At 70.7% G+C, this 56,486-nt stretch carries 53 protein-coding genes (1 of these 53 running past the window's edge); 19 read left to right on the top strand and 34 right to left on the bottom strand.

Annotated features, from left to right (window positions below; translation table 11 throughout):
- The 3 genes from Vqi01_RS12450 to Vqi01_RS12440 all read left to right on the top strand — a co-directional run.
- On the top strand, positions 1 to 252 hold the 3' end of the coding sequence (locus tag Vqi01_RS12450) for an ABC transporter substrate-binding protein (protein WP_204034909.1). The gene continues 732 nt to the left of window position 1, outside the view; only the last 252 of its 984 coding nucleotides appear in the window; its start codon lies off the left edge, out of view; its stop codon occupies positions 250 to 252.
- Positions 249 to 2,357 (top strand): iron ABC transporter permease, encoded by a 2,109-nt coding sequence (locus Vqi01_RS12445; RefSeq protein ID WP_204034908.1) that lies wholly within the window; start codon positions 249 to 251, stop codon positions 2,355 to 2,357. Before Vqi01_RS12450 ends, Vqi01_RS12445 begins: the two co-directional genes overlap by 4 nt.
- Positions 2,358 to 2,428: 71 nt before the next feature.
- Positions 2,429 to 3,430, top strand: a complete 1,002-nt coding sequence (locus Vqi01_RS12440) for a siderophore-interacting protein (RefSeq protein WP_204034907.1) — start codon at positions 2,429 to 2,431, stop codon at positions 3,428 to 3,430.
- Between the two features lie 644 nt (positions 3,431 to 4,074).
- Here the strand turns inward: Vqi01_RS12440 and Vqi01_RS12435 are convergent.
- The 3 genes from Vqi01_RS12435 to Vqi01_RS12425 all read right to left on the bottom strand — a co-directional run bounded on the left by Vqi01_RS12435 (position 4,075) and on the right by Vqi01_RS12425 (position 6,789).
- Positions 4,075 to 4,590: a 2'-5' RNA ligase family protein gene (locus tag Vqi01_RS12435; protein WP_204034906.1), complete on the bottom strand. Its 516-nt coding sequence runs from the start codon at positions 4,588 to 4,590 to the stop codon at positions 4,075 to 4,077.
- A gap of 72 nt (positions 4,591 to 4,662) precedes the next feature.
- Positions 4,663 to 5,709: an NAD(P)-dependent alcohol dehydrogenase gene (locus Vqi01_RS12430; protein WP_204034905.1), complete on the bottom strand. Its 1,047-nt coding sequence runs from the start codon at positions 5,707 to 5,709 to the stop codon at positions 4,663 to 4,665.
- A gap of 87 nt (positions 5,710 to 5,796) precedes the next feature.
- A complete protein-coding gene (locus Vqi01_RS12425; RefSeq protein WP_204034904.1) occupies positions 5,797 to 6,789 on the bottom strand; it encodes a glycoside hydrolase family 88 protein in 993 nt (330 codons plus the stop codon).
- 69 nt (positions 6,790 to 6,858) lie between these two features.
- On the opposite strand from Vqi01_RS12425, the gene Vqi01_RS12420 reads away from it, so the two are divergent.
- A complete protein-coding gene (locus Vqi01_RS12420) occupies positions 6,859 to 7,752 on the top strand; it encodes a DUF72 domain-containing protein (protein WP_204034903.1) in 894 nt (297 codons plus the stop codon).
- A gap of 34 nt (positions 7,753 to 7,786) precedes the next feature.
- Here the strand turns inward: Vqi01_RS12420 and Vqi01_RS12415 are convergent, their stop codons facing one another.
- From Vqi01_RS12415 to Vqi01_RS12405, 3 genes are all read right to left on the bottom strand, one after another.
- A complete protein-coding gene (locus Vqi01_RS12415; RefSeq protein WP_204034902.1) occupies positions 7,787 to 8,164 on the bottom strand; it encodes a hypothetical protein in 378 nt (125 codons plus the stop codon).
- Positions 8,165 to 8,209: 45 nt separating this feature from the next.
- Complete coding sequence (locus Vqi01_RS12410; RefSeq protein ID WP_204034901.1) at positions 8,210 to 8,851, bottom strand: hypothetical protein; 642 nt, start codon at positions 8,849 to 8,851, stop codon at positions 8,210 to 8,212.
- 74 nt (positions 8,852 to 8,925) lie between these two features.
- Complete coding sequence (locus Vqi01_RS12405) at positions 8,926 to 9,771, bottom strand: alpha/beta hydrolase family protein (protein WP_204034952.1); 846 nt, start codon at positions 9,769 to 9,771, stop codon at positions 8,926 to 8,928.
- 239 nt (positions 9,772 to 10,010) lie between these two features.
- Between Vqi01_RS12405 and Vqi01_RS12400 the strand changes: the two genes are divergently transcribed.
- The 3 genes from Vqi01_RS12400 (at position 10,011) to Vqi01_RS31780 (ending at position 16,210) form a co-directional block, all read left to right on the top strand.
- Positions 10,011 to 12,068, top strand: coding sequence for a DNA gyrase/topoisomerase IV subunit B (locus Vqi01_RS12400; protein ID WP_504740168.1), 2,058 nt, complete (start codon positions 10,011 to 10,013; stop codon positions 12,066 to 12,068).
- Positions 12,069 to 12,139: 71 nt separating this feature from the next.
- A complete protein-coding gene (locus Vqi01_RS12395; RefSeq protein ID WP_204034900.1) occupies positions 12,140 to 14,623 on the top strand; it encodes a DNA gyrase/topoisomerase IV subunit A in 2,484 nt (827 codons plus the stop codon).
- A gap of 201 nt (positions 14,624 to 14,824) precedes the next feature.
- On the top strand, positions 14,825 to 16,210 hold the full coding sequence (locus tag Vqi01_RS31780) for an RICIN domain-containing protein (RefSeq protein ID WP_204034899.1): 1,386 nt from the start codon (positions 14,825 to 14,827) through the stop codon (positions 16,208 to 16,210).
- Positions 16,211 to 16,278: 68 nt separating this feature from the next.
- Here Vqi01_RS31780 and Vqi01_RS12385 read toward each other — a convergent pair whose 3' ends face one another.
- The 8 genes from Vqi01_RS12385 to Vqi01_RS12350 all read right to left on the bottom strand — a co-directional run bounded on the left by Vqi01_RS12385 (position 16,279) and on the right by Vqi01_RS12350 (position 25,248).
- Entirely contained in the window at positions 16,279 to 17,622 is a 1,344-nt protein-coding gene (locus Vqi01_RS12385) for a uracil-xanthine permease family protein (protein WP_204034898.1), read from the bottom strand.
- A 252-nt stretch (positions 17,623 to 17,874) separates the two neighbouring features.
- Positions 17,875 to 18,921 carry a PseG/SpsG family protein gene (locus Vqi01_RS12380; RefSeq protein WP_204034950.1) on the bottom strand — a complete coding sequence of 349 codons (1,047 nt, stop codon included), beginning with the start codon at positions 18,919 to 18,921 and terminating at the stop codon, positions 17,875 to 17,877.
- Entirely contained in the window at positions 18,918 to 19,652 is a 735-nt protein-coding gene (locus Vqi01_RS12375; RefSeq protein ID WP_204034897.1) for a cytidylyltransferase domain-containing protein, read from the bottom strand. Before Vqi01_RS12375 ends, Vqi01_RS12380 begins: the two co-directional genes overlap by 4 nt.
- The gene (locus tag Vqi01_RS12370; RefSeq protein ID WP_204034896.1) at positions 19,649 to 21,544 is read right to left on the bottom strand and encodes a class I SAM-dependent methyltransferase; all 1,896 of its coding nucleotides are present in this window, start codon (positions 21,542 to 21,544) and stop codon (positions 19,649 to 19,651) included. Before Vqi01_RS12370 ends, Vqi01_RS12375 begins: the two co-directional genes overlap by 4 nt.
- Positions 21,541 to 22,380 carry a hypothetical protein gene (locus Vqi01_RS12365; RefSeq protein ID WP_204034895.1) on the bottom strand — a complete coding sequence of 280 codons (840 nt, stop codon included), beginning with the start codon at positions 22,378 to 22,380 and terminating at the stop codon, positions 21,541 to 21,543. The genes Vqi01_RS12370 and Vqi01_RS12365 overlap by 4 nt, the downstream gene beginning before the upstream one ends.
- An 11-nt stretch (positions 22,381 to 22,391) precedes the next feature.
- Positions 22,392 to 23,549, bottom strand: coding sequence for a DegT/DnrJ/EryC1/StrS family aminotransferase (locus Vqi01_RS12360; protein WP_204034894.1), 1,158 nt, complete (start codon positions 23,547 to 23,549; stop codon positions 22,392 to 22,394).
- On the bottom strand, positions 23,546 to 24,529 hold the full coding sequence (gene pseB, locus Vqi01_RS12355) for a UDP-N-acetylglucosamine 4,6-dehydratase (inverting) (protein ID WP_204034893.1): 984 nt from the start codon (positions 24,527 to 24,529) through the stop codon (positions 23,546 to 23,548). Before pseB ends, Vqi01_RS12360 begins: the two co-directional genes overlap by 4 nt.
- Before the next feature lie 179 nt (positions 24,530 to 24,708).
- Positions 24,709 to 25,248, bottom strand: coding sequence for a GNAT family N-acetyltransferase (locus Vqi01_RS12350; RefSeq protein ID WP_239098361.1), 540 nt, complete (start codon positions 25,246 to 25,248; stop codon positions 24,709 to 24,711).
- Between the two features lie 49 nt (positions 25,249 to 25,297).
- Here Vqi01_RS12350 and Vqi01_RS12345 point away from each other — a divergent pair, with 49 nt between their 5' ends.
- The 7 genes from Vqi01_RS12345 to Vqi01_RS12315 all read left to right on the top strand — a co-directional run bounded on the left by Vqi01_RS12345 (position 25,298) and on the right by Vqi01_RS12315 (position 30,288).
- Complete coding sequence (locus tag Vqi01_RS12345) at positions 25,298 to 25,549, top strand: phosphopantetheine-binding protein (protein ID WP_239098350.1); 252 nt, start codon at positions 25,298 to 25,300, stop codon at positions 25,547 to 25,549.
- Positions 25,546 to 26,829 carry an AMP-binding protein gene (locus tag Vqi01_RS12340; protein WP_204034892.1) on the top strand — a complete coding sequence of 428 codons (1,284 nt, stop codon included), beginning with the start codon at positions 25,546 to 25,548 and terminating at the stop codon, positions 26,827 to 26,829. Before Vqi01_RS12345 ends, Vqi01_RS12340 begins: the two co-directional genes overlap by 4 nt.
- Positions 26,822 to 27,580, top strand: coding sequence for an SDR family NAD(P)-dependent oxidoreductase (locus Vqi01_RS12335; RefSeq protein ID WP_204034891.1), 759 nt, complete (start codon positions 26,822 to 26,824; stop codon positions 27,578 to 27,580). The genes Vqi01_RS12340 and Vqi01_RS12335 overlap by 8 nt, the downstream gene beginning before the upstream one ends.
- Positions 27,581 to 27,626: 46 nt before the next feature.
- The gene (locus Vqi01_RS12330; protein WP_204034890.1) at positions 27,627 to 28,031 is read left to right on the top strand and encodes a hypothetical protein; all 405 of its coding nucleotides are present in this window, start codon (positions 27,627 to 27,629) and stop codon (positions 28,029 to 28,031) included.
- A gap of 172 nt (positions 28,032 to 28,203) precedes the next feature.
- Positions 28,204 to 28,848 carry a SipW-dependent-type signal peptide-containing protein gene (locus tag Vqi01_RS12325; protein WP_204034889.1) on the top strand — a complete coding sequence of 215 codons (645 nt, stop codon included), beginning with the start codon at positions 28,204 to 28,206 and terminating at the stop codon, positions 28,846 to 28,848.
- Between the two features lie 9 nt (positions 28,849 to 28,857).
- Entirely contained in the window at positions 28,858 to 29,064 is a 207-nt protein-coding gene (locus Vqi01_RS12320; protein ID WP_204034888.1) for a SipW-dependent-type signal peptide-containing protein, read from the top strand.
- 66 nt (positions 29,065 to 29,130) lie between these two features.
- Complete coding sequence (locus Vqi01_RS12315; RefSeq protein ID WP_204034887.1) at positions 29,131 to 30,288, top strand: signal peptidase I; 1,158 nt, start codon at positions 29,131 to 29,133, stop codon at positions 30,286 to 30,288.
- Positions 30,289 to 31,258: 970 nt separating this feature from the next.
- Here the strand turns inward: Vqi01_RS12315 and pseI are convergent.
- Together pseI and Vqi01_RS12305 are read right to left on the bottom strand one after the other, a co-directional pair.
- The gene (pseI, locus tag Vqi01_RS12310) at positions 31,259 to 32,308 is read right to left on the bottom strand and encodes a pseudaminic acid synthase (protein ID WP_204034886.1); all 1,050 of its coding nucleotides are present in this window, start codon (positions 32,306 to 32,308) and stop codon (positions 31,259 to 31,261) included.
- Positions 32,305 to 33,456, bottom strand: coding sequence for a glycosyltransferase (locus tag Vqi01_RS12305; RefSeq protein ID WP_204034885.1), 1,152 nt, complete (start codon positions 33,454 to 33,456; stop codon positions 32,305 to 32,307). The genes pseI and Vqi01_RS12305 overlap by 4 nt, the downstream gene beginning before the upstream one ends.
- 165 nt (positions 33,457 to 33,621) lie before the next feature.
- Between Vqi01_RS12305 and Vqi01_RS12300 the strand changes: the two genes are divergently transcribed.
- Positions 33,622 to 34,818, top strand: a complete 1,197-nt coding sequence (locus Vqi01_RS12300) for an acyltransferase family protein (RefSeq protein ID WP_204034884.1) — start codon at positions 33,622 to 33,624, stop codon at positions 34,816 to 34,818.
- 15 nt (positions 34,819 to 34,833) lie between these two features.
- Here the strand turns inward: Vqi01_RS12300 and Vqi01_RS12295 are convergent, their stop codons facing one another.
- The 4 genes from Vqi01_RS12295 to Vqi01_RS12280 form a co-directional block, all read right to left on the bottom strand.
- On the bottom strand, positions 34,834 to 36,147 hold the full coding sequence (locus Vqi01_RS12295; protein WP_204034883.1) for an aminotransferase family protein: 1,314 nt from the start codon (positions 36,145 to 36,147) through the stop codon (positions 34,834 to 34,836).
- 2 nt (positions 36,148 to 36,149) lie between these two features.
- The gene (locus Vqi01_RS12290; protein WP_204034882.1) at positions 36,150 to 37,115 is read right to left on the bottom strand and encodes an alpha-ketoacid dehydrogenase subunit beta; all 966 of its coding nucleotides are present in this window, start codon (positions 37,113 to 37,115) and stop codon (positions 36,150 to 36,152) included.
- Positions 37,112 to 38,068 (bottom strand): thiamine pyrophosphate-dependent dehydrogenase E1 component subunit alpha, encoded by a 957-nt coding sequence (locus Vqi01_RS12285; RefSeq protein WP_204034881.1) that lies wholly within the window; start codon positions 38,066 to 38,068, stop codon positions 37,112 to 37,114. The genes Vqi01_RS12290 and Vqi01_RS12285 overlap by 4 nt, the downstream gene beginning before the upstream one ends.
- 83 nt (positions 38,069 to 38,151) lie before the next feature.
- Entirely contained in the window at positions 38,152 to 39,510 is a 1,359-nt protein-coding gene (locus Vqi01_RS12280; protein WP_204034880.1) for an MFS transporter, read from the bottom strand.
- A 241-nt stretch (positions 39,511 to 39,751) separates the two neighbouring features.
- Here Vqi01_RS12280 and Vqi01_RS12275 point away from each other — a divergent pair, with 241 nt between their 5' ends.
- The 3 genes from Vqi01_RS12275 (at position 39,752) to Vqi01_RS12265 (ending at position 43,125) form a co-directional block, all read left to right on the top strand.
- Positions 39,752 to 40,516 carry a ferritin-like domain-containing protein gene (locus Vqi01_RS12275; protein WP_204034879.1) on the top strand — a complete coding sequence of 255 codons (765 nt, stop codon included), beginning with the start codon at positions 39,752 to 39,754 and terminating at the stop codon, positions 40,514 to 40,516.
- A gap of 209 nt (positions 40,517 to 40,725) precedes the next feature.
- Complete coding sequence (locus tag Vqi01_RS12270) at positions 40,726 to 42,555, top strand: RiPP maturation radical SAM C-methyltransferase (RefSeq protein WP_204034878.1); 1,830 nt, start codon at positions 40,726 to 40,728, stop codon at positions 42,553 to 42,555.
- Between the two features lie 6 nt (positions 42,556 to 42,561).
- The gene (locus Vqi01_RS12265) at positions 42,562 to 43,125 is read left to right on the top strand and encodes a DUF5825 family protein (protein WP_204034877.1); all 564 of its coding nucleotides are present in this window, start codon (positions 42,562 to 42,564) and stop codon (positions 43,123 to 43,125) included.
- Here the strand turns inward: Vqi01_RS12265 and Vqi01_RS12260 are convergent, their stop codons facing one another.
- Both Vqi01_RS12260 and Vqi01_RS12255 read right to left on the bottom strand, forming a co-directional pair.
- Positions 43,126 to 43,803, bottom strand: a complete 678-nt coding sequence (locus tag Vqi01_RS12260) for a helix-turn-helix domain-containing protein (protein WP_204034876.1) — start codon at positions 43,801 to 43,803, stop codon at positions 43,126 to 43,128. It abuts the gene before it with no gap.
- Positions 43,804 to 43,968: 165 nt separating this feature from the next.
- On the bottom strand, positions 43,969 to 44,250 hold the full coding sequence (locus Vqi01_RS12255; protein WP_204034875.1) for a hypothetical protein: 282 nt from the start codon (positions 44,248 to 44,250) through the stop codon (positions 43,969 to 43,971).
- Positions 44,251 to 44,905: 655 nt separating this feature from the next.
- Between Vqi01_RS12255 and Vqi01_RS12250 the strand changes: the two genes are divergently transcribed.
- Complete coding sequence (locus Vqi01_RS12250; protein WP_239098349.1) at positions 44,906 to 45,895, top strand: helix-turn-helix transcriptional regulator; 990 nt, start codon at positions 44,906 to 44,908, stop codon at positions 45,893 to 45,895.
- 62 nt (positions 45,896 to 45,957) lie between these two features.
- On the opposite strand, the gene Vqi01_RS12245 is transcribed toward Vqi01_RS12250, so the two are convergent.
- From Vqi01_RS12245 to Vqi01_RS12190, 12 genes are all read right to left on the bottom strand, one after another.
- Positions 45,958 to 46,392 carry an Rv0361 family membrane protein gene (locus Vqi01_RS12245; protein ID WP_204034874.1) on the bottom strand — a complete coding sequence of 145 codons (435 nt, stop codon included), beginning with the start codon at positions 46,390 to 46,392 and terminating at the stop codon, positions 45,958 to 45,960.
- A 5-nt stretch (positions 46,393 to 46,397) separates the two neighbouring features.
- Positions 46,398 to 47,159: an SDR family NAD(P)-dependent oxidoreductase gene (locus tag Vqi01_RS12240; RefSeq protein WP_204034873.1), complete on the bottom strand. Its 762-nt coding sequence runs from the start codon at positions 47,157 to 47,159 to the stop codon at positions 46,398 to 46,400.
- Between the two features lie 103 nt (positions 47,160 to 47,262).
- Positions 47,263 to 48,276: a guanitoxin biosynthesis L-enduracididine beta-hydroxylase GntD gene (gntD, locus tag Vqi01_RS12235; RefSeq protein WP_204034872.1), complete on the bottom strand. Its 1,014-nt coding sequence runs from the start codon at positions 48,274 to 48,276 to the stop codon at positions 47,263 to 47,265.
- Positions 48,273 to 48,500, bottom strand: a complete 228-nt coding sequence (locus Vqi01_RS12230; protein ID WP_204034871.1) for an MbtH family protein — start codon at positions 48,498 to 48,500, stop codon at positions 48,273 to 48,275. The genes gntD and Vqi01_RS12230 overlap by 4 nt, the downstream gene beginning before the upstream one ends.
- A gap of 1 nt (position 48,501) precedes the next feature.
- On the bottom strand, positions 48,502 to 49,542 hold the full coding sequence (locus Vqi01_RS12225) for an SAM-dependent methyltransferase (RefSeq protein WP_204034870.1): 1,041 nt from the start codon (positions 49,540 to 49,542) through the stop codon (positions 48,502 to 48,504).
- A gap of 9 nt (positions 49,543 to 49,551) precedes the next feature.
- Complete coding sequence (locus Vqi01_RS12220) at positions 49,552 to 50,313, bottom strand: HalD/BesD family halogenase (RefSeq protein ID WP_204034869.1); 762 nt, start codon at positions 50,311 to 50,313, stop codon at positions 49,552 to 49,554.
- 228 nt (positions 50,314 to 50,541) lie between these two features.
- A complete protein-coding gene (locus Vqi01_RS12215; protein ID WP_204034868.1) occupies positions 50,542 to 51,369 on the bottom strand; it encodes an alpha/beta fold hydrolase in 828 nt (275 codons plus the stop codon).
- A 32-nt stretch (positions 51,370 to 51,401) separates the two neighbouring features.
- Positions 51,402 to 53,351: a RiPP maturation radical SAM C-methyltransferase gene (locus tag Vqi01_RS12210; RefSeq protein WP_204034867.1), complete on the bottom strand. Its 1,950-nt coding sequence runs from the start codon at positions 53,349 to 53,351 to the stop codon at positions 51,402 to 51,404.
- On the bottom strand, positions 53,339 to 53,881 hold the full coding sequence (locus Vqi01_RS12205) for a flavin reductase family protein (RefSeq protein WP_204034866.1): 543 nt from the start codon (positions 53,879 to 53,881) through the stop codon (positions 53,339 to 53,341). Before Vqi01_RS12205 ends, Vqi01_RS12210 begins: the two co-directional genes overlap by 13 nt.
- Entirely contained in the window at positions 53,878 to 55,440 is a 1,563-nt protein-coding gene (locus tag Vqi01_RS12200; protein ID WP_204034865.1) for a tryptophan halogenase family protein, read from the bottom strand. The genes Vqi01_RS12205 and Vqi01_RS12200 overlap by 4 nt, the downstream gene beginning before the upstream one ends.
- Positions 55,440 to 55,658: an MbtH family protein gene (locus Vqi01_RS12195; RefSeq protein WP_204034864.1), complete on the bottom strand. Its 219-nt coding sequence runs from the start codon at positions 55,656 to 55,658 to the stop codon at positions 55,440 to 55,442. The genes Vqi01_RS12200 and Vqi01_RS12195 overlap by 1 nt, the downstream gene beginning before the upstream one ends.
- Before the next feature lie 12 nt (positions 55,659 to 55,670).
- A partial coding sequence (locus Vqi01_RS12190; protein ID WP_275408788.1) for an alpha/beta fold hydrolase occupies positions 55,671 to 56,486 on the bottom strand: 816 nt, incomplete at its 5' end.

Below are 56,486 nucleotides of genomic sequence, written 5' to 3'. Positions count from 1 at the left end.
GTGTGGGGCCTGGGTCAGACCGACATCGAGGGACTGACCGGGTTGAAGAGCCCTGACCTGCACTTCTTCTACAACGCCTCGGACGGCGCCGACGTCTTCGCCGACGGCCTCGCCGACAACGCCATCTGGACCTCGCTGCCCTTCGTCAAGCAGGGCAACCTGCACCGGATGCCCGACGGCATCTGGACCTTCGGCGGGCCGCTCTCCGGCAAGCAGTACATCGACCAGCTCGTCACTGCGTACGCGGGGTGATCCCGCTGAACGCGCCCCCGCGTGCGGAGCCGACCGTCCGGCCGGCTCCGGCCGGACGTACCTCCGGTTCCCGGGTAGCCGGGGCCTTCCTCGCCGTCACCGCGCTGTCGCTGGTGGTCGCGGCGGTGCACCTCACCCAGGGCACCTCCGGCGTGGGTGCCCTCGACCTGCTGCGGCTGCTCACCGGCGGCGACGACGAGGCGGCCCGGGTGCTGATCGCCTCCCGGGTGCCCCGGCTGCTCGCCGGCCTGGCCGTCGGCGTCGCCCTCGGCTTCGCCGGTGCTGCCCTGCAGTCGATCGCCCGTAACCCGCTCGCCTCGCCGGACACCCTCGCCGTCAACGCCGGTGCCCACCTGGCCATCGTCTCGGTCGCCGCGTTCGGCGTCGCGCTGCCCGCGCTGCCCGTCGGCGGTCTCGCCTTCTGCGGCGGGCTCGCCGCGGCCGGCCTGGTGATGGCGATGTCCGCCGGCGGTCAGGCCGGCACCACCCGGCTGATCCTCGCCGGCTCGGCCACCGCCCTGGCGCTCAGTTCGGTGACCATGCTGCTGCTCCTGCTCTTCGAACAGGCGACCATCGGCCTGTTCGCCTGGGGCAACGGCTCGCTGGTGCAGGCCGACCTGACCGCGCTCACCCAACTCGCCCCGGTGATCGGGGCCGCCCTCGTGGCGCTGATGCTGCTCGGTCACCGCCTCGACATCCTCGCCCTCGGCGACGACACCGCCACCGTGCTCGGCCTCGACGTACGGCGTACCCGGCTGCTGGTCACGGTGCTCGCCGTGCTGCTGTCCGCCGCCGCGGTCACCCTCACCGGGCCGGTGGGCTTCGTCGGCCTGTGCGCGCCGGTGATCGTCCGGCTGCTCGGTCCCCTGGTGCCCGAAGTGCACCGGCACCGGCTCCTGCTGCCGCTGGCCGGGATGACCGGTGTGATCATCGTGCTCGGTTCCGACGTGCTGCTGCGGGCCCTGATGGGCAGTCAGGCGGGCGTCGACATCCCCACCGGCGTGGTGACCACCCTGCTCGGCGCCGCGATCCTGATCTGGCTGGCCCGTCGGCACCGGGACGCCGGCCCCACCCGCCGCCCACCCGGCGGCCACGCGGCGGTCCGCTCCGCAGCCTTCCACCGCACTGTCGTCGCCGTGGCCGGTACGGTCGCCGTCGCCGCGGTGCTGCTCGGCATGCTCGCCGGGGACACCTGGGTGCTGCTCGGCGACATCGCCAACTGGGTCAACGGCAGCACCGGACCGGCGTACACCTTCGTGCTGGACCAGCGGTGGCCGCGGGTGGCCGCGGCGGTGCTGGCCGGCGCGGCGCTGGCGGTCGCCGGCACCACCGTGCAGGCGGTCTGCCGCAACCCGCTGGCCGAACCCGGCATCCTCGGCATCACCGCCGGCGCCGGACTGGGCGCGGTCGGTCTGCTCACCTTCGTGCCACTGGCCGGCGTCTGGGCCGTCTCGGGCGTGGCCGGAGTCGGCGCGATGCTGGCCTTCGCCCTCGTCTACGGCGCGGCCTGGCGCGGCGGTCTCAGCTCCGACCGGTTGGTCCTGATCGGCTTCGGCGCCTGGCAGGGCGGCACGGCCCTGATCACCTACCTAATCGTCGCCTTCGATCCGTGGAACACCGGCAAGGCCCTGACCTGGCTCTCCGGCTCCACCTACGGCCGCACCGGCCCCCAGGTGCTGCCGGTGGCGATCGCACTGCTGGTGCTCACCCCGGCGGTGGCCGCCGCCCGCCGCGAGCTGGACCTGATGACACTGGACGACGACACACCTCGGGTGCTTGGCGTCCGGTTGGAACGCACCCGGCTGGTCGCGCTCGGCGCGGCAGCGCTGCTCACCTCGACCGCCGTCTCCGCGGTCGGCGTGATCGGCTTCGTCGGCCTGGTCGCCCCGCACGCCGCCCGCGCCCTGGTCGGCGGTCGCCACTGCCGGGTGCTGCCGGTGGCCGCGCTGCTCGGCGCGGCCCTGGTCAGCCTCGCCGACACCCTCGGCCGCACGGTCATCGCCCCGGCGCAGATCCCCGCCGGCCTGGTCACCGCATTGATCGGCACTCCGTACTTCGTCTGGCTGCTGTGGCGTTCCCGCGCCGCCGCCCCGCAAGCCCGGTAGCGCGTCGCCGCGCACCGGTCCGTATGCCCGGTAGCGCGTCGCCGCGCACCGGTCCGTATGAGGAAGGCATCATGACCAGCACCCTGCCCGTCGCGCCCTGGCGGTTGTTCACCGTCGAGGTCCGCGCGGTACACCGGCTCAGCCCGTCGTTCGTCCGGGTCACCTTCACCGGCCCGGACCTGGACCGCTTCGCCGACAACGGGTACGACCAGCGGATCAAGCTGGCCCTGCCGCTGCCCGGCCAGCGCGGGGTGCGCCTGCCGCAGGGCCCAAACTGGTATGCGCGCTGGCGGGCGCTGCCGGAGCACCGGCGCAACCCGATCCGGACCTACACCGCCCGTGCGGTTCGGCCACAGCTCAACGAGGTGGACGTCGACCTGGTGCTGCACGGCGACGGCGGGCCGGCGACCCGGTGGGCGCGGCGGGCCCGCCCCGGCGACGAGATCGCCATCCTGGGACCGGACGCGGCGTACGACGGCGACCACGGCGGCGTCGAGTTCCGCCCTCCGTCGACCGGATGCCTGCTGCTGGCCGGAGACGAGACGGCGGTGCCGGCGATCAGTGGCATCTGCGGGCGGCTGCCGCTGCACGCCCGGGGCCGGGTGCTGCTGGAGGTGCCCGAGACAGCCGACATACTGCCGCTGTCCGCCCCGCCGGGAGTGGAGGTGACCTGGTTGCCCCGCGGCACCGACCCGCACGGCACCCGGCTGGTCACCGCCGTCACCGCCGCGGCCGGCGAGTTGCTCGCCGATCGGGTGCCTGCTGTGGCTGGCGTGTCGGTCGTCGGTTCGGCTGGCGTGGCTGGCGAGTCGTTGGTCGGTCGGGTGCCTGCTGTGGCTGGCGTGTCGGTCGTCGGTTCGGCCCCCGTGTCGGTCGACGACGTCGATGTGGATCGCGAACTCCTCTGGGAGGTGCCCGACCCGGTCCCGGCAGCGCCCCTCTACGCCTGGCTGGCCGGAGAAGCAAGCGTCATCCGCACCCTGCGCAGACACCTGATTGCCGAGCGCAACCTGGATCGCCGCGCCGTAGCCTTCATGGGCTACTGGCGCCACGGCCGCGCCACCCTCTCCTAACTCGGAAGTAGACCTACTTTCCTCCGATTAGGGCCGCTTCGCATAGCGGAGCGGCCGGGACTAACACCATGCCTCGCCCACCCCCGCCCGCCCGCGCTACCCACCCCAGCCCTCGCCGCGCCCTGTCACACCGCACCCCGCGGTTCCTTATCGCATTTCACGGCCCTTGTCGCCAGCCCTTGGTTACACCCACCGTCCCCTATCACCCCACCGTCCCCTATCACCCCACCGTCCCATGTGTCACCCCACCCCACCCCGCCCCACCGCTCGCGATCGGATCCGACCCAGCAGATGCGATCAGAGTACCTTGCCCCGATATGTCTACCCGCCCCGGCGGATCTTGGACTGGAATGGCCCCTCTGGGGGCCGAAAGCGTCCAAGATTGCTCGCTCCGAGCAACGGACGGCATTGCGCTGATGGATCAAACTTGCCCGCGCGGTCCCTCGGCGCCGCGATCTTGCACTTTTCGTCGGGACAAACAGGCCTATAAGGGGCATACAGCCGACCAAAAGTGCAAGATCGGCGTGCTGGTCGGGCGGCGGGGCGGGGCGGGATGCGCGGCGGGGATGCGGGGTGGGGATGCGGGGTGGGTGGGGTGGGGATGCGGGGCGGGGATGCGGGGTGGGTGGGGGTGGGGTGGGAGTTTAGGGGAGGGGGTGGGAGATGTTACGGGCGTGGTCGGTCAGGGCGGCGGCTACCACGGTGGCCTCCAGGGGGAGGATTTCCAGGCAACGGCGTACGGCGACGGCCATCAGTGTGTTCGGTACCCGCATCGACAGGGTGCAGTGCGGCACCCACCGATCCGGCTGGTAGTGCTCGACCAGCGTGACGCCGGCTGCCGCGAGCCGGGCGTGCACCTGCCGGTGGTGTGCGAGCAGTTGCGGTGTGGGGACCGGGCCCAGCCAGAGCACCCGGCCGACGAACTGGCCCGCGTACTGGAACGACAGCCGCAGCGGCACGGCCACGGTGGTGCCGGCCAGCGCCGCGGCGACCTGCTCCGGGTCGAGGCGTGGCGCGACCGCGAGCGAGACGTGCGGCCGGTGCCGTTGCTCCAGCAGCGAGCGCATGCTCTGCACCCCCTCGGCCTCGAGGGCGTCCCAGAGCACCCGGATTCGTCGGGTGGCGGCGGTGTCCAGATAGAGCTCCAGCGCGGCGACCACATGATCAGCGTAGGCGAACTCGCTGAACGCACCCTGCCGCGGATCCGCACCTGGACGCTACGGGCGGGGTGCTCACGGCACGATGACAGCTCGTCCCTCCAGCGTGCCGTCCTGCATCTGGTGGTACGCCTGCATCGCGTCGTCCAGCTTGAACGTCGTCGTCTTCGGCCGTACCAGCCCCTGGGCGCCGAGTTCGAGCACCTCGATCAGCTCCGGCCGGCTGCCCCAGTACGTGGTCTGGATGCTGACCTCGTACGGCACGGAGAAGAAGCCGACCGGCAGGCTGCCGCCGCCGATCCCGACGATGGTCAGATCGCCCAAGGTGCGGGCGGCGGCAGCACCGAGCCGCAGGGTGCCGTCGGCACCGACGAAGTCCAGCACGACGTCGGCGCCGCGACCGCCGGTGGCCGACCTGATCTCCTCGGCGGTGCTCTCGCCCGAGCGCAGCGTCAGGTCGGCGCCGCACTCCTCGGCGAGCCGTAGCGCCTCGTCGCGGGTGTCCACCGCGATCACCCGAGTCGCGGTGGTGGCCTTGAGGATCTGCACACCGACGTGCCCGAGCCCGCCGACACCGATCACCACGGCGGTGCTGCCAGGCGGCAGCTTGGGCCAGGATCGACGGATCGCGTGGTACGGGGTCAGCCCCGCATCGGTCAGCGGTGCCGCCTGGACGGCGTCCAGCCCTTCGGGCAGCGGCACGACGAGCCGGGCGGCCGGCACCAACTCGTACTTGGCCATGCCGCCGTCCAGGCCGAGTCCGCCCCCGCCGCTGGGCACCGGTGCCGCGGCCGGGTTCTCGCAGTAGTTCTCGGCACCGACCCGGCAGCGGGCGCACGTGCCGCACCCCCACGGGCCGTACACGGCGACCGGTTGGCCGATTTCCAGCCCGGTGACGCCGGCACCGACAGCGTGCACCCAGCCGGCGTTCTCGTGGCCGAGAATGAACGGCGGGTTCCAGGGCACCGTGCCCGCCTCGAAGTCGTGCATCAGGTGCAGATCGGAGTGGCATGCCCCGGCAGCACCGATCTTCACCACCACCTGACCCGGGCCCGGCTTCGGCTCGTCGGCCTCGACCAGCTCCGGATCCGTCCTCCAATCGGGCAGCCGCAACGCACGCATGCAATTCCTCCTCGCGTCCTGCCCCTGACCTGCCCGGATCAGGCCGGACCAAACCCGCCACCGGGTTCGTCGGCTCGGCGGCGCCGGTCACCGCCGTTCGTCGCGTGCCGCCGCGGGCAGGCGGTGCAGCGCGGCGTGGGCCAGCAGATGAAAGGCCTGCGCCTCGCTGGAGGTGCCCGGGGCGGTGAAGGCGGGCGCCCCGCTGACCCCGGTGACCAGGCCACGGGCGTCGACCCGCCGGCCGGCCGCCGTCACCAGTTCCCGCCCCACCTCGGCGTACGAGGCCGGCAGCCAGCCGTCGGCGGCCCCGCTCAGCGTCGCGTACGCGAGCATCTGCGCCACGTTCGTCTCCCGGAATGTCGCCGGATCGTCCAGCACATCCGAGAAGAGCCCGTCGTCGCCCCGGTACGTCAGGCAGGCGTCGATCACCTCGCGGGCATGGGCGGCGAGCCCGTCGCGGACCCCGGGCGGCCAGTCGGTGCGCAACCCCAGCGCCCGGCTGATCCCGGCGACCACCCAACCGTTGCCGGTGCCCCAGTGCTGCGGATGGGTCAGCCGCGACCGCTGCTCGTCCCACCGCGCGGCGTAGAGCCCGCTGCCCGGGTCGTACAGCCGGTCGCGGTGCCCGCGCACCTGCTCGGCGGCCCGCTCCGGATATCCGGCGACCGCCAGCAGCGGCACCACCATGTACACCGTGTCGGCCCAGATTTCGCGGCTGCCGAGCAGGTGGAACAGCGTACCGTCGGCGGCTCTCGGCGCGTCGGCCCGCAGCCAGCGCAGCTGCGCGTCCAGCGCGGCGGCGAACCGGGGATCACCGGTGACCGCCGCCGCGTGCCGGACCGCCTCGCCGCAGGCTGCCCCGTTGACCGCGCCCGTCTCCGCACCGGCGTCGCCGAGCCGACCGTCACGATGCTGTCGGGTCACCGCCGCGTCGGCGAGCAGCACCACCAGATCGTCGAGCCCCAGATCCAGCGCCGCGTGCCCGGCGACGCCCTGCTCCCACGACTGCCGCTGCATGGCCAGCAGCGCTGTCAACACCCGTTCGCTCGGCTCCACATGGGACCCGTCCCGCAGCCTCATCGCGGCACGTTACCAACCGTCACGGCCCAGCGGTTGCCGATCCGGCCGTTCGGCGGTCCACTGAATCACATGGGTGTCATCAAGGTGGGCACGTCATCCTGGGCCGATCGGACGCTGCTGCGCTCCGGCTGGTATCCACGGCAGGCGAACACTCCGGCGGGGCGACTTCGCTACTACGCCGACCGGTTCGCGCTGGTCGAGGTGGACACGTCGTACTACGCGGTGCCGGCGCCGGAGACGGTCCAGGGCTGGGTCGACGCCACGCCCGACGGATTCACCTTCAACGTCAAGGCCTTCAGCCTCTTCACCGGCCACCCGACCCCGACCGCGACCCTCCCGGCGGACCTGCGCCCGGCCGACGGACCGGACCGGATCCGCCGGCGGGACCTGCCGTCGACGGCGTACGACGAGCTGTGGCGGAGGTTCCGGGCGGCGCTGGCACCGATCGCGGCCGCCGACCGGCTCGGTGCCGTGCTGCTGCAGTTCCCACCGTGGCTGGCCTGCACCTACGCGGCCCGGCGACGGATCGCGGAACTGGCCACCCGCTGCCGGCCCTGGCGGGTCGCCGTCGAGCTGCGGCACGCTTCCTGGTTCGACGGTCCTGCGGCGTGGGAGACGCTGACCTTCCTCCGCGAACACGACCTGACCTTCTGCTGCGTCGACATGCCGCAGGGCCATCCCGATTCGGTGCCACCGGCTCTGGTCGCGACCGCCGACCTGGCGATGGTGCGGTTCCACGGGCACAGCACCGCCTGGGCCGGCGGCACCAAGGAGGACCGATTCCGCTACGCCTACGGCGACGACGAACTGCGCTGCTGGTCGCAGCTGTTGGCGGAACTCGCCGAGCAGGCCGAGGAACTGCACGTGCTGTTCAACAACTGCTGTGCCGGGCAGGCCCAACGTGACGCGGAGAAGCTGGCCGGGCTGCTCGACGTGCCCGCCGTCCGGGCCGTACGGTCCTGACCGGGCGACGCACCTGCGGCCGGGGCCGGCGGTGTCAGCCCCGGGACACCCCTTCCGGTCGCATGCCGGTCGCCTCCTCCAGCGAGTTGTCCGGCAGGTCCTCGCCGGCCACGTCGTCCGGGAACGGGCGTCGGGCCGGTGCCGGATCCGGTGGCGCGCCGGGGCCGGCGGCCGGTGTGGCGGTGGGCTCCACCGAGCCGAATTCGTGCCGGCCGGCGGGCCGGTGTTCCGCTGGAGGCTGGCCCGCTCGCCGCTCGCCGCGCCGCCCCTCGGGCACCGCGGTCTCCTCGCTGCCCTCGTCCATCGGCGAGTCCTCGCCGACCCCCCACGGCGGGCCGGCGTCGAAGCCGTCCGTGGTCCCCCAGGGCGCTACGTCCTCCGGTCCCCGGTCCTGCCTGTCCCTGTCCGTCATGACCACCTCGCTGCTGGATGGCTGGGTCGGTGCTGCCGCCGGCCGTCAACGGCCGGACGACGCCATGTGCCGGCGGGCCGCGTTCATCGCCCCGATCCGAGCGGCACCCTTGCCCATCGCCATCGGGGCGTGCATCAGCCCGTTCGCCCGGCCGAACATGCCGCGCAGCACCTGTCCGGGCTTCTGCTGCTCACCCATGTACGCGGTGACCACGATCAGCGCACCGGTCAGCGCCGGGATCGCCCACTGGAGCAGTTTGAGCTGACGCTGGCAGGATGCCACGTTCGCCGGCGTCTGTTGGTTCGGCTCGGTGACCCCCTCGACCGAGGTCATGCCGCCCCGCTCCAGCCGCTTGCCGAGCATCCGGCTGTAGCCGGTCACGGCGAGGGCACCGACGGTCAAAGCGGTCTTCAGCGTGCTCGCCCGTCCGACGCCCCGCTGGGCGGCCATCCGAGGGCTCTCGGTGACCAGCTCGCCGACCGCGCCGGCGAGATGGGCGCCGATGGCCGCCGCGTTGACCGGGGTCCATCGGGCCCAGCCGGTCGACGCGACCGGAAGTCGCTTGGTCGAGTCGTCGATCCGGGCGGCGGCGCCGTTGACGCCGAAGGCACCCATCAGGGAGCCGCCGAACCAGGCTGCCAGGCCCAGGTCGTGCATCGAGCGCAGTGCGGTGTGGCTGTCAGACATCGGGTCCCCTTTCGCGGTGTCGGGCGCCCCGGCTTACCCCGACGAACAGGGGTTAATCCCCCGTGGCCGGCCTGTCAGCGCGGCGGCAGGCCGGCGGTGAAGTCCGCGATCCGGGCGGCGAGCGGCGCGGCGGAGCGTACCCAGTTGAAGTGGTCCAGGGCGGTGCCCTCGATGTGGTAACGCTCGCGCTCGACCCGGGCCGCGGTGAGCTTGACGCAGAGCCGGTCCAGCGTGGGGTGCGGAGTGTACTGATCGCCCTCGACGCTGACCGCCAGCACCGGGGTCCGGATCCGGCCCACGGCCGCCTCGGTGTCGACCCGGTGCAGCTCGGGGAAGCGGCCGGTACGGGCGACGTGTGCCCAGTCCCGAATCACCCCCCGGGCCTGCCGGCCACCGAACCCCCACCCGGGCCAGACGCCGAGCAGCCGGGTCGTGGCCGCGATGCCCTGGGTGTACGGCAGCACGCCGTAGCGCCGAAGGCCGGCGAAGTCACGCCAGTACGGCAGGCCGACGGCCACCAACGCCAGCCCGTCCACCTCCTGCTCGCCGTGCAGGGCCAGGTGCAGCACGGCGGCATGGCCGCCGAGGGAGTGCCCCAGCAGCAGCAGTCGACGCCCGTCCAGCCGCTCCTTCAGCGCCGTTCGCACCGCGCCGATGTCGGCGGCCAGCTCCGCGTACCCGTACCGGCAGGCCCGGCTCGGTCGCGGCGTGCTCTCCCCGGTGCCGCGCAGGTCGGCGACGATCACGGCCAGCCCGGCGTCGCGCAGCGCGGCGGCGAACGGCCGGTAATACCGGGCCCGTACCCCCATCGCCGGCGATATCAGCACCACCGGGGCGTCGCGGACGCCTGCCGGTTCCGGATACAGCTGCACGCCGAGGCGCGCGCCGTCGACCTGGACGAATTCCTGCACATATTCCACCGTCGCGCTCACGAGGCCAGGCTACCCGTGAGTAGCCAGCGGGGGTGGGGCCGGGCATAAGGCCGGGCGCCGGGATGTTGACCGCGGCAGGGCCACCAACAGCGGTCCCGTGCGGCGTGCCGTACGGGTGTCCGCATCGCATGTCGGAGCGTACGGCTACGCTCGCTGCGGCGTGCCCACGCTGGGCCGACCACGACGGTGCGGGGCAGCACATCGCCGAGACCCGGGAGTACGACCAGTTGACCGCAGAGCCTGAGACCCTGTACGGGGCCGACGACCTCACGCACCTCGAGGGGCTGGACGCCGTCCGCAAACGGCCCGGCATGTACATCGGCTCCACCGACAGCCGTGGCGTGGGCCACCTCGTCAACGAGATCCTCGACAACTCCACCGACGAGGGGGTCGCCGGTCACGCCACGAAGATCGCGGTCACCCTGCACGCCGACGGCTCGGTGCAGGTCGACGACGACGGACGGGGCATCCCCACCGACGTGCACGCCCGCTCCGGCATCTCCGGCGTCGAACTGGTGCTCACCCGGCTGCACGCCGGCGGCAAGTTCGGCGGCTCCGGCTACAAGACCTCCGGCGGCCTGCACGGCGTCGGCGCCTCGGCGGTCAACGCGCTCTCCCGCCGGTTCGACGTCACCGTCCGCCGGGGCGGCAAGGTGCACGCCATGTCGTTCCGGCACGGCGTGCCCGGCATCTTCGACGGCGACGGCCCGGACGCGCCGTTCACCCCCGGGCCCGGGCTCCAGATCGTCGGCGCGACAAAGCGCGGCCAGCGCACCGGCACCTCGATCCGCTACTGGCACGACCCCCGCTACTTCGAGACCGGCGCGGCGCTGGACCACGACGCCGTACGCGCCAAGCTGCGGCACACCGCCTTCCTGGTGCCCGGGGTCAGCTACACCCTGCACGACCGCACCGGCGAGCAACCGGCCGAAGAGGTCTTCCACTACCCCGGCGGGCTCACCGAGATGGTGGAGTTCCTCGCCCCGCCCGGCGACCGGCCCGTCTCCGGCACCCTGCTGGTCACCGGCGAGGGCACGTACCGGGAGAACGCCGCCGACGCCAACGGCGTCATGCAGTCCAACGTGCAGCGCCGGGCCGAGGTCGAGATCGCCTTCCGCTGGGGCACCGGCTACGAGCGCACCGTCGAGTGCTTCACCAACACCATCCGCAACGCGCACGGCGGCACCCACCGCAAGGGCTTCGAACGGGCGCTGGCGCGTACCCTCGCCGACGCCGTACGCAACACCCGTGGCCTGCTCAAGGCGAAGGAGGACGCGCCCACTCTGGACGACGTTCTGGAGGGCATGACCGCGGTGGTGCACGTCCGGGTGCCCGAGCCGCAGTTCACCTCCCAGACCAAGGACGAGCTCTCCACCGCCGGCGTCACCAAGGTGGTGCAGGGCCTCATCGAGCGGCACCTGAAGTCCTGGTTGGAGGACCGGAAGACGAAGACCGAGGCCCGCACCGTCCTCCAGAAGATCGTCGACGCGGCTCGGGTCCGGCTCACGCAGAAGCAGCAGAAGGACGCCGCCCGCCGCAAGACGGCCCTCGAAGGCGCCGCCATGCCCGCCAAACTGGTCGACTGCCGCGCCACAGGCATCGATAGAAGTGAATTATTCATCGTGGAGGGGGACAGCGCGCTGGGAACAGGGCGACTCGCCCGATCTGCCGAGTATCAGGCGCTTCTTCCGATTCGCGGCAAGATCCTGAACGTGCAGAAAGCCAACCTTCAGCAGGTGCTCGACAACGCCGAGTGTGCGGCGATCGTGCAGGTGCTCGGCGCGGGCTCCGGGCGTACCTTCGACCTGTCCGCGATGCGGTACGGCCGCGTACTCATCATGGCCGACGCCGATGTCGACGGCGCGCACATCCGGACGCTGCTGATCACCCTCTTCGCCCGCTACATGCGGCCGCTGATCGAGGCCGGTCGGCTCTACGCCGCGATGCCGCCCCTGCACAAGATCACCACAAAGGGACGCAACCCGCAGACCATCTACACCTACACGCAGGCGGAGATGGAGGCGACGGTCCGCAAGCTGGAGCAGGCCGGCAAGCAGATCGTCACTCCCATCCCGCGGTTCAAGGGCCTCGGCGAGATGGACGCCGACGAGCTCTGGGAGACCACGATGAACCCGGCCACCCGGGCGGTACGCCGGATCACGCTGGACGATGTCGACGCCGCCGAGCGGATCCTCGACCTGCTGATGGGGGAGAAGGTCGAGCCCCGCCGCAACTGGCTGATCGACTCCGCCGACCGCGTCGACCGGGAGGTGATCGACGCGTGAGGGAGCGGTTCGCCGCGCGCCGCGCGGTCGCAGGTCGGAGCACCGGGTTCGTTCGAGGGGAAATCTGAGTCATGGCACGCCGCAAGGAAACGAAGGTCGACCACTCCGCGTTCGACCGGGCCGGCGCGCGGGTCTTCGACAACCCGCTGGTCACCGAAGTCTCCGACTCCTACCTGGAGTACGCCTTCTCGGTGATCCACTCGCGGGCGCTGCCCGACGCGCGTGACGGCCTCAAGCCGGTGCATCGGCGCATCCTCTACGCGATGCACGAGGCGGGTTTCCGGCCGGACCGACCGCACGTCAAGTCGGCCCGCGTGGTCGGCGACGTGATGGGTCGCTACCACCCGCACGGTGACACCGCGATCTACGACGCGATGGTCCGGATGGCGCAGGACTTCTCGCTGAACGTGCCACTCATCGACGGGCATGGAAACTTTGGAAGCCCGGACGATGGACCGGCAGCGGCGAGATACACCGAGACTCGGATGTCGCGGGAGGCGATGCTGCTCGTCGGTGAGCTGGGCGAGGAGACCGTCGATGTCGAGCCCAACTACGACGGCTCGCTGACCCAGCCCACCGTGCTGCCGGCCGCCTTCCCGAACCTGCTGGTCAACGGCACCTCGGGGATCGCGGTGGGGATGGCGACCAACATGATCCCGCACAACCTGGGTGAGGTCGTCTCGGCCGCCCGGTGGCTGATCCGGCACCCGGACGCCACCCTCGACAAGCTGATGGAGTTCGTGCCCGGGCCGGACCTGCCCACCGGCGGCCTGCTGCTCGGTCTGGACGAGGTGCGCCGGGCGTACGAGACCGGCCGTGGCGTGGTGCGGATGCGCGCCAAGGTGGAGATCGGCCCGCTGGAGGGCAGCCGGGGCCGGCAGGCGATCACCGTGGTCGAGCTGCCGTACGGCGTCGGTGGGGAGAAGGTCATCGCGGCCATCACCAACGAGGTCAACAAGACCAAGCGGCTGACCGGGATCGCCGACGTCAAGGATCTGACCGACCGGGAGAACGGCACCCGCCTGGTCATCGAGTGCAAGGTCGGGGTCAACCCGCAGGCGCTGCTGGCCGACCTGTACCGGCTCACCCCGCTGGAGCAGTCCTTCGGCGTGAACAACCTGGTGCTGGTCGACGGTCAGCCGCGTACCCTCGGGTTGAAGGCGCTGCTGGAGGTGTTCCTGGCGCACCGCTACGAGGTGGTGACCCGGCGCAGCGCATACCGCAGGCGCAAGCGTGAGGAGCGGCTGCACCTGGTCGACGGTCTGCTGATCGCCCTGCTCGACATCGATCGGGTGGTCAAGCTGATCCGGGCCAGCGAGGACGCCCAGGCGGCCAAGGACGGCCTCATGCGGAAGTTCAAGCTTTCCGAGATCCAGGCCGGCTACATTCTGGATACCCCGTTGCGTCGGCTCACCAGGTACGACCGGCTGGAGTTGGAGGCCGAGCAGGAGAAGCTGCGCGCGGAGATCGCCGAGCTGTCCACCATCCTGGACGACGAGAAGGTGCTGAAGAAGCTGGTCTCCGGCGAGTTGGCCGCGGTGGTCAAGCAGTTCGGCGTCCCCCGGCGTACCACGCTGGTCGATGGTGATCTCAAGGAGGTGCTGGCGGCGTCGGTTCCGGCCGGCCCGCTGGAGGTGGCCGACGACCCGTGCCAGGTGATCCTGTCGGCGACCGGGCTGGTCGCCCGCACCGCCGCTGAGTCGGAGGAGGCCGCCGAGGGGCGCCGCCGGCACGGCCGGGTCAGGCACGACGCGGTACGCGCCGTGGTGCCCTCCACCGCCCGAGGGCGGGTGCTGCTGGTGACCAGCGCCGGTCGGGCGTTCAAGGTGGATGTGCTGCCGTTGCCGGTGTTGCCGGAGCAGTCCGGCACGGTGTCGCTGCGCGGGGGGATGTCCGCCGCCGAGTTGGTGCCGTTGGAGCCCGGGGAAGCGGTGGTCGGCCTGGCGCCGCTGGGTCCGGTCGCCGAGGGCTCACCCGGCCTGGCGTTGGGTACCCGCCACGGCGTGGTCAAGGTCTGTGCCCCGGACTGGCCGGTGCGCTCGGACGAGTTCGAGGTGATCGGGCTGCGCGAGGGCGACGAGGTGGTCGGGGCGACCTGGCTGACCGACGGGGCCGAGTCGCTGGCTTTCCTGACCAGCGGGGCGTCGCTGCTGCGCTTCCCGGCCGGGTTGGTCCGGCCGCAGGGGCTCAAGGGCGGCGGCATGGCGGGGATCGCCCTGCCGGACGGGGCGCAGGTCGTCTTCTTCGGCGCGGTCCGCACCGACGATCTGGTGCACGGTGAGCCGATGGTGGTCACCTCCACCGGCGCGACGGTGAAGGTGACGCCGTTTGCGGCGTACCCGGCGAAGGGGAGGGCGACCGCCGGGGTGCGTGCGCATCGGTTCCTCAAGGGTGAGACCGACGTGGTGGTCGGCTGGATCGGCCCCCGGCCGGTGGGGTCGACGGCGAACGGCGAGGCGGTGGAGTTGCCCGCGGCGGATCCGCGCCGCGACGGTTCCGGCTTCGCCGTGATGCTCGGCCCGGCCGTGGTCGGTCACCAGTTCGACCGCGAGTAGGCATCTTCACCGGCTGGGCGTGGCGCGGCCGATGCGCGACGGTTCATCGACGTCTGTCATTGACGTATGACGTATGACGACGATACGTTAAGCCTCTCTTCGCAGGCTGACCCAACGTATTGACACCACCATCCGAACGTCAGCGCCTGCGACAACGCGCGGCCGTCCTTATCGCGCGGTCCTAGTCGAAGGAGTGGATCAATGAACGGTGAGGTTCGTCCCGCCTCTCCACCCGGGCGTCAGCGATGGTCGGTCGTGGCTGCGGCCGGTGCGGCGCTCCTGGTGGCCGGCACCCTCGTCGCGGTCAACGCGGCACCAGCGGCTGCGGCGACGGTGGACACCAACGCCTGGTACGTGCTGGTCAACCGCAACAGCGGCAAGGCGTTGGACGTCTACGGCCTGGCCACCAACGACGGCGCGCGGATCAGCCAGTGGACGCGCAACGACGGGGCAAACCAGCAATGGCAGTTCGTGGACTCCGGCGGAGGCTACTACCGGCTGAAGTCGCGGCATTCCGGCAAGGTCCTGGACGTGTCGAACGCCTCGACCGCCGACGGTGCCGCGATCATCCAGTGGACGGACCACAACGGAGCGAACCAGCAGTTCCGACTGGCCGACTCCGACGGAGGCCACGTCCGGCTGATCAACCGGAACAGCAACAAGGCAGTGGAGGTGCAGGGCGCCTCGACCGCGGACGGGGCCAACGTCGTCCAGTATTCCGACGGCAACGGTGCCAACCAGCAGTGGCGGTTGTTCCCCGTCGGCGGCGGGCCCACGCCCACGTCACCACCGCCGAGTGGTGAACCGGGCGCGGGGTGCGGCAAGGCTCCGACGTTGGGCAACGGCACGCACACGATCCAGAGCAACGGCAAGAGTCGTAGCTTCATCCTGCGGATTCCCGCCAACTACAACAGCAACACCCGCTACCGGTTGATGTTCGCGTTCCACTGGTTGGGTGGCACCGCGGGCGATGTCGCCTACGGCGGAGCCGACGGGGCTGCCTGGTCCTACTACGGGCAGCAGGAACAGTCGAACAACAGCGCGATTCTGGTTGCCCCCCAGGGCATCGGCAACGGCTGGGCCAACTCCGGTGGCGAGGATGTCACCTTCGTCGACGACATGATCCGTCGGATCGAAAGCGACCTCTGCGTCAACACGACGCAGCGTTTCGCCCTCGGGTTCAGCTACGGCGGTGCGATGAGCTACGCACTTGCCTGTGCCCGCGCGAACGTCTTCCGGGCCGTCGCGGTCTACGGCGCTCCCCGAGAGCTCAGCGGATGCAGTGGTGGCACCCAGCCGATCGCGTACTTCGGCATTCATGGCATCTCCGACAACATCGCCAGCGGGCGGTCGCTGCGTGACAGGTTCGTCCGCAACAACGGCTGCACCCCGCAGAATCCGCCGGAGCCGGCGGCGGGTAGCCGGACCCACATCACCACCGCCTACTCGGGGTGCCGGGCTGGCTATCCGGTGCTGTGGGGCGCGTTCGACGGCGGTCACACCCCAGGTCCGGTGGACGGGGGCGGCGACAGCGGCGCCCGGACCTGGACCAAGGGCGAGGTGTGGCGGTTCTTCGCGCAGTTCTGATCAGTGCCACCGTGGTGGGTGGGCCAGCCCGTCTCCGCCGTTCCGGCGGGGACGGGCTTCCCAGGTGGTCAGAGTTCGGGCTCGGGACCCTGACGGGTCGGCGGGGTGGTGCCGCGCAGGCGGGCGATCGCGCGCATGCCGTGGTAGACCAGCAGGGCGGCGGCGGTGCCCAGGGCGATGCCGTGGAAGGACAGGTCGCCGGCGGTGAGGGTGTAGTCGGCGGCGCCGATGATCACCGCGACGGCGGCGGTCAGCAGGTTGACCGGGTCGTGAAAGTCGACCCGGTTGTCGAGCCAGATCCGAGCGCCGAGGATGGCGATCAGCCCGTAGAGGGCGGTGGTGGCGCCGCCGAGCACGCCGGCCGGCACGGTGAGAATCAGCGCGCCGATCTTGGGGCTGAGCCCGAGCAGCACCGCGGCCACCCCGGCCACCCAGTACGCGGCCGTGGAGTAGACCCGGGTGGCGGCCATCACGCCGATGTTCTCGGCGTACGTGGTGGTGCCGGAGCCGCCGCCGGAGCCAGCGAGCACGGTGGCCAGACCATCGCCCATGAACGCCTTGCCCATGTCCCGGTCCAGGTTGCGGCCGGTGGTGGCGGCGACGGCCTTGACGTGACCGGCGTTCTCGGCGATGAGTACGAGGACCACCGGGATGATCAGCACCACGGCGCGCAGGCTGAAGCTGGGCGTGTGGAACTCGGGCAGCCCGATCCAGGCGGCCTCGCGCAGTCCGGTGACCGCCTCCGGTGCCAGCCCACCGGTGAGCGCGGCGAGTAGCCAGCCGGCCAGCACCCCGAGCAGGACGGACAGTCGGGCCAGGAAGCCCCGGAAGAGCACGGTGAACAGCAGGATCGCGGTGAGCGTGACCACCGCGATCAGCGGCTGGGCCTTGACCCCGCCGTCCCCACCACCGTCCCAGGCGACCGGGGCGAGGTTGAGCCCGATCAGCATCACGATGGCGCCGGTGACCACGGGCGGCATCAGCCGGTTGATCCAACCGGCCCCGGCGAACTGCACCACCAGGCCGACGAGGGCCAGCGCGACACCGGCGACCACGATGCCGCCGAGCGCCGGGCCGATGTCACCACCGGCCTTGGCCGCCAGCACCGGGGCGATGAAGGCGAACGACGAGCCGAGGTACGACGGCAGCCGGTTGCCGGTGATGACCAGGAACAGCAGCGTGCCCAGCCCGGAGAAGAAGAGGGTGGTGGCTGGCGGGAAGCCGGTGATCAGCGGCACGGTGAAAGTGGCGCCGAACATGGCCACCACGTGCTGCACGCCGACGCCCAGGGTGCGCGGCCAGGACAGCCGTTCGTCGGGGTGCACCACGTCGCCGGAGCGTACGGTCCGGCCGTCGCCGTGCACTGTCCAGGGCGACCAGCGGGGGCGTGTCGGGGTAGGGGACTGGGTCATGGCTGGCCCTTCACGTCGGGGGTGGTGACGGGGGCGCGATCGACCCTGGAGGTTGTTTGTAGCACGAGCGGTCCGGGCTGCTCCTCTGGGCCGCTGCCGTGTGCCCGCCATCGCTCCGCCGCTCGCCGGACACGTCGAGGAAACATCGGCCGGCAGGTAGACGCCGTCTACGTAGGCGGCATCTACCTGACATGGAACCCCTGTTCGTCGCCAACGCCTCGGGCAAGAGCTGTGCGACCGGACCGCACCGCCCTACGTCCAGGTTCGTCGGCCGGAGAGAGCCTCGACCAGCGCGTCGGCCACGCGGGCGCGACCCCGCCCGTCCACCGCCGCCCAGGCCCGAGCCGACAGCGCCGCCCGGCGCGGCCCGCTGGTCAGTAATCCGTCCAGGGTGCGCGCGGCGGCGCTCCGGACGCTGGCATCGGCGGCCAGCTCCGGCAGCTCGCCGAGGCCGGCGGCCAGCCCGGCGCCCACCACCCGGTGGTACGACTCGCGTTGGTTGTCCACCACGCAGACCAGCGCCGACGGCGCGCCCAGGCAGCACAGCTCCCAGACCGACGTGCCGGCCGCGCTGACCACCAGATCGGCCCCGGCGATCAGAGCGGGCAGGGCGTCCGTGGGTGGCACCGGGAGCACGGCCTGCCCGGGGCCGGGGCTGAGCCGGATCAGCCGGTCGGCTGTCTCGGGGCGGCCGGCGACGACGGTGAGCTCCATCGGGCGGCCGGTGGACAGCAGCACCTCGGTCAGCAGCGGCGCCGCGCCGGCCGCGTCGGTGCCGCCGAAGAAGGCCAGCACCGTCGGCCGGTCCACCTGCATCGCGGGGCGGGCCGCCGCGGGGCGGGCCGCCAGCACCGAATCGCGCAGCAGGGCGTACGCGCTGCCGGCCAGCAGCCGTCCCGCCGGCACCACCAGGTCGGTGCCGAAGTTCTGGTCGAGGTAGAGGTCGGCGTCCTGGCCCCGGGTGTCGCCGTCGACGATCGCCAGGGTCAGCGCGCCCGCGTCGCGCAGCGCACCCGCCCCGGCCGGATCCAGCTCGTACGAGTCGAGCACGAAGGCGTCCAGCGCGTGCCGACGGGCCGCGGTGACCAGCCCGTGCGGGGTGTCCGGCCCGGGACGCAGCGGGATGCCCCGGGTGGCGAGCTGCCCGGCCGCCCAGTCGACGCCGGTCACCGCGCCGAACACCTCGACGGCGGCGCCTCGGGCCAGCAGTTCCTCGCCGAGGGCGAGACAGCGGACCAGGTGGCCGACGCCGCGCTGCGGCCCGGCGTCGCAGCGCAGGCCCACGCGTACGGTGCTCAGGATTCCTCCAACCGCTTCTGGCGTACGGTGGCGTTGAGCGCGCGCAGCTCCGGTTGCCCGTCGAGCCAGTCGGCGAGCTTGGCCAGCGGCACGCTGACGTCACCGAAGTGGTCGACGATCGCGCGGACCAACTGCCAGTCCCGTTCGGTGTCCAGGGTGAGCCGTAGCGGTGACCGGTCCGGCGTGAGGGTCACGCCGAGCACCCGGAACAGCTCGGGATGAGCGTACGCGTACGAGGTGACGTGTACCCGGTGGTGGTCGGTGGCGAGCCGCTGCACGGTACGCAGCGCCTCGGCGCGGATGATCTCCACGTCCAGCCCGCGCGGCAGCGTACGGGCGATCGAGGTACTGGCGTAGTCCAGCCCCGGCACCGCCCGGTACACCGAGGCGACCAGCGTGACGATCTCCGGGTCCAGCAGCGGGCAGTCGGCGGTGAACCGCATGACCGCGTCCGCGGGATGCGCGTCGAGCGCCCCGACGAACCGGGTCAGTACGTCGTCGACCGGGCCCCGGTGCCAGGCCACCCCGAGCCGGTCGCATTCGGCGACCACCGCGTCGTCGCCGGCGTCCGTGCTGGTGGCCACCACCAGGTCGGCGAGCACCCCGCTGTCCTGGGCGGCCCGGACCACCCGGCCGAGCACGCTGCGCCCGGCCAGCGGGCGTAGCACCTTGCCGGGCAGCCGGGTCGAGCCCATCCGGGCCTGCACGATTCCCACGATCCGCTCGGTCACGTCCGTTCCTTCCGGGTGACGATCGCCCGGGCGCGGCGCGTGGCGGCCCGGGCGCCGCGCCTGGCCAGCCGGGCCGGGGTGATGGCCAGCCGGGCGGCCTTGTAGCCGAGCGTCCCGCTGAGCAGATCGATTTTCGCTTCGGCCCGGCGCAGGGCGCGTTCCCGGGAGGTGAGCAACTCCTCGGTCCACTTCAGCGCGGCGGCCAGCCGGGTGTTCTCGTCGCGCTGGCGCAGCCACGCCTCGCGTAGCTGCTGGTAGCTGCGCGGTCCGGGCGGCGGGTCGGTCGGCGTGACGGCGCGCAGGTCGGCCGCGAGCCGGATCGGCCCGTCGGCGTCCAGGCCGCGTACCGTGGCGCTGACGGCGGCCTCCGTCTCCACCGCGGCGTCCACCACTGCCCGGTCGAGGTCCCGTCCGGCCACGCCGCCGAGCACCACGGTCAGACCCGCCACGTCCAGTGTGGAGGTCCAGGGGTGGGCGTACCCGCCGGTGAGCAGGTCGGCGGAGAACCGCCACAGGGTCCTGGCCAGCACCACGTCGACCGGTAACGGTTCGTCGGCCCGCCAGGTCGGGTCGAGCACCGCGAAGCGGTCACCGGCGACGACCAGGTTTTCCGCCCCGGCCAGCGCCACCGCCCCGGTGAGCCGGCCGTCGTCGGCCTGTCCGGTGAGCCAGTCGGTGTATCCGCGCAGCAGGTGCCGCAGTCGGGACGTGTCGCGGCGCAGGCAGCCGTCGAGCAGCAGGCTGCGCAGCAGCCGCCCGTCGGGCACCGGTCCGTCCGGCGCCGCCGGGTCGCGGTGGGCGACCATCCGGCTGGCGTACGGCGCGGGCGCCGGCTCGGTGCGGGCGTGCGGTTCGGGTCGTGCGTGTGGCTCGGCGCGGACGTGCGGTTCAGGTCGGGCGTGTGGCTCGGTGCGGGCGTGCGGCTCGGGTCGGCGCCAGTGCCACCCCGATGCCCCGTCGATCACCTCGACCACGGTGCTGCCCACCGCACCGAACCGCACCAGCGCCACCGGCAGCCCGTGGGCCCCGACGTGCTCGCCCATGTCGGCCGGGGTCGGCGTGGACCTGCTGGTGCCCGTCCGCCGGGCGAGCACCAGCCAGGACGGCGCCAGGTCGGCGGCGCGCCCGGCGTGCAGCGCGTCCACCGCCAGCCGGGCCGGGTCAGCGAGCACGAACCGGCCGGCGAAACCGCTGGTGCAGGCGTCGTGCAGCACTGCGTCGAACAGCGCGTTGGTGGTTCGCCAGGACAGCTGGTCGGTGGCGAGCAACGCGGTGGTCAGGTCCATTCGCGGGTAGGCGGCAAAGCAGGTGACGACGCCCAGCCCGGCGGTGGCCAGCCGGACGCGCGCCTGGTCCAGGTTGGCCGGGCGGCTGGTGTCGAGCACCCCGTCGACCGTCCACTCGGCGTCGGCCCGACCGGCGTACCAGGCGTCGCCCGCGACGAGTCGGTGCAGGCCGAGCGGGTTGGGCACGCGCAGCAGCAACTCGCCGTCCGGGCGGAGAGCCGCCGCCAGCCGGGCCAGGATCTCGTCCCAGCACAGCCGGGGGCCTTCCACCGACTCGATCGCGTCCAGCCCGGCACCGGCGATCACCACGTCGTACTCCTCGCCGGCCGGCAGACCGGCCGATCCGGCGACCACCACCTGGTCGGCCCGGCCGGTGACCGTCGCCGCGTCGCGGTAGCCGCGCAGCAGGCAGGTGACGCGGGCGTGGGTCAGCGCGTCGAGCACTGCGGGGTCGTGCGCCCCGGCCAGCAGCACCCGCGCGCCGGCCGGCACCAGCCGCGCCGCCAACGCCGCCAGCGGGCGGTCGGCGTTCTCGCCGGGCCGGTCGGACCAGGTCAGCATCTCGCCGCCGGGCAGCCGCACCGACGGTGCCGTCCCGGCCGTCATGCCGCCTCCAACTGCGGCTGCGTCCAGCCGAGCAGCTCCCGCAGCGCCCCGGGTGGATAGCGGTGGTCGGTGCCCAACTCGGCGTGGGCGATCTCCACGGCAGTCGGCAGGTGCACCTGTTCGCCGTGCAGCTCGGGCCACTGCCGACGGATCCGGGCGGTGCCGCCGAAGGTGGGATCCTCCCCGGCCAGCGCCATCGGGTCGCCGTACACGGCGGGTTCGCAGCCGGCGGCGATGCCGTAGAAGATGGCGCTGGTCAGCCGATTGGAGGCGACCCGGGCGTGTCGGCGTAGCTCGGTGAGCTGACGGTCCAGGAACCACGGGTCGGTGTCCCGCCACCACTGGCCCCGGTAGCCGTGGCAGATGACCCGGAAGCCGGCCTTCTCGTAGCGTCGGCGCACCCGGGGCATCCGGTGCTCGTGCCAGTACAGGCAGATGGTGACCGGGCCGGGCTCGGTGTCCCGGATCCGCGCGATCAGCTCCTGATGGTCGCCCTTGACGTGCTGGCCCTCCCAGCCGTGGAACGGGTACCAGATGGTGCCCGTCCGGGGCGGCTGCGGCTCCTCCGCCGTCGCGCGCATCGCCAGCAGGTAGCCGAAGGGCGCCCCGATCACGGTGACGTTGCGCCGCCCCAGCGACCAGGCCCGCCGCCGGGTCTGCTCGGACCAGAGCAGGCTCGGTGTCCGCTCGGCGTACGGGTGACCGGGGGCGAGACCGTCGCCGATGTTCCAGCCGTGCTGGACGTACCCGTTGATCCGGGGCGGGTGCCTGTCTCCCAGGCCGGCGTAGCGGGCCAGCACGTGAGCGTGGCCGTAGAAGTGGTTGGCGTGGTGCATCGGCGTACCCCTCAGGCGGCCGACCGGATCGGGACGCCGCGCACCGCGGCGGCGAGCGCGTCGATCACCCGGTCCTGGTCGGTGTCGCGCAGCCCGGGGTAGAGCGGCAGCGACAACTGCTGGGCGTAGAACGCCTCGGCCACCGGGCAGCTACCGCGCCGGTAGCCGAGGTCGGCGAAGGCGGGATGCCAGTGCGCCGGGATGTAGTTGACCTGTACGCCGATGCCGGCGGCGCGCATCCGGTCGTACACCTCGCGGCGGCGACCGTCGAGTACCCGGATGGGGTACAGGTGCCAGGCCGGTGTCGCCCAGTCCCGCCGGCCCGGGATCAGCACGCCGGGCAGCGCCGCGAGGGCCTCGTCGTAGCGGGCCACCAGCTCGGCGCGGCGGGCGAGGAAGTCCCCGAGACGGCGCAGCTGGCTGCGGCCCAGCGCGCAGAGCACGTCGGGCAGCCGGTAGTTCAGCCCGAAGGAGTGCACCTCCTGGTGCCAGCCGCCCTCATCCGGCCAGCGCTGCTCGTCGCGTTCCCGGACCAGCCCGATGTTGCGGAACCGGCGGGCCCGCTTGAGCAGCTCCGGGTCGCCGGTGGCGACCGCGCCGCCCTCGGCGGTGGTCAGGTTCTTGGTGGGAAAGAACGAGAACGTGGTCAGGTCGGCCAGCGAGCCGACCGGCCGGCCCCGGTAGGTGGCCCCGATCGAGTGGGCGGCGTCGGCGAGCAGCAGCGCGTCGCTGCGGGCCAGCGCCGCGCGCAGCGCGTCGTAGTCGGCGGGGTGGCCGGCGTAGTCCACCGCGGCGACGACCTTGGTCCGGGTGGTGATCGACGCGGCCACCGCCGCCGGGTCGAGGGTGAAGGTCTCCGCCACCACGTCGGCGAAGACGACCCGGGCGCCCAGGGCCACCGCGCTGCTGGCGGTGGCCACGAACGTCATCGGCGGGACGATCACCTCGTCGCCGGGGCCGACACCGGCGGCCGCGTACGCCACGTGCAGCGCCGCCGTGCCGCTGGTGACCGCAGCGACGCCGGCTCCGCCGGCCCAGGCGGAGAGGTCCGCCTCGAAGGCGGGGACCTGCGGGCCGGTGGTGAGCCAGTCGCCGCGTAGGGCGGCGACCACGGCCTCGATGTCGTCGTCGGTCACCGACTGCCGGCCGTACGGCAGAAAACCGGTCATGCCGGCAGGCCGAGCATGTCGCGCAGCTGCCGCACGGTGAGCCACTCGTCGTTGGTGTCCGACTGGTACGCGAAACCGTCGGGCACCGGCTCGCAACCCACCGGCGGCTCGTAGCCCCAGGTGGCGATGGTGGGCTGCACGATGAAGCGGTCCTTGGCGATCAGCGTCCGGCGGCTGTCGTCCGGGGCGATCATCTCCTCGTGCAGCTTCTCGCCGGGGCGGATGCCGATCTCGTGGGTGGTGGCGTCCGGGGCGACCGCCTCCACCAGGTCGAGGATCCGCATGCTGGGGATGCGCGGCACGAACAGCTCGCCGCCCTGCATCTGGTCGAACGAGTCCAGGACGAACTGCACGGCCTGGTCCAGGGTGATCCAGAAGCGGGTCATTCGCTTGTCCGTGATCGGCAGGCTCCTGCCCTCGGCGGCGAGCCGGCGGAACAGCGGCACCACCGAGCCACGGCTGCCGACCACGTTGCCGTAGCGCACCACCGCGAACCGGGTGGGGTGCTGTGCGGCGTAGTGGTTGGCGGAGACGAACAACTTGTCGCCGACCAGCTTCGTCGCGCCGTACAGGTTGATCGGGCTGGACGCCTTGTCGGTGGAGAGGGCGATGACCTTCTTCACCCCGGCTTCGATCGCCGCGTCCACGACGTGCTGGGAACCGGTGATGTTGGTGGCGATGAACTCCGACGGGTTGTACTCGGCCGTGTCGACCTGCTTGAGCGCCGCCGCGTGCACCACGTGGTCGACGCCGTGCATCGCCCGGGTCAGCCGGTGCCGGTCCCGGACGTCGCCGATGAACCAGCGCAGTCGGGGGTCGTCGCCGAGCTGCTGGCGCAGCTCGTACTGCTTCAGTTCGTCCCGGGAGAAGACCACCACCCGGACCGGGTCGGTCTCGGCGAGCAGGTGTCGCAGGAAGGTCCGGCCGAAGGAACCCGTACCGCCGGTGACGAGGATGGACGATCCGCTCAGCTCACTCAATCTGGTGCTCCCGTGTTCGTCGGTGATCGGGCGGGGCCTCGGCCGGGCCGGCCGGGTGGGAACGCTAAGGGCGACGGGTTAAAGGGCCCCGACCTTTCGGTTAACCGGAACCGCTGGGCCCATGAATGAAGGGCGCTCCGTAAACGCATGGTGAACAGCGAATGGAGGCGAATGGAAAATCAGCGGGCGCGGCGGTCGGCGCGGTTCAGGAAGATGGGGATGACGGTGATTTCCCGGCCGTCGTGGATCTCCCGTCGGCCCGGGCCTTCGACGAAACGGAACCGGCGGTTCATCTGACGGACCACGGTGTTGTGGGCGAGCACCTCGCCGTCCAGGCGATCCAGTTCGAGCACGTCGAAGGCATGGTCGACCGCCGCCCGCATGACCGCCAGCCAGGCGGGCAGCGTGGCGCCTCGTTCGGCCAGGCCGTCGGCATCCAGGTAGAAGCCCCACGAGCCGGTACGCGGCCCGTGCAAGCGCAGGTCGGAGAAGGTGACCACGCCGCACGGCAGGCCGTCGTGCAGGTGGATCAGCACCCGACGGGTGGGGTCGGCGCGGACGTTGCGCCACCATCGCGAGTGCTCCTCGGCGGTGATCACGTGACTGTTCTTGCTGACCTGTCGGTTGATTTCCTGATTACGCCAGGACAACATCAGGTTAACGTCGTCGCCGGTCGCCTCACGTAACATGTGCCGCTCGCTTTCGGTGCCCGTTCTCATGGTCACCGGGCACCCTAATTCCGAATCACCTGGCTGTAGACTCCGCCGCATGACGCAATTGACTCGGGCGCGCATTCGCGACCTCATGGGCCAGGTGCTCGAGAATCAGGGCAGGGTGTTGCCCGACGACGACGGTGCCGATCTGCGCGAGGTCGGTTTCCGGTCGCTGGACTTCTCCGAGCTGGCACTGCGGGTGGAGGACGAGACGGGACAGGAGTTGAACTTCGACGCTCCCGGGTTGCGGCGGATCGCCACGGTCGGCGACGTGCTCGACTTCCTCGTCGAGCTGCACCGGCAGTGAGCGTGGCCTTCGCCCGGCCGGCCGGCGTCGGCAACCGGGTCGTCGTCGATGGCACCACCGCGACCTGGCGGGACCTGCCGGAGCTGGCCCTGCCGGCGGCCCCGGTCGCGGTGCTCGTGCACTCCGCCCGGTACGCGCTCGCCGCCGCCCGTCACCACGCGGTGCACGGCGGTGAGCTGCTGCTCAGCACGCCCGGCCGGGTCGACGCGATGATGCGCGACGAGCTGCGCGACGCCGGTTTCACGGTGGCCGAGCTCGGCGCGGATGCCGTCGGCGTGGACACCGCTGGCGGCGTGGACACCGGTGGCACGGCGGCACCGGCTGGCTTCCGGCCGGTCGAGCGCGACCGGCTGTGGCTGCTGACTTCCGGATCCACCGGCCGTCCCAAGCGGGTCGGGCACACGCTGGCGTCGTTGACCACCGTCCGAGGCGAGCAACCCGCCCGCACCTGGCTCTGCCCGTACGCCCCGGGCACGTACGCCTGGTGGCAGGTGGTGACGCTGTCGCTGACCCAGCCGGGGCAGGACCTGGTGGTGGTCGAGCCGGAGCAGTTCGACGACTGGCCGGCGTTGGCCGCTGCACACGGTGTGGACGCCGCCTCCGGCACACCGACCTTCTGGCGCCGCGCCCTGCACCGCGATCCCGTCGGGCTGGCCCGGGTGCCGCTGCGCCAGCTGACCCTCGGCGGCGAACCGGTCGACCAGGCGATCCTGGACCGCCTGCGGGAGGTGTTCCCAACGGCCCGGATCTCCTGGATCTACGCCTCCTCCGAGGTCGGCGCGGCCGTGGTGGTGCACGACGGGCGGGCCGGTTTTCCCGTCGAGTGGCTGGACCGGACGACACCCGGCCGACCCACCCTCGGCGTACGCGACGGAGAACTGGTGATCACGTCGCCGTACCACGGGGCGGGGCTGGACGGTCCGATCCGTACCGGTGACCGGGCGCAGCTCGTCGGCGACCGGGTGCTGATCAGCGGACGGCTCGACTCCGACGAGATCAACGTGGGTGGCAGCAAGATCTCCGCCAGTGGAGTACGCGACGTGCTCACCGCCCATCCGCGGGTGGCCTGGGCCCGGGTCACCGGTCGCCGGGCCCCGCTGCTCGGCCACATGGTCGTCGCCGAGGTGGTGCTCACCGCAGCCGATCCCGCGACGGCGGCGCCGGACGAGGCGGGGCTGGTGCGCTGGTGCGCCGATCGGCTCCCCGAGTACGCGGTACCGCGCCGGATCCGCGTACTGACCGAGATCCCCGTCAAGGAGACCCTGAAGAGTGATGTCTGACTCCGCGACCCCCGCCCTGCTCGTCCCGCCGTCCACCGTGGTGCTCGTCTCCGGCGGATCCCGTGGGCTCGGCCTCGCCATCGTCAACGACCTGCTCGAATCGGGCCTGAAGGTGGCGGCTTTCGCGCGTACCGTCACCCCCGAGTTGGCCAAGCTCGCCGACGTCCAACCGGATCGGTCGTACGTCGACTCGGTGGACGTCACCGACCTCGCCGCCACACAGGCGTTCGTCCGGGCGGCGGAGGGCCGCCTCGGGCCGATCGACGGTCTGGTCAACAACGCCGCCGTCGGGCAGGACTCGCTGCACGTGCACACCGCCACCGCCGACATCGCCCGGATCATCGAGACGAACCTGACCGCGCCGTTGCAGCTCACCCGCCTGGTGGTGCGGCGGATGCTGGCGCAGGGGCGGCGCGGCCGGATCGTGAACGTCACCTCGATCTGCGCGCAGCGCGGCTTTCCCGGCCTGGTCGCGTACTCCGCCACCAAGGGTGGGATGGACGCGGCGACCCGGTCGCTGGCCCGCGAGCTCGGCGGACGGATGCTGGTCAACGCCGTCGCGCCCGGATTCTTCGCCTCGGAGATGTCGGCCGTGCTCGGCCAGACCCAACTCGACCAGATCGTGCGCCGTACCCCGACCGGTCACCTGACCGAGCCGGCGGAGGTGGTGCCGGTGGTGCGGCTGCTGCTGCGTGACCAGACCAACATCAACGGTCAGGCCATCGTGGTCGACGGTGCCGCCTCGAGCTGAACCGGCGAGCCGATGGTTCCGCGCCCACGGCCCGGGATCACCGCAGGTGTCCGCGTTGCTCGCCGCCGCGCACCGGCACCTGCGGGTGGTCCCCGCCGCCGAGTCAGCCGGCGCGGTCACCCGCAGCCATCTCGGCGACGGACGCTGCGTCGGCTGGTACGGCCCACCGGTGCCCGGCTGGCGGGTGGCGATCGACGCCGAACGCGCTGACGTCCCGGTGCCCCCGGCGCTGGCCCGCAGCTTCGGTGCCACCGACTTCTGGGTCCGCTGGACCCGCACCGAGTGCCTCGCCAAACTCACCGACATCCCGGTGGCCACCTGGTGGCACCGATACGGCCTGTCCGCGCCCCCCGGGACCTCCTGGCGGTGGCGCACCCTGCACCTGGCCGACCTCGCCGTCACCGTCACCGTCGCCTTCGCCGCCTCGGAGCCCACGCCTACCAGTCGGTGATGATCTGGGCGGTTTGAGCATTTCGTGCCGCTTTGCACCCTATGGTGTCCCTTGCGTGACAGATCCCGCCACATCCGATTGGCGGACTCGAAGGCAGCAGCCACTCCAAGTCACGCTGCGCCTCTGGCGCCGGCCAGGACAAGCAACCGCACCTGCACCGAGGAGAACGAAGATGCACGAACCGGTAAGGACGACGTTGGTCGAATCGAGCAGTCGAGTACGCAGTCGCAAGTTCAAAGCCATCCTGGCTGGTGGGATCGCCCTCGGCCTCGGCGCGACGATCACCCTCGCCGCCTGGAACGACTCCGAATACGCCACGGGCACGTTCACAGCGGGCACATTCGACATGGAGGGCAGCACGGACGGCACCACCTACACCAGCCACCCCGCGCCCGAGGATGCCGCCGCACTGGCCTTCAGCACCGGGTTCAACGACATCAGCCCTGGTGACGTGGTCGCGGCGCCGTTCGCCGTCCGCCTCGCCGCGGGTACGACGTACGACGCGACCGTGACGGTGGCGGGGGCCGTCCCGGACCCGTCGCCCTTCGTCGGCCTCACCTACGGAATCGCGACTGTCGGGGCCTTCACCGACTGCAGCGCGACGCCCACCGCCCCGACCTGGATCGTGCCGCAGGGCACGGCGCTCAACGCGGTGGCCACCCCTGCGGTGCCGTTCGACCTGACGCAGGGCGTCGACGCGGCCACCCCGGGCGCTCCCGCGTACCTGTGCTTTGTCGTCACAGCGGACGAGGATCTGGTGCAGGGCTCGACGGTCACGGAAACCTGGCAGCTCCTGGCCGAGTCCGTGCCCGCGTAGGCAACGGCCGTGGTCGACCACCGGGCGTCCGGAGCACCACGGCTGCGCCGCACCCGTGCCGTACTCGCCGGCGCCCTCGTTCTCGGCATGGGAACGACGTCCACGCTCGCCGCGTGGAGCGACGGCGAGTACGGCACCGGGTCGTTCACCGCGAGCACCTTCGGCACGGAATCGCAGACCGCGTCCAGCAGCTGGGCAAGCCGTACCCCTAGGTAAAGGATTCATCAGATGGTAGGGCGAGTACATCGATGGCACGGGACCCTTGCCCGAGGTTGCGACCTGGTGCTGACCCTGCTCGCCGTCGGCGGGGCGGTGTGCGTCGTTCTCGTTCCGCTGGCGTTCTTCTTCGACATCTCGCTCATCCTGTTCAAGACCGGATCGATGAGCCCGACGATTCCCGCCGGATCACTGGCCGTGGTGCGGGAGATCCCCGCGTCCGAGGTCCAGGTGGGAGACATCGTCACCGTCGACCGCACACCGCTGCCACCGATCACCCACCGGGTCGTCGAGATAGCCAACGGCGACGGGCCGGTTCGCCTACTCACCCTGCGCGGGGACGCGAACGAGTCCAACGACAGCGCGCCGTACACGGTGACCCACGTGCGGCTCGTCGAATGGTCGGTGCCCAAACTCGGGTACGCGGTGCGTGCGGTGTCGAACGTGTACGCGATGAGTGTGATCACGATCGGAACCGCGGCGATCGTCACCTGGGCGTACTGGCCGCGCGGCACCGAATCGCGGACGCGGCGGCGCACCGCCGTAGCCCGCCGTGGCTCGACCTTGCGGTGCATGTTCCTGGTGGTGGTTGCGCTGCCGGCAGTCACCGCTGCGGTACTGGCGGCGCCCAGCCAAGCCCGCGCAGTCGAGACCGAAGAGGTCATGCGTGGCAGATACCTCACCCTGACATCGATCGGCGACAAGGAGCGCATGGCGAGCATGGCGCCCGGCGAGCCGGTGCCATGGCAAGTGGGCGTCTCTGCACATGCGAAGCATCCCGGCAGGGTGACCATCACGCTGTCGGCGCGGGGCCGGCTCGCAGTCGACCCTGACGGGCTCCAGGTCAAGGCTGCCGTCTGCACCAAGCGGTGGGTAGACGATTTCTGCCCAACCGGTCCAGGGGAGCAGGTTCTCGCAAACGGTCCAGCCGCCAGACTGGTCGCACATCCGATCACCGTCAGCAAGATGCCCTCCGACCAGCAGCGTTGGATCCTCATCACCGCGAGCCTGCTCACGGGCACCACGGCCTCGGGGTCAGCGGACCTGACCGTCACCGCGATCGGTTTCGGGGAACGCACGTCGGCGGGCGGCAAGGTTCAACCGCTTCCGCAGACCGGCACCAACCTGTGGACACCTGTGCTCGCTGGTGTCGGTGCGCTGCTCGCCGGCCTGCTGCTCATGCTCGCCACGCGCCGGCGCCGGACCAGGGTGGATCAGTCGTGAGGCGCGCACGGTCAACCCACCGACCAACCTGCAGTGCACCGCAGGCCTGCTCGACCCGCCGACCTTCACCTGGGATCTGCCCGTCGGCGGCCTGACCCGCAGCGGCTTCACGTGGCACCTGTCGGGCCCCTTCTTCGGAGGTGGAACTCTCGGCCCCAACGCCACCACGGTCACCCACGCGATCGGCCCGAACACCCCGACATGCCGCAACCTGCGCCGCCCGTAATCCGAGGAACAGGGTCACCAGGCGAATTGGGCAACCCGGTGGATCGGGTCAGGGTTGTCGGGTCAGGCCGAGGATGGTGGCCAGTCGCGACATGTCGGCCGCTGCCGGTCCGTGTTGGGTGATCTCGGCGAACCTGGGCCACCTTCGTCAGCGACATCAAGACGGACGGCGGCCGCCCCTAGGCTGCGGCCATGCATGCCAACTGACATCGCCACGGCGACGGTCTGCTTATAGCGACCCCGGCAACAGGGCGGTGGCGGCGGAATCGGGTCCTGGCAGGTCAGGCGGCCGGGCGATGACGCCACGTTCGCGACCGGCGTCGTCGTACCGGATACCGCAACTCGCGGCCCTGCCACGGGACACCGCAACTCGTGGCCTCAACCGGCCCGGAAACCCCAACACCCCGCAACCCGTGCCATCCGAAGGATAGACGTGGAGTGATCCGGATGGTATCAACCGCGGATATTTGAGGAGCGGCAAATCCGCAGTGAATCCGGGCATGACGGCAGGGTGTGCGGCCCTGTCGAGCTGAACCGTTCGTGCTATCGCCCAGGGCGCTGTTGCATTGATCGGGGACTGTGACCCGGTGGGTGACCCGTTTGCGCTATCAGGTCGACAGCATCCAGCCACCCCACCGAGGCCCTGGCGGTATGCCAGGCGGGCGGATGCCGCCATCCCGCCGAAGCCGAGTTGATCAACCTGGCGGCGGTCGGGCGCCTGCCTGCCGGTGCGTGATCGGCAGCGTCAGATCAGGTCCCAGCTGAGCGGGGTGCCGCGGGGCACGTCGGCGGTGAAGCGGCGGCCGAGGACGCGGTCGATCTCGACCGGGGAGAGGCCGCCGGCTGGGCGGATGGAGCGGACGTTGTCGGCGGTGACCTCATCGCCGGCGCGTACGTCGGCCACCACGTGCAGCGAGCGCCGGAAACGCAGACCCTCCCGTTCGGCCGGCGTCGGACCGACGGCGGTGCCGCCGAGGGCCGCGTACGCCCGCTCCGACTCGACCACCAGGGCGGCCAGTTCCGGGGGGTTCAGAGAGAAGTCGGAGTCCACCCCACCGTCGGCGCGGTCCAGCGTGACGTGCTTCTCGATGAAGCAGGCCCCGAGCGCCACCGAGGCGACCGGGACGCCGATGCCGGGGGTGTGGTCGGAGAGACCGACCGGCACGCCGAACGCCTCCGCCAGCACCGGTATGCGGCGCAGGTTGCTGTCGGCGGGAGGTGCCGGATACGAGACGGTGCAGGCCAGCAGCACGATTCCGCCGGCCCCGCCGGCGCGGGCGGTGCGTACGGCGGCGTCGATCTCGGCGAGCGTGGCCATCCCGGTGGAGATGACCATTGGCTTGCCGGTGGCGGCGACCAGCCGGATCAGCGGCAGGTCGACCAGCTCCGACGAAGCGATTTTGTACGCGGGCGCGTCCAGCTCCTCCAGCAGCTCGACGGCCGAGGCATCGAACGGGGAGGAGAAGACGGTCAGGCCGCGCTCGCGGGCCCGTTCGAAGATCGGCCCGTGCCACTCGTACGGGGTGTGCGCCCGCTCGTAGAGCCGGTAGAGGTTCTGCCCGCCCCACAGCCCGTGCTCGCCCGAGATGCGGAAGGCCGGCGCGTCGACGTCGATGGTGATCGTGTCGGGACGGTAGGTCTGCAGCTTCAGGGCGTGCGCGCCGCTGTCGGCCACCGCGTCCACGATGGCCAGTGCGCGTGTCAGGTCGCCGTTGTGGTTGCCGGACATCTCGGCCACCACGAAAGGGCGTTCTCCGCTGCCGACCGGGTGCGGGCCGATCTTCAAGATGGTCATTCCGTTCCGTCTCCATGGGACCGCGCCAGTGCGTGGTGCGGGCTGCTGGCCGGCGTCGGGGTCGCCGGCGGCACCGTGGTCGTCGCCGGCACCGTGGTCGTCGGGGGCGCCGGGCTGTCCTTCTCCGTACGCAGCCGGCCGGCGAGCCGGTGTGCTCGCCGCAGCGCCGCGTACGCCAGGTAGCTGTCCCGGTCGACCAGCCGGTGCTTGAGCCCGGCCACCCCGTCCGGGCGGGGGTAGCCGCTGTCCGGCAGGTACCGCCGGTAGTGCTCCGCCACCCGACGGAAGAAGCGTCGCCGCAGGTGCGGGTGAAGCCGGTCGTCGTTGCCCACCACCACCAGGAAGTGGCTCACCATCAGGTCGAACAGTTCGGCGTGCCAGCGGCCGTCGGGGTGCCGGGCGGCCAGCCAGGCGAAGAGCCGGTCGTACTGCTCGAACGCGTCGAAGTGCCGGCCGCTGCGGGTGGAGGTGATGGCGCCTGGACGGCCCTGGCGGTACAGGTAGCAGACCCGATCCAGCACCGAGATCCGCTCCGCGCCGATCAGCAGCGGATGGCTGAACGGGATGTCCTCGTACCAGCCGGGGTGAAAGCGCAGGCCCAACTCGGTCAGGAAGTCACGCCGTACCACCTTGTTCCAGGCGGTGTGCTGCACCCGCAGCAGCTGCGGCCAGTCGGCCAGCCGCACCACGCCCGGGGCGCCGCGCAGCAGACGGCTGCTGGGGTCCACCTCGTGTCGCCCGCATTCGTGCACCCGCAGGTGGTCCACCATCATCACGTCCGGCCGGTCCGCCCGCAGCCGGTCGAGCACGGCGGCAACGGTGCCCGGTGGCAGCCAGTCGTCACTGTCGACGAACCAGACGTAGCGACCGGTGGCGGCGTCCAGGCCGGCGTTGCGGGCCGGTCCGAGGCCGACGTTCGTGCGTAGGTGCAGCACGCGTACGCCCGGGTGGCCGGCGGCGTACTCGTCCAGCAGTTTCCCGCACCGGTCCGGGGAGGCGTCGTCCACGGCGACCAGTTCCACCGCCGCGGCCTCGGCCACCGGGACGTCGGTGTAGATGGAATCAAGGCACTCGCCCAGGAACGCCTCGACGCCGTAGACCGGCACGACGATGCTCAGCAGCGGTGCTTGCGTCGGCTGAATGGCCACGCGGACACCCTCGACCGCCGGGATGGCCGGGTCGGGAACCGCACGTGACCGGCAGCGGTGAGGAAATTGAACAGCCGGCCTGCGCCGAGCGGGCGAACAATGGCCTCTCGGATGCGGGCACGGCCCGATTGCACCTGGAATGCCCCGGACGGTTAGGGTGCCCGGATGACCAGCACGACCGTCGATCGGCCGACCACCACGAGCGGACGCGGTGCGACGAGCCGGCTGCCGTCGCTGACCGGGCTGCGGTGGATCGCCGCGCTGCTGGTCTTCGGTTTCCACGCCGGGACCATGCGGATCGTCGCCGAGCCGGACCATCAGGCGGTGATGGGCAAAGTGTTCACCCTGGGCCTGTCCGGGGTGCAGTTCTTCTTCATCCTCAGCGGATTCGTGCTGGTCTGGTCGGCCCGGCCCGGTGACTCCCGGTGGCGGTTCTGGCGGCGTCGCTTCGCCAAGATCTATCCGAATCACGTGTTGATGTGGGCGCTGGCCATGCTGGCCGCGTTCTGGTTCGCCGACCCGATCAACCCGGTGGCCGCGCTGGAGAACCTGTTCCTGCTTCAGGCCTGGGATCCCCGGCCCGGATATTTCTACAGCGTCAACAACGTGAGCTGGTCGCTCTCCTGCGAGATGTTCTTCTACCTGTGCCTGCCGCTGGCGCTGCCGCTGGTGCGACGGGCCCGGCCGTGGCTGCTGTGGGCCGTGGTGATCGCGGTGCCGCTGCTGATCCTGGCGCTCTGGCCCGCGCAGACGCTGGTGCCCGAGCAGTACCGGTGGTGGTTCGCCCAGGTGTTTCCGCTGGTCCGGTCGCTGGAGTTCTGGATGGGGGTGGCTGCCGCCGAACTCATGCTGCGTGGTCGCTGGCGGGGTCCGCGTCTGCCGGTGGCGAGCCTGATCTTCGTGGCGACCTGGGTGGTGGCCTCGCAGTGGATCCGGGCCGAGCTGTGGGCGGCGATCCTCTCGGCGGCGTACGTCGTGCTGATCGCCGCGGCGGCGGACGCCGACGTACGCGGCAGCCGCTCGCCGCTGCGGTCCCGGCCGATGCTCTGGCTCGGCGAGGTCTCCTTCGCCTTCTACCTGGTGCACGTCTTCGTGATCATGACGATCCTGCGGGTCACCGGCGACTGGGGGACCGGCTTCCCCGGCTGGTGGGGTCCCGTCGCGGTGGTCGGGTTCCTCCTGCTCACCCTGGCACTGGCCGGGTTGCTGCACCGGTACGTGGAACAGCCGATGATGCGCCGGCTGGCACCGCGCCGAGCGGCATCGGGCGGGCCGCCCGATGCCACGGCGCCGGACGGATCGCCGCCGGCGGTGACGCCGAGCCCACCGCCGCAGCGGAAGCCGGAGGGCGTGGCCACGTGAATCGGGTGAGCGGCGCTACGCCTGGTACGCCCCCACCGCCTTGACGAACCTCTCCACCAGCTCCCGGCAGTCGTCGGTGGAGATCGTCAGGTGTGGCAGCAACGGCATCACCCCGACCGAGTAGCTGGTGAGCAGTCCGTGCTCCCGGCAGACCCGGCGCAGCTCGCTGACGTCACGCAGCGACCACAGCGCGCCGTTCGCGTCGCGCAGCTCGACACCGAGCATCATGCCCTCGCCTCGGACGGCGCCGATCCGCGGTTCCGAATTCGATGCGGCGACCAGCATCTCGGTCAGTTCGGCGCTGCGCTGGAGCACCCTGGGAAGGAAGCCGTCGGCAGTGAGGATGTCGAGCACCGCGAGGCCCGAGGCCGCCCCGATCGGGTGGCCGTCCGTGGTCGAGCCGTTGGGGAAGCCCAGCCGCACCGGCGGGTCGGCGAGGGCGTCGTAGATGTCCCGCGCAACGACCAGCGCGGCGAGGGGGAAGTACCCGGCGCTGAGCCCCTTGCCGAGGACCAGCATGTCGGGAACCTCGTTGAGCCGCTCGATATAGGTCATCGCGCCGACCCGGCCGGCACCGGTGGTCACCTCGTCGGCGATCGAGTGGATGCCCCGGCGCCGGCACTCGACGATCAGCGTCTCCAGGTAGTGCGTCGGGGCCGGCCGGAACGAGGTGCCGGAGACCGGTTCGAACATCACCGCGGTGACGTGATCGGCACCGACCGCGTCGATGGCCTCGATGACCGGGCGTACGCATTCGCCCGTGCAGGCGTCGGGGTCACAGGTCTCCGTCGGCGGGGTGGGCACGTGCACGACGTGCGCGTCGATCGGCGCGGAGTAGTCGTGCATGATCGGTTCGTCGGTCAGTGCGGTGGCCAGCGGGCCGGTCCCGTGGTACGCCTCGCGCAGGGCGATCACGGTTTGCCGGTCCGTCTCGCCAGCCATGCGGCGGTAGAAGCGGGACAACATGGCCGCCGACTCCGTCATCTGACTGCCGGTGTTGCCGAACCGTACGTGCCGCAGCGGCTCCGGCAGCACCGCTGCGAGTGCCGCGGCATACTCGACGGTGACCTGCGGCGGATGTTCGTAGCGCATGACGGTGCCGGAGGGCAGCGCGTCGAGCTGGCGGGCCATCGCCCGCTTCACCGGCTCACAGGAGTATCCGAGGGTGACGTTCCACATCGAGGACCGGGCGTCCAGGTAGCGACGTCCGGCAGCGTCGGTCACGTGGCTGCCGGAGCCGCCGACGAGGAACAGGTCTGGCCCGTTCTCCCGCAGGTGGGCGCCCATCGGCGTCAGGCCGTGCCATACCGCGTAATCGCTGCTCGTCATGGTCATCTCCGCTGGGCGAGTGGGGCCGGGTTGTCGAGTGCCGCGCGGACGATGCGCTCCGCGTCGGGCAGCAGACCGTCGAGCAGCGCCGCGCTCACCGGCGCCGGAACCCCGGCCCCGCTGAGCAGCTCGACATGCTCGGGGCGGGCCGCTCCACCACATACGAGGTGGTATGCCAGGTCGGTCATCACCGACCCGGCGCGGGACTGCTCGTCCACCAGGATCACCGGGCGGTCGGGCACCACCATCGCGGCGACGCCGTCCCGGTCCAGCGGCGCGGCCGTACGCAGGTCGACCACCCGAGCCTGGATTCCCCGCGTCGCCAGCCGCTCCGCGGCCAGCAGACTCTCGATGACCGTGTTGCCGATCGCGACGAGGGTCAGGTCGGTTCCCGGGCGGGCGAGCCCGGCAACGCCGAACGGCAGCGCGGCGGCGGTGGGCTCGGGTTCGGGCAGTTCGCTCCAGGTGGGGGCGAACAGGCGCGGTGACTCCAGGACGACGACGGGGTCGGGGTGCTGCAACGCGGTCCGCAGCAGCCCCCCGAGGGCGTTGGGCGAGCCGGGCACCGCGACGACGAGGCCCGGGATCTGGCTCAGCATGCCGTGCGGCGCGTGCTCGTGCTGCGCGCCGAGGTGTTCACCGCCGCGGGTCAGCCCCCGAATCACCAACGGCACGGAGAACTGGCCGTCGGTCATGTAACGCCAGGTCGCCACCTGGTTGACCAGTTGGTCGAAGGCGCTGAACAGGAACGCCACCCGGTTGACGCTGAACAGCACCCGCCGACCCGTCAGCGCCATGCCCAGGGCCATGCCGAGCATCGCGTTCTCCGCGATCGGCATCCGGACCATCCGATCGGCGCCATACTCCGCGATCAGGTCTTCCTGCTGGTATGTGCTGAAGTGGCTCAGCATCGGCTGTGCCGTGAACGCCTCGCGGATGGCCACGCCGGCCGGGTGTCGACGGCTCACCGGTGCGCTCCGATCAGGTCGGTGGTGACGCTCACCCCGGTCGTCGCCGTCGCCGGATCCGGCGTGCCGGCGGCCAGCGCGGACAGCAGCAACTCGTCGATCTCGGCGGCGACTTCGGCGTGCAGGTCGGTCAGGTCCGCCGGGATGCGCCCGGCGGCGACGGTCAACGGGTCGCGCGCCGCCCACCGCTGTCGTTCCTCCTGCGGCCGGTACTGCCGTGGCGGTTGGTCGCCGAGTTGGGCGTGGAAGTCACGCAGGTAGGTGTGCGCGACCACGACCTGCGGTCCCGCGCCGGAGCGGCAGGCGGCCAACGCGGCCGTGGCGGCGTCGTGGACCGCCTCGACGTCGTTGCCATCGACCTCGACATGCGGCAGGTCCAGTCCGGAGACGAGCTGAGCCGGGCTGAGATGACGCACCCACCGGCTCGCCGTCTGGTCCTGCCAGCCGTTGTCCTCGCAGACCACGAGCAGCGGAAGCCGCTGCGCGGCGGCGATGGTCAGGGTCTCGTACGCCCCGCCCGCGCCGAGCGCGCCGTCACCGCAAAAGACCAGCACGGCGCGCCCGGCGCCGTCGAGCTGGGCGGACATCGCTGCACCCGCCGCGATCGGGAGTTGGGCGGCGACGATCGATGTCGAGCCGAGCAGATGGTGGGCCCGGTCGGCCAGGTGCATCGAGCCCGACTTGCCACCACACAGGCCACCGTCGCGGCAGAGGATCTCGCGCATCATCCGCTGCGGCGAGCAGCCGGCGGCGAGGGCATGACCGTGGCACCGGTAGAAGCTGACTACCCACTCGTCCGGCCGCCGGGCCCCGAGGACGCCGACCGCGACGGCCTCCTGGCCGGTGTACGGGTGGATGCTGCCGGGCACCAGGCCCTGCTTCGCGCATCGCAGCAGGCTTTCCTCGAAGAGTCGGATTCTGAGCATGTCCCGGTAGGCGGACAACAGGTCCATAGCGCTTCCCGTCGTTGGCTTCTCGGCGAGTGCGGCCCCGGGCGGAGATCGCAGAAACACTGAGCGCCATACGTGATGCCGCCTCAGCTTTCGGGGCGGCGCCGGGCCGCGTCAACTGCTGGTCTTGAGGTTGGCGTGATACTGCCAACCTGGTCACCGTCGCCGGGTGAGGCGATTGGCGAGATCGTGCCATCTTCCGGGGCCGGCGTCGCCGTCCCGATGCCCCGCAGGCTGCTCGCGGCGCCGCCGAGCAGGGCGGCCGTGGCGAAGAGGATCAGGGTCGGCACGAGCCCCCACCACTGGGCCAGCGCCCCACCGAGCAACGCGCCGACCGGGATGGCGAGCGTGGTCGCGGCGCGACCGAGCGCGATGACGCGGCCCAGCTGGTGGATCGGTACCAGCGACTGCTGGAGGGTGGTGGTCGCGATGAACCACACGGTGGCACAGAAGGAGAAGATCGCCTCGTAGACCACGAGCGTGACGAACGGCGGCGCGACGGCGGCCGCCGGGATCAGGAACAGCGCCGCGCCGGCCAGGGGCGCGAACACCGGCACCACTCGCGCCATGCCGATCGTCCGGATCACCTGGCTCGCAACGGCGACGGCGAGCATCGACACCACGCTGCTGACGACGTACGTGATCCCGATCAGGCCGGGCGACAGGTCCAGCTCCTGGTAAGCGAAGACGAGGTAGAGGGCACCGAGGGCGGACCCGCCGAAGTTCAGCGCGGCCGCCGCCACGGCAACCCGGATCAGTACCGGCCGTTGCCGCATCGCGGTCGCTCCCTCGCGCAACTGGCCGAGAAACGTGCCCGCCATACCGGACGCCCTCGCCTTGGGATCCGCGGCGCCCGCGGTGCGGACCCGGGCGTACGCGACGACACCAAGCAGCCGGGTTGCCGCGTCAACGCCCATGGCGGTGGCGGCGCCCCATACCTGCACCAGCCAGCCGGCGAGGGCCGGCCCGGCGACCTGCCCCACCGAACGTGCCCCGGCCATGGCGGAGTTCGCCTCGACCAGCCGCTCCGCCGGTACCAGGGTCGGCACGGCGGCCTGCAGGCCGATCGTGATGAGGGCGCCGAGTCCGCCGGCGACGGCGGCGACCACGCCGAGCAACGGGATGGTGAGCGCGTCGAGCAGCGCGGCGGCGGGCACCGTGAGCACCACCGCGGCGTAGCCGAGGCTCGCGCCGACCAGCAGGCGGCGTGGCGTACGGGCGCGGTCGACGAGCACGCCGAGGACCGGCGACGCGAGGGCGTGGGCGCCGAACTCAATCGCGAACAACGCGCTCGCGACCAGTGGCGACGCTCCCAGGTAGAGGATCGCCAGGGTGGGCAGCGCCAGGGCGGTGATCTCCGTACCGACGACACCGACGCCGTGCGCTGCGACCAGCGGGCTCAGATCCCCGACCCGACGCCGGAGCCACCCCAGTCGTGCAGCCATCAGCGCAGGCTAGTCGGTCCATGGTGGCACGTCCCTGCTACGGCCAGCGGCGGGAGCCTTGACCGTGATAGGCGCCGCCGTTACGGTGACCTCGCTCCGGGCGGAGATGTGGCCAGCAGGACCGGCCGCAGGCAGGACACGAGGCAGCCAACCGGTATGGGTCGTACGACCGGTTCGCTGCCGGGCACCACTGCGGCAGACGTGGTGCCGAGGTCCTTTTTCCTGCGTAGTGGAGCTGGTCATGGCACTCATTCGTCACGACGAACTCGACGCCGACGCCGTCGCGTACCGCGTCTTCGGTGTTACCCGGGACAAGAACGCCTGGCGAGCGGCGGACATCATCGGTGACGGCCTGCGCCGCAAGGACTGGGACCGCACCGAGATCGCCTGGCGGGCCGCCTCGCGCGGATATTACGCCGAGCAGGCCGGGCTGGTCGCCGCCGCCACCCTGGCGGCACACACCGAGGACGCGCCGTTGCGCTTCAGCCTGGCCCTGGCCACGGCCGATGAGGCGCGGCACGCCGACGCCTTCTACCAGTACGCCCGCGCGGTCGGCGGCGACGTCGAGTCGGACGCGCAGGAAGTGATGGAGCCGCTCGACGAGATGCTGCTGAGCCTGCCCCACATGGGCCGGGCGCTCGTTCACACGATCCTCGAAGGTCTCGCGGCCGACGAGTTCATCCTCTTCAGCGAGATCTTCGCCGGTGACCCTCTCGGCCAGCTCTACGAAGCGGTGCGGACCGACGAGATCCAGCACATCGCCATCGGGCTCAACTACCTGTCCCGGGTCTCCGCTACTCCGGCCGGCGCCGAACTCTGGCGTGAACACGGCCAGGAATGGCACGACCTGGGCTTCGACGTGACGGCGCTGGACAGCATCGCGAAGTCCTGCGCCGCACTGACCGGCCGCGACCCCGAGAAGGTGCGGGCCTGGTTCGTCCGGCGGCACCGGGCCCGGCTGCGGGCCGCCGGTTTGTCCTTCGTGGAGGGAGGTGAGCGAGTATGAAGATCAAGAAGGTGTCGATCAAGAAGGTCACGCACGGGACCTGCAAGTACGCCGTCATCCTCAAGTAACAGGGCAAGTGACGCGGTGGTCCGGGCGGGCCCACACCCGCTCGGACCACCGGCAGCCGCCGCTCTTCCTCCGTGAAGGAGGTGACCGCACCGGTGCCCGCCAGCTCCTGTCACCCCGCATCGGATCCCGGAGACGAGACAATGACCATCTGCCTCGCGGCCATGCCGTGGCCGTCCCTGGACTGCCCGTCGCTGCCCATCGGATTACTCAAGGCCGTCACCGTCGCTACCGGCCGGCCGGAACCCCAGGCCTACCACGGCGGAGTTCGGTGGGCCGAGCATCTCCTCACGGCGACCGACGGCGAACTGGGGCCACAGGAGTACACGGAGGTCGCGGAGGAGGGAATGTTCCACGGCCTCGGTGACTGGGTGTTCGCCGGGGTCCTGAACGACGACGACAACTTCGGCGTCGAGGAGCTGCGCCGGTACGCGGACGACCACCGCATCGACATCGATCTCGTCACCCGGATGCGCCCGTACGCCCGCGACTTCGTCGAGACCGCGGCCCGCGACATCCTCGCTACCCGGCCGACCCTCGTCGGGTTCACCACGACCTTCATGCAGAACGTGCCGAGCCTCGCGACGGCCAGGCGGATCAAGGAGCTGGCACCGGAGGTGCTCATCGTCTTCGGCGGTGGCAACTGCGACGGAGCGATGGGAAGCGCGATCCACAAGAACTTCCCGTTCGTCGACTACGTGGTGCGCGGCGAGGGCGAGATCGCCTTCCCGGCGTTGCTCGACGCGCTGGACGGCCGGATTAATTTCGCCGCGGTGCCGGGGCTGTGCTGGCGGAGCCCGGAGGGGCGGCATGACAACCCGCAGGGTGCGCTGATCCCACCGGCGCTCATGCCGATCCCGGATTACGACGACTGGTTCCTGCTCGTCGCCGAGTCGCCGGTCGGCGAGTACATCGAGCCGAAGCTGCTGCTGGAGAGCGCCCGAGGCTGTTGGTGGGGCGAGAAGCACCACTGCACCTTCTGCGGGCTCAACGGCACCGGCATGCAGTTCCGTGCCAAAGCGCCGGAGGCGGTCATCGGGGAGCTGACCTCCCTGGCGCGCCGCCACCAGACGCTCGACGCCATCATGGTCGACAACATCATCGACAACCGCTACTTCCGCGAGGTGCTGCCAAGCGTGGCGGCGCTCGACTGGGACCTGAGGATCCACTACGAGGTCAAGTCCAACCTGCGCCCGGACGAGATCGAAGTGATGCGGCAGGCCGGTGTCACCCATGTGCAGCCCGGCATCGAGTCGCTGGTCAGTCCGGTTCTGAAGCTGATGGACAAGGGCGTCACCGGGGTGCGCAACGTCCGGACGCTGCGCGACTGCGAGTCCGCCGGGCTGACCGTCTCGTGGAGCTGGCTGTACGGCTTTCCCACCGAGTCCGTCGCCGACTACGAGGCCGCGTTGCGTCAGCTGCCGGCGCTGGTCCACCTGCAACCGCCGGCCGGCGCGGCCCGCATCCTGCTGGAACGCTTCAGCCCGTACTTCGAGAACCCCCTGCTCGGGTTTCCCAACCGCCGGCCAGCGCGGATCTACGAGCACGTCTACGCGCTCCCGCCGGAACGCCTGGCGGACATGGTCTACCTGTTCGACACCGAGTCGGTCGGGCTCTCCGACGCGGACGCCGAGAGGCTGAGCAAGCTCATCGGAGTCTGGGCGGACGGGTACCCCTCCAGCTCGTTGCGGATCCTCGGCCGCGACGACGAGGAGATCGTCATCGGGGATCGGCGGGTCGGCTGGCCGGAACGGAACCACCGGATCGGCGGGGCCGCGTTCGTGGCCGCGTACCGCGAGCTGGAGCATGGCCGTACGGTCAAGGCCCTGGCCGCGAGGGTCGCCGAGTACGGGCTCGCCCTTGAGCAGCTCGAGGACTGGCTGCGGGAACTTGCCGACCACGGCCTGGTCTTCACCGAGCAGGGCCACTGGCTCGCCGTGGCGACCACCACCGAACCGTTGAAGGTGAGCTGATCTGCCATGACGACGGCGACGAGCAGCGTTATCGACCTCGGCACGCTCCGAGACAACCCGGCGTCCTGCAGCCTGCATGTGGTGGAGCTGCCGGAACCTCTGCGGTTCGGGCGGTCCCCGGCACAGGATCTCGACCTCCTGCGGCTGCTCCGGGCGGTGACCAGCCACGCGGTACGGCTACGGTGGACACTGAGCGGCTGCCCTTCGTTTCCCCTGCACACCTACGCACACCTGTTGCCGCCGTCCCTCGGGCTGGAGCTCGACGACGTCGCCCACACCGTGGCGTGGGCTCGGGACTACCGCTACGGCTCGTTCTACTATCGTCGGGGCCCGGAAATGGTCGCCATCAAGGACGTCCGGCCCGGTCAACCGGCGTCCCGGATGGTCATCGAGGAGGGCGCCGACCGGTTCGAACGACTCGCCGAGTCACCGGATGGCCGTCCGGAGGCCGGCGACGGAGAGCTGGTCGCCGACGCCGTCGAGGCGGGCCTGGCCATCGAAACAGACGGCCGTGCGCTGGTCCTGCCGTTCCGGATGCGGCACTGGCCGGTGCCGTACCTGTCGGTCTGATCAGACCCAGCCGCGTCGGGCGGCCTGCACCCCGGCCTGGAAGCGGGTGCTGGCGTTGAGGCGGTGCATCATCTCGGCCACCCGCCGGGCGAAGGTGCGCTTGCTCATGTGCAGCATCACCGCCGCCTGGTCGTCGGTCAGTCCCTCGCTGAGCGCGTGGAGCAGCTCCTCACCGCCGTCGACCTGGTCGGGGGTACGGCCAGCCCGCCCCCGCTGGGCCGCGGTGTCCCACATCAGGCCGAACAGCATCGCCAGGGAGTCGCCCATCACGACGCTGCGGATCCGGGTCAGCCGGCCGTTCCTCGGGTGGGCCGGGTCCTGGTTCGGCAGGTAGACCACCGCCCGGTCCCGCACGACGAGGAAGTACGGCAGCTGCAGCGCAGCGGGTAGCGCGATTCCGCCCCGGGCGAGCGTCGCCAGCGGCTCCGCCAGCGGCTCCTTCCCGGCCGGGTAGAGCACGCGGGCTTTGACGTTGCGGGCTCGAAGGCTGCCGAAGATCTCCACCGGTAGGGGCATCTGGCCGGGAACCGGGGCGATGACGAGGAGCTCGGCACGGGTCAGGTCGGCCAGCTCGGCGCCGAGCAGGGAGACGCTGATCTCGGCGCTGAGCACCCGGCGATCCTGGTACGCGGCCCGTTGCACCAGATTCCGGTCGGTAATGGTGGATCGGGTGGTCATAGAGCTCGAGCTATCAGTTATCACATCTTTGCCCATCATCATGACGCGCGTTCCTGACCGCGGAAATGACGGCCGAAACGAGCCCTGCTGCATCTTCAAGACAATTACCAAGGGTTGCCAATCGGTTCCGAAGGCGGGCGGCAGGCCTCCCTCCGGTCGCGCCGATCACACATCCCACTGCTGGATGATTTCCCAGCCATCCAGCTTGGCGGCCGCCCGCGCACAAAGGCCGGCGAGGCGGCGCTCGGCTGACTTCGTATCACCAATAGAGACATAGGCGGCTATCCACATGAATCCCGCCCGCTCTATGACCTTGACATGCTCAACGCCGTCGCCGCACACCCGGAGGCCGAGGATCAGGTCCTTCAGCCTCTCGGGCGTCAGCGGGGTTCGGGCCGTTGTCACCGGAATTAGCGTTACGGCTGATAACTGCACGATTCCATCCAAGCATGTCAGTGTGCACGCCCCCGCGAACACCACCAGATCTATCGGAGCGAGCTTCTTCCCGGCTCCACCAACATCCCCCAGGAATACCCACCCCTAGGGCCCTGAACATCATCCCGGACCAGCCTGTAGTCTGCGGGAGCGAAAATGGAGAAGATTATGGCCCGAGTGCGGGCTGCGGTTTTAGCGCGACGAGACATTCAGGCATGCACCTTCCTGCCCGAAACGGGCAAGCTTCTTTACCTTTTTCGCCGAATCGCGTCCGGCTGGGCATCAGTTTCGTTGTGAGAGCGGGGCGCGGTCAACAAGATCAACCTGACGGGATCGCGCCAGGCGGGATCCCGTCATGCGCGGCGGGTGCGCATTCAGCTTGAATTGAGATTGCCGTTTTGCCGTGTCTGCGTACAGAACGGACCAGCCGGCGAACCGCCTCGGCGGACACCTGCCCATGGCTGAGGATGGCAAGGCGGAGGAGCAGGCCATGCCGGTCTTGCCTGGCCGACGACGACATCGCCGCCAGCCGAGGCGCTAGGCGGGCCGCAGCCCCGCCAGTCCACAATGCGAGAGCATCGAATACCTGCGTAGCGGATCTTGCCAATCGCGTTTGCTATCTGACAACCTCACTCCGACACCCTTACGGTCCATTAGGGAGGGCGAAGTGTTCGGGGCCTTGGGGCTGTCCCTGACGGCTGAGGCCGTGTACATGACCATGCTGCGTGAGTCGACCTGGGGTGTCGCCGAGATCGCGGAGTCGTTGGGCGTGACCGCTCAGGAGGTGCACGACGCGCTCGACGAACTGATCGAACTCGCCCTCGTCCGTGAGTCGCCCCTCAACCCCGGGGGCCTGAGACCGACCAGTCCCAAGGTCGGGCTCGCCGCACTGCTTGCCCGCGCCAAGGCAAACATCGCCCAGCAGCAGTACGAGATCGAGGTTACCCAGGCGGCCATCGACGCTCTGTCCGAGGCCCACCATCTGTCCGAGGCCCACCATGTCGACCAGCAGGACCAGCTGATCAAGATCGTTCAGCTCGACACTGTCCGCGAACGCCTGGAACAACTCGCGCGGATGACGCGCACCGAGTGCCTGTCGTTCAACCCCGGCGGCGCGCAGCGCCCGGACGCGATGGCCCTCAGTAAACCCGTCAACCGGGCGGCACTGGAGCGGGGCGTCACCATCAAGGCGATCTATCAGGACAGTTTCCGTAACGACCCGGACACGCTCGCGTACGCCCGCTGGTTCAACAGCCTCGGCGGCCAGACCCGCTGCGTGCCGGTCGTGCTGTTCCAGATGGTCATCGTGGACCGCAGCATCGCGCTGCTTCCGGTCGACCCGTCCGATGCGCGCAAGGGTGCCATCGAGATCCACAATCCGGGGATCACGGCGGCACTGAGTGCCGTGTTCGATCATGTCTGGTCGACGGCCACCCCGTTCGGCTGCAACGATACGGTCGATGAGTTCGGCCTCGAACCGGCCGAGCGCGAGCTGCTCCGGTTGCTCGGCGACGGGCACACCGACGAGGCGGCCGCACGCAAGCTGGGCCTGTCGGTGCGTACCGTCCAACGAATGATGTCCGACCTGACCCGCCGGCTCGGCGCGGACAGCCGGTTCCAGGCCGGTGCCAACGCCGTCCGGCAACGCTGGCTCTGATCCGCGTCGCCCCTTCCCCAGAGCCGCACTGAAAGCGCCGGGGAAGGTACCGGCGCGCATGGTCAGACGGGGGAACCGCAGATGAGCCAGTCACCGCCCTGGCGGACCAGCGAGACCATCCGGGCCTGGCTCGTGCCGTCCGCGTAGGTGACGCTGACACCCACCGTGCCGGTGGTCTCCCACGGCATGCCGTTGACCCGCAGCTCGCCGGTCATCTCGTGGGTAGTCGGGGGCCGGGCCGCGACCGTTGACTCGAACGTCTCCCACGGTTGGCTGGAACGGACGTCGGCGCACAGCATCCCGTACGCGTCGTCGAACCGCTGCTCCTCCAGCGCCCGGTAGTAGTCGTCCACAACCTGCTTGGCGACGCCACCGCTACGCGCCGTCAGGTAGACGGCCGTGCCCGCCCCGGCGAGCACGAGAAACACCACCACGCCGACCACCGCCAGCACCACCGTCCTCTTTCCCTGCTCGGATTCCTGCGTCCCCGCGCTCATGCCGGTCACCTCCGCTCCGTACCGATGATTCGCTCGCCGGTACCGAACACGGCGGTGGTCGCGCCGGCGGTCTCCGCGCCGTCGATGACCAGTTCCTGGCCGGTGAGAAAGCTCGCCTCCGCGGAGGCCAGATAGTGAAACGCCCCGGCGATCTCCTCCGGAGAGGCGTGCCGCCCGGCTGGGATTCTCGCGTTCACCTCGTCGAGCATCGCCGGCGTGTACTCGGCCAGCTGCATCGGCGTCAGCACCGCCCCCGGGCTGACGCACGCAACCCGGATCCACGGGCTCAGCTCCAGGGCGAACGTGCGGCACAGCGCCACGATGCCGGCCTTGGTCGCGTTGTAGTCGGCGTAGAGCGGGTATCCCCGCGCGCCGTTGACCGAGGCCGTGGCCAGCAGAACGCCGGCCCGCTGCCGCACCATCACGTCGGCGGCGGCCTGCCACAGGCCGAGCACACCCAGCAGGTTGACGTCGACGACCCGGCGCACGTCCGCCTCGGTGAGCTCCAGCACTCCGTGCCGGATGCTGATGCCGGCGTTGGCGATCACCACGTCAACCGTACCGGTCGTCTCGGCCACGCGGGTCACCGCGGCCCGCACCGCGGACCAGTCTGCGACGTCGTTCTCGATCCAGCTCACCGCCGGGTTCGATGGCTCGGTGGGAGCCCTCACATCGAGGTTGAAGACCTGGTCGCCGCCGCTGGCGAAGCGTTCCGCCGTGGCCCAGCCGATGCCGCTGGATCCACCGGAAATGATCACCGTCCGCATGAAAGTCTCCCCTCCTCCTGTTCGGACGCGCTCGACAGACACGTCCGTGCATGCCGTGGTGGGCGCGTCCGTCGCGCCCACCACCGTGGTCCCGATTCAGTGTCTAGACGAGCACCCGGCTGCCCCGGGGGAATTCGGTGCTGGCTCGCAGGTTGCGGCTGACGGTGAGCTTCTTGAGCCACCGGTCGGTCCCGTCGTAGCGTGCTCGGAACGACCTGCGGCCGTGCACCGCTTGGTAGTTGTCGACGATGAGCAGCGTCCCGCGCTCCACCACCACATCGTCCTGATTCGCGAGCAACTGCGTGTGCAGGGCATCCAGGGCGCGCTGGGCCACCGGGTCGTTTCCCACGCACCGCATGAACGGCAGGTCGATCCGCAGATACGGACGGGCCGGATCGCCGAACAGCACCGCGACCGGCTCAGGGGCGTCGCGCATCCGCTCGACCAGCTTCAACGCTGGATGGTCCGGCTGGCGCAGGGTGAGCTGACGGATGTGCTCGTCGTCGGGCAGGATGTGATAGCGCCGTTGCGTGAGCATTTCCACGTCGGCCGGGTTCAACGCCAGTTCCCGTACGGACGCCACGGTGGTGGCGACCTTGTCCTCGTTGCGTACGCCGAACAGCAGCAGGTAGTCACAGCGGCTCGGGTGAAACGCATCCTCGGTGTGGAACTCCAGCAGCGCTTCGCTGCCGTGGCCGTTCTGGCGGGCCTCGTCACCGGGGATCGGCACGATGTTCTGGACCAGCCGGCCACCCTGGAGCGTCTCCCAGGTGAAGGGCTCACCGAGAGCCATGCCGCACAGCGCCAGGAACACCTCGATCTCGGTGACGTGTGCTTCGCTCTGCTCGGCGTCCCAGTGTGTTGGCGTCGGCCCGACCAGCCGGTCGTCGACCGGGAAACCGTGCACCGTGCACCCGGCCGCCGGCTCGCTGTGCCGGAAGTCGTCAAGGAACTCCCAGAGGCCCGCCGGCAGTTGCCGCACCGCGAACCGGTTCCGGTCGTAGAAGTCGGGCTGTCGCGGATCGGCGTACGGCGTCGCCCTTACGGTGTCGACGATCGAGGTCAGCGCCGCGACATCGGCATCGCTGAGCTCGTAACGGGGCCAGGCGGTGGTCATCGGAGCGCTCCGGAGTCCGCCGCCATCGCGCGGGCGAGGCTTGCCGGCCGCATGTCGGTCCAGATGGTCTCGACAAACGCGAGGCAGTCGTCCCGGCCCGCCGGGCCGTGCGCCACCGACCAACCGGCCGGCACCGGGTTCGGCTCGGGCCACAGGGAATACTGCGACTCGGCGTTGACCAGCACGAGGTACGTGCCGTCCGGCCGGTCGAACGGGTTGATCATCTCACGCGCTCCTGGAGGCCGAAGGGACCAGCTCGAAGAGGATCCCGGACGGTGGAGCGGCCACATGGCGTTCGCGGACCAGCTCCCAGCCAGCCGCATCGAACGCCTCCAGCCACTCTTCCCGGCTAGGGATGTAAACGCCCATGAGGTCGTGGATCAGCTCGAAGCCGAGCGTGAAGATCGTGGTCGTCTCCGGGCTGGCGGCTCCCGGGGTGCGGACCACGTCGCACAGCAGCAGCCGTTTGGCGTTCGGGAAGGCGCGGCGCAGGTTGGCCAGCCCGTCGACACACCGTTGCATCGGCCAGAAGTCGTGGCCCATGAAGACGCAGGTCACGACCTCCACGTCGGCGAAGACCTCTTCGGGCCGAAGGGCCAGCACGTCGCCCTGCACGATTCGCACCCGGCCGTCGAGGCCTGCGTCCGCCACCGATTTCTCGGCCAGGTCCACGGCGCCGCGCGCGATGTCGACACCGACGGCCGTCACCCCTGGGTCGCGCTCGGCGATCCGGATGAGGCGTTGCCCGGAGCCGCAACCGAGGTCGGCGATGGTGGTGAAGTCGAGCCCGCCGATGATCTCGTCGAAGAGGGGCTCCACCTCGCTGTCGCCGATCAGGCGCGAGCCGATCGCGACCGCGCGCATGTCGCGGTGGTAGAAGTCGTCCACCCGCTGCCCCGGCGCCGCCACGTCGGGCGCGATGGAGAACAACTCACCGCACCCCTTCACGAGCCAGTAGAAGTAGCCGCGCGCGGCGTAGACATCGGCGAATCCCGGGCCGACCGCGTAGCGGTCACCGTCGACCTCGACGACCTTCGCCCACACCAGTGTGTCGAGCAGCCCTCGGACGACGCCGTGGTCGAGGCGGTCGCCCGCGGCCGTGGCGACGTCCGTCCCGCCCTCGGTGTGCAGCAGGTCGAGCAGGCCGAGCTGGTGGCTGGCGGAGATCGCCGAGGCCACCACGTATGACGAGAAAAGGCTGGCGGCTGCCCCGACCGTGTAGGAGGGAGCCACTGCCGGACGGGGTATGAAGCTTGTGTCGGTCATGATTTCTCCTCAGGAACTCTGGGGCGCCGCCGGGGCCGTCTCGGCCCACAACGCGTCCATGGTCTCGTGCGAGATTCGTCGTTCGAGGTCCGTCGTGGCGGCGTACCCCATATTGATGATGGTGCGCACCCCGGCGGTAATTGGATAGACGCGGTGCAGGGTCGTGTCGGTGCGCATCAGATAGAGGTCGCCGGGTGCGAAAGAAGCCGAGTAGGTTGGCCCGGCGAGGAGCGCGTGGTTGATTTCCGGCTTATCCTTGTTCCATTTCGTTCTCGGCACGCACTGCACGAATCCACCGTGCTCGGGAGCCGGGCACTCGATGATCCAGACCAGCGCGAAGGCGTAGTCGTCCCAGTGCCAGCCGTGCGTGTCGCCGACCTCCTCCAGCCGGGTGATCACGTACTGCTCGGGCTCGTAGGGGCACGGCAGCACCGGTTCCCCGGCCACCTCGGTGAGTAGCTCGCGCAGGAGCTCCGACTCGTACACCGCCGGGATGACCGAGCTGCCTTGCGCCACTTCGTCCCGCCGCACGTTCCGCATCCGGCGTGGGGTGTTGCCGGTCGCCGCGAAACGCAGGTCACGACGGACACCCGCGCCACCGACCAGGTTCAGCACCTCCTTGGCGACGACGGCCTTGAGTTGCTCCGGGACGATGAAGGACAGCCTCGCGAAGCCGTACGTCGCGAGCCGTTCTCGCGCCTCGGCCAGCTGCGCCAAGTCCACCTCGTGCGCCGCGAGGCTCGCGAGCGGATCTATCACAGACGCTTCCACACTTACCTCCTATTCGCTCATCTAGCGCCGCTTCCATCCATCGATCAGGCCGCCGAAAGCGACGCAGAAGCGGGCCCTCCACCGGCCGAGAATCTCTGGACAACCATTTCTTGATCTGCCTTTGGTCGGCTTTCAGGGGCAAGCGTCACCCAGCGCCCCGACAACAATGGCGTCTCCTTTCGGTCGAGAATCTCGTCGGATTCGGCCGAGTGATCGAAGGTCAGGGCGTCAGGTGCCGCTTCCCGAGCCCGATCGGAAGAAATCGACGAGCAGGGCGTTGACGGCGTCCGGTCTCTCCAGGTAGCCGAAGTGCCCGCACCGGTCAACCGCCTCGAACCGGCCGCCGGGAATCGCCTCGGCCACCTCGTGGCCGAGGTACGGCGGCGTCACCAGGTCATCGGTGAAGCCGATCACCAGGCATCCGCCCGGTGGCGGCGTGATGCTGCGGTACGTGTCGAGCCGGTCGGCCATCCGCTCCAGTTCCGTCTGCGCCGCAGCCACCTCGATGGACGGGGGGAAGAACTCCATCAGACTGAGCCAGGACCGGACCTGTGCCTCGTCGTTGAGCGTGTGCGGGGACAGACTCTGGATCAGCCGCCACACGGTGTGCACCTGCGGCGAAAGCTTCGCCTCCCCTATGGCGATCGTCGCCTCCGCCGCGGCGAGCGCGCCCCGGAACGTGTCGGTCCGGCCGCGGGTCGCCATCAGGACGGCCTGGTGCACGAGGTCGGGCCGGACGACCATCACCTCCTGCGCCACGTGCGCTCCCATTGACGTGCCGACCAGCCGGGCCCGGCCGCCGCAGATGCGTTCGACCAGGGCGACGACGTCACCGACGAGATCGTCGATCGTCGGCTTGGCCTCGCCGGCCGGCAACGGCGCGACCCCACGGTTGTCGAACGTGATGACCCGGTAGCCGGCCGCCACCAGCGCCGGCACCTGGTGCAGTTGCCAGACACTGCCCGGGCTGCCCGTCCCCATCACCATGAGGACCGGGTCACCCGTGCCGTGCTCGGTGTAGTTGATCTTCGTCCCGTTGGCCACCACGAGCGGCATGGCAGGCTCCTTCGATCGTTCGGTCGGTTGGCCTACGCGACGGATACGGACAGGTCCGACGCGTTCCGCGGCAGTCGGGCCGGCGACAGCGGCAGCGACCTCGCCCCACCGACCACGGTGCGCCGGGGGCGGGGCATGGGGTCGACGTCGCTGTCGGAGACGCAGACGCTCATCACCCGCTGTCCCTCGAAGAAGAGCAGCTGCCGTTCGCGCAGTCCGGCCAGCCGGCTGTCGAGCACGTCCGCGAGCCGCGGCAGCTCGGCGGCCAGCTTGTCCACCCGTACCGGCTTGTCGAGGTGCAGCAGCAGCTCGGTGTCGAGGTCGTCCAGCGTGTAGCTGCGCTCCTGGCCGGAGCGGGAATCGTGGACGGTGGCGACGCCGTCGGCGCGGGTGAGGGTCAGCGACGGGCGAGCCGCTGCCGCCCACGCCGAGTTCCACTCTGACACCCGGTCGCGCAGCGGGCGCAGCCAGGTCGCCGCCGAGATCATGTAGTCGGAGACCTTCTGGTCGGCGAAGTAGTACGCCACATTTCGCAGCCCGTCCCGGTCGAAGGGGTACGTCAGCCGGTAGTGGTCCACCGGCTCCAGCTCCAGCCCGTACTCCGTGGCGTTGTTGAAGTAGGGGCTGAACCGGTCGAACCGCACCGGAAAGCAGCCCTGCGGCGGCGGAAGATGGAGAAGCAGCGGCAGGTCCCCGACGTACTGCCGGTAGGTATCCTCGGCCTCGCCGGGGAAGCCGATCAGCAGGTTCCACACCGGGCTGATGCCGAGCCGCAGGCAGTTCTTCAGGAACTGGATGTTCTGGAACGACGACGTGCCCTTGCGCATCAGCTTGAGGGTCGGGGTGGCCATCGCCTCGATGCCCGGTTGGATCTCGTTGACGCCGGCCCGCTCGAGCACCGTCATGTCCTCGATGTCCAGGCCCACCTTCACCTCGTAGAAGATGGAGATGCCCTCGGGCGGATCGAGCTTCGGGAACACCTCGGTGAGGTAGTCCATCGGCATGATGTTGTCCGTGCAGCAGTACCTCTTCGCCCACGGCGCGTGGCTGAACAGCCAGTCGAACTGCTTCAGCGCGTTCTCCGGCCGCATCGCCCGGTAGGCCATCGTCTGGCCGTTAAGGCCGCAGAAGGTGCAATGCGCCCGTTCACCCCACCAGCAGCCCCGCGAGGTCTCGAAGAACAGCATCGGCTCGGCCTGGGCGCCCGGCAGCCGCACCATCTGATCGAAGGACTCCCGGAACGAGGTGTAGTCCGGATCGAAGTAGTCGTCGATGTCGGCGTTGGCGCCGATCGCCTTGCGATAACCGCCCTCCGCGCAGTTGCGCCTGGTGACGATGCCCCGGATCTGGTGCGCCCGGTCCAGGTTCCCGTCGATCACGCAGCGCAGGAACTCGGGGAACGTCAGCAGGGCGGGGCCGGAGAAGACGAAGTCGAGCTGCGGGCAGTTCTCAGCCAGTGCCGCACCCATCGGCGCCTCGCAGTTCGCGCCGCCCATCATCGTGGTGACCGCGGAGTTGCGGTCCTTGACGATGCGGGCCACCGCGAGGCTGGGCACGTTCTGGGTGAACATCGAGCTGAAGCCGAGCAGATCTGCCTCGGTGAGGCGGTACTTGTCCACCATGGTCAGCAGGAAGTCCCGCAATCCCGCCCGGCGCCGCAGCAGGGTCCGCCGCAGGTCGGCCTTTGCCGGGCCGGTGAAGTAGCGGCTGAAGTACTCGTCGGCGTTGTCGGGCAGCTCCGGGAAGGCGATCTGCCGGAACATCCAGTCACCCACGCCGGCGACGTGGAAGTCCATGTCCCCGGCGATGGCGTCATACTCCTCGGCGCCGAAGTAGCGGACGAAGTCGTGGTTGACGTAACAGACCCGCACCTCGAAGTCGTCCGGGAAGTCCCGCCGTACCAGCGCGGAGAGCTGGCTGAGCGCGAACGACGGCCGACGCCGGTCGGCGAAGGGCATGTTGACGAGGACTAGCTGGTGCACAAGGCCCCCTCGGGAGTCGAGGGCTGCCACATCGAGTACTGGCGCAGCCCGTACAGCAGCGGGGTGTCGGCGGTGTACTGGACGTCGGTGACCCGCCCCACCACCAGTGCGTGGTCGCCGACGACACGGACGTCGGCCAGCGCGCAGGCGGCGAAGCCGCAGGCGTCGTCCACCAGCCAGGGCAGCCCCTCGTCGCCCCGGGGCTGCCAGCGCACCCGACGGAACCGGTCCGGCTGGCCGGCGGCGAAGACCTCTGCCGCGCCCCGCCCCCGCGCGTGCAGCAGGTTGACCGCGAAGGCACCCCGCTCCTCGATGGCGGCCAGGGTCCGGCTGCCCACCTTGACGCTCACCAGCAGGGTCGGCGGATCCAGCGTGACGCTCAACAGCGAAGAACAGGTGAGGCCCCACGGTTCGCCCTGGCCGTCGACGCTCGTCACCACGACCACCCCGGTCGGGAAGCCGCCCATGAACGTACGACAGCCCTCCGCGATCGACGCCTCCGGTACGGGCCGCGTCGGTACGACAGTCATGACAGCCCTTCCGCCGCCGGCAGTTGGATCGTGGTCAGATACTCGTACGCGCTGGGCAGCTCCTTGACCAGCCGGGCGGCGTCGGCCCGGATCGCGGCCAGCTCGGCGGAGGCGCGCGTCGGATCGATGTGGGCCAACGCCGGCCGGGGATTCTTCGGCGCCCATCCCATACCGAGCAGGACCGTGATCCACGAGTAGAGCTCGAAGCCGTGGTAGTACGGGTAGACCGTGCTCTCGTCGATCACCCGCGTGGCGGCGGTCTCCATCCGCTCCGCCAGCCCGTCCGGGATCTGCCGCACCTTGGTCTCGCGCCAGTACGGGGTGTCCTGCCTGGGCGAGGCGACGTAGTGCATGACGAGGAACTCCTTGACCCCGTCGATGGCCCGCGCGACCTTCTCGTTGTAGTCGCGGATCAGCACCGGGTCCCAGCTGCTGTCCGGGAAGTGCTTCACCAACTGCTCGATGGCGTGCTGGATGAAGAAGATGCCGGTGGACTCCAACGGCTCGACGAAGCCACTGGACAGGCCGACCGCCACCACGTTCTTGACCCAGGAGCGCTCGTTGCGGCCGATCCGCATCCGGATGTGGTTGGCCACCAGGTCGTCCTGCCCCGGCGCGGCGAACGCGCGCAGCGTGCGTTCCGCCTCCTCCGGCTCGCAGAACTGGTCCGAGTAGACGTAGCCGGTGCCGATCCGGCCGTACAGCGGAATGGTCCAGATCCAGCCGTTGTCCTGGGCGCTCGCCCTGGTGTACGGGGCGATCCCGTGGCGCTTCATGTCCCGGGGCACCCGCAGCGCCACCGCGCGGTTGTTCGGCAGCACATCGGTGAAGGAGATGAACCGCTCCTGCAGGGTCTGATTGATCAGAAGCCCACGGAAGCCGGTGCAGTCGATGAAGAGGTCGCCGGTCAGGTCGCCCTGCTCACGGGTGGTGACGTGGGTGAGCCAGCCGCGCTCGTCCTGCCCGATGCCCACCACGTCGTCGAGCACGTGCCGCACGCCGCGTTCGACGCCGAGCTTGGTCAGGTAGCCGGCCAGCATCGCGGCGTCGAAGTGGTAGGCGTAGGGGAACTGGGCCCGCTGCTCGTCCAGCGTGGAGCGGCCGAGCGTACCGTCCAGGCTCGCGCTGAACAGGGTGCCGTCGAGCATTCGCGGGGACCGCTGCGCTTCACACAGATGCGAGGTGATGAAGACAGCACGGTCGAAGCTCTCGGACGGGTCGCCGAGCGCCAGGTTCCACTCGGCCGTGGTGAACCCGTCGGAGGTACGCAGCCGCTCGAACGGGTGGTAGAAGTGGCTGCCGTCGCCGCGCCAGTTGTGGTACTGGATGCCCAGCTTGTACGAGGCGCCGCACCGCGGCATCCACTCACGCTCGTCCAGACCGAGGTAGTCGAAGAAGTGCCGGATGGTGCTGAACGTCGCCTCACCGACGCCGATCGTCGGGACCGCCGCCGACTCGACCAGAGTCACCGAGACCCGGTCCTGGAAGGCCGTCTTGAGGTAGGTGGCGGTCATCCAACCGGAGGTACCACCGCCGACGATCACAACGTTGCGGATCATCACGCATTCACTCCCTGGGTCGTTTCCCGGGCCGTACGCACGCTGCGCGGCCGCATGTCCTTCCACACCCGGTCGATGTGGTCGAGGCACTCCTGGCGGGTGCCCTCAGTGCCCTCGTCCTGCCAGCCCGGCGGGTTGGCCCGGTCCGACCACCACACCGAGTACTGCTCCTCCTCGTTGATCACGACCTTGAAGCGGACGTCGTCCGGCTGTCCCATCGCTCGCTCCTCTCATGCCGTGCGGATCTCGTGGTCGCGGGCTTCCCGCAACCGGTCGGCCAGCGCTGGTCCGACGGTTTCCAGTGCCGCTGCCTGCGTCATCCGGTTGTGCTCGCAGTCGACCCGTACGACGTCGACCCGGCCCCCGACGTACGCCTGCCACACCTGCGCGGGGTCGAGGCGGTCGTCCCAGGTCTGCGTCGCCACGAACAACTGGACGTCGCCGTGGAACCGTCGCGGTGTGAACGCGTCCATCAACCGGGCGTTGTTCAGCACGACACCGGTCAACGCGTCGACGGTCTTCCCGTCGAGGACGCCGTCGCCGTGCTCCTCGTGGATGTCGTCGCCGTCGGTCCCGGCGTCGCTGCCGGCGGGCAGCTCCGGCATGCCGAGGGCGTCGAAGAGCAGGGCTCGCGCCTCCGCCGCGCTGTCGACCCGCTCGTCCGGTACCTCCATCGGCGGGTAGCTGTCGATCAGGCTGAGCACGGCGACCCGCTCGCCCTGCTCCTGCAACCGGGTCGCCATGGCGTGGGCGACCAGGCCGCCGAAGGACCAGCCGAGCAGGTGGTACGGGCCGTGCGGCTGGACCCGGCGGATCTCGGCGAGATAGTCGGCGGCCATCTCCTCGACGCTGCCGGCCAGCACGCCGGCGCCGTCCGCGCCACGGGCCTGCAGGCCGTAGATCGGGCGGTCGAGGCCGGGCTGGCGGAGCAGCCCCGAGTAGCACCAGCTCAGCCCGCCGACCGGATGCACGCAGAACAGGGGCTCCGTGCCGCCGTGGGTGCGCATCGGCAGGAGGGCGTCGAACGGGTCGGAGTCAACTCCGGT

Origin of the sequence: Micromonospora qiuiae, assembly GCF_016863555.1 — a bacterium.
Lineage (GTDB): Bacteria > Actinomycetota > Actinomycetes > Mycobacteriales > Micromonosporaceae > Micromonospora > Micromonospora qiuiae.
The sequence above is the reverse complement of the archived record's forward strand: the minus strand, read 5'-3'. Positions and strand labels throughout refer to the sequence as shown.

Excerpts from the sequence above, each read along its gene's own strand:
- Vqi01_RS12440 (WP_204034907.1), top strand. The coding sequence starts at position 2,429 with ATGACCAGCACCCTGCCCGTCGCGCCCTGGCGGTTGTTCACCGTCGAG.
- Vqi01_RS12430 (WP_204034905.1), bottom strand. The coding sequence starts at position 5,709 with ATGCGTGCGTTGCGGCTGCCCGATTGGAGGACGGATCCGGAGCTGGTC.
- Vqi01_RS12425 (WP_204034904.1), bottom strand. The coding sequence starts at position 6,789 with ATGAGGCTGCGGGACGGGTCCCATGTGGAGCCGAGCGAACGGGTGTTG.
- Vqi01_RS12420 (WP_204034903.1), top strand. The coding sequence starts at position 6,859 with ATGGGTGTCATCAAGGTGGGCACGTCATCCTGGGCCGATCGGACGCTG.
- Vqi01_RS12415 (WP_204034902.1), bottom strand. The coding sequence starts at position 8,164 with ATGACGGACAGGGACAGGCAGGACCGGGGACCGGAGGACGTAGCGCCC.
- Vqi01_RS12410 (WP_204034901.1), bottom strand. The coding sequence starts at position 8,851 with ATGTCTGACAGCCACACCGCACTGCGCTCGATGCACGACCTGGGCCTG.
- Vqi01_RS12395 (WP_204034900.1), top strand. The coding sequence starts at position 12,140 with ATGGCACGCCGCAAGGAAACGAAGGTCGACCACTCCGCGTTCGACCGG.
- Vqi01_RS31780 (WP_204034899.1), top strand. The coding sequence starts at position 14,825 with ATGAACGGTGAGGTTCGTCCCGCCTCTCCACCCGGGCGTCAGCGATGG.
- Vqi01_RS12385 (WP_204034898.1), bottom strand. The coding sequence starts at position 17,622 with ATGACCCAGTCCCCTACCCCGACACGCCCCCGCTGGTCGCCCTGGACA.
- Vqi01_RS12370 (WP_204034896.1), bottom strand. The coding sequence starts at position 21,544 with ATGACGGCCGGGACGGCACCGTCGGTGCGGCTGCCCGGCGGCGAGATG.
- Vqi01_RS12365 (WP_204034895.1), bottom strand. The coding sequence starts at position 22,380 with ATGCACCACGCCAACCACTTCTACGGCCACGCTCACGTGCTGGCCCGC.
- Vqi01_RS12360 (WP_204034894.1), bottom strand. The coding sequence starts at position 23,549 with ATGACCGGTTTTCTGCCGTACGGCCGGCAGTCGGTGACCGACGACGAC.
- Vqi01_RS12350 (WP_239098361.1), bottom strand. The coding sequence starts at position 25,248 with ATGAGAACGGGCACCGAAAGCGAGCGGCACATGTTACGTGAGGCGACC.
- Vqi01_RS12345 (WP_239098350.1), top strand. The coding sequence starts at position 25,298 with ATGACGCAATTGACTCGGGCGCGCATTCGCGACCTCATGGGCCAGGTG.
- Vqi01_RS12335 (WP_204034891.1), top strand. The coding sequence starts at position 26,822 with ATGTCTGACTCCGCGACCCCCGCCCTGCTCGTCCCGCCGTCCACCGTG.
- Vqi01_RS12325 (WP_204034889.1), top strand. The coding sequence starts at position 28,204 with ATGCACGAACCGGTAAGGACGACGTTGGTCGAATCGAGCAGTCGAGTA.
- pseI (WP_204034886.1), bottom strand. The coding sequence starts at position 32,308 with ATGACCATCTTGAAGATCGGCCCGCACCCGGTCGGCAGCGGAGAACGC.
- Vqi01_RS12300 (WP_204034884.1), top strand. The coding sequence starts at position 33,622 with ATGACCAGCACGACCGTCGATCGGCCGACCACCACGAGCGGACGCGGT.
- Vqi01_RS12295 (WP_204034883.1), bottom strand. The coding sequence starts at position 36,147 with ATGACGAGCAGCGATTACGCGGTATGGCACGGCCTGACGCCGATGGGC.
- Vqi01_RS12285 (WP_204034881.1), bottom strand. The coding sequence starts at position 38,068 with ATGGACCTGTTGTCCGCCTACCGGGACATGCTCAGAATCCGACTCTTC.
- Vqi01_RS12280 (WP_204034880.1), bottom strand. The coding sequence starts at position 39,510 with ATGGCTGCACGACTGGGGTGGCTCCGGCGTCGGGTCGGGGATCTGAGC.
- Vqi01_RS12275 (WP_204034879.1), top strand. The coding sequence starts at position 39,752 with ATGGCACTCATTCGTCACGACGAACTCGACGCCGACGCCGTCGCGTAC.
- Vqi01_RS12270 (WP_204034878.1), top strand. The coding sequence starts at position 40,726 with ATGACCATCTGCCTCGCGGCCATGCCGTGGCCGTCCCTGGACTGCCCG.
- Vqi01_RS12265 (WP_204034877.1), top strand. The coding sequence starts at position 42,562 with ATGACGACGGCGACGAGCAGCGTTATCGACCTCGGCACGCTCCGAGAC.
- Vqi01_RS12260 (WP_204034876.1), bottom strand. The coding sequence starts at position 43,803 with ATGACCACCCGATCCACCATTACCGACCGGAATCTGGTGCAACGGGCC.
- Vqi01_RS12245 (WP_204034874.1), bottom strand. The coding sequence starts at position 46,392 with ATGAGCGCGGGGACGCAGGAATCCGAGCAGGGAAAGAGGACGGTGGTG.
- Vqi01_RS12240 (WP_204034873.1), bottom strand. The coding sequence starts at position 47,159 with ATGCGGACGGTGATCATTTCCGGTGGATCCAGCGGCATCGGCTGGGCC.
- gntD (WP_204034872.1), bottom strand. The coding sequence starts at position 48,276 with ATGACCACCGCCTGGCCCCGTTACGAGCTCAGCGATGCCGATGTCGCG.
- Vqi01_RS12230 (WP_204034871.1), bottom strand. The coding sequence starts at position 48,500 with ATGATCAACCCGTTCGACCGGCCGGACGGCACGTACCTCGTGCTGGTC.
- Vqi01_RS12225 (WP_204034870.1), bottom strand. The coding sequence starts at position 49,542 with ATGACCGACACAAGCTTCATACCCCGTCCGGCAGTGGCTCCCTCCTAC.
- Vqi01_RS12215 (WP_204034868.1), bottom strand. The coding sequence starts at position 51,369 with ATGCCGCTCGTGGTGGCCAACGGGACGAAGATCAACTACACCGAGCAC.
- Vqi01_RS12205 (WP_204034866.1), bottom strand. The coding sequence starts at position 53,881 with ATGACTGTCGTACCGACGCGGCCCGTACCGGAGGCGTCGATCGCGGAG.
- Vqi01_RS12200 (WP_204034865.1), bottom strand. The coding sequence starts at position 55,440 with ATGATCCGCAACGTTGTGATCGTCGGCGGTGGTACCTCCGGTTGGATG.
- Vqi01_RS12195 (WP_204034864.1), bottom strand. The coding sequence starts at position 55,658 with ATGGGACAGCCGGACGACGTCCGCTTCAAGGTCGTGATCAACGAGGAG.